The organism is Mycobacterium timonense, from assembly GCF_025821985.1.
GTDB lineage: Bacteria > Actinomycetota > Actinomycetes > Mycobacteriales > Mycobacteriaceae > Mycobacterium > Mycobacterium avium.
This window is the reverse complement of record NZ_JACKSY010000013.1, coordinates 57,672-115,342: the sequence shown is the minus strand read 5'-3', so window position 1 is coordinate 115,342 and position 57,671 is coordinate 57,672. Positions and strand designations below refer to the sequence as shown.

The 57,671-nt window shown below is 69.9% G+C and carries 52 protein-coding genes and 1 pseudogene (2 of these 53 cut by a window edge); 30 read left to right on the top strand and 23 right to left on the bottom strand.

All coding sequences use genetic code 11. The features are described 5' to 3' along the window. Both H7I87_RS03855 and H7I87_RS03850 read right to left on the bottom strand, forming a co-directional pair. Window positions 1-227: the 5' end (the start) of an MFS transporter gene (locus tag H7I87_RS03855; protein WP_003872542.1), read on the bottom strand. The gene continues 1,330 nt to the left of window position 1, outside the view; only the first 227 of its 1,557 coding nucleotides appear in the window; the start codon lies at window positions 225-227; its stop codon lies beyond the left edge, outside the window. Next, window positions 224-931, bottom strand: a complete 708-nt coding sequence (locus H7I87_RS03850) for an LppX_LprAFG lipoprotein (protein WP_003877628.1) — start codon at window positions 929-931, stop codon at window positions 224-226. The genes H7I87_RS03855 and H7I87_RS03850 overlap by 4 nt, the downstream gene beginning before the upstream one ends. Window positions 932-1,049: 118 nt before the next feature. Here H7I87_RS03850 and H7I87_RS03845 point away from each other — a divergent pair, with 118 nt between their 5' ends. The 4 genes from H7I87_RS03845 (at window position 1,050) to H7I87_RS03830 (ending at window position 4,059) form a co-directional block, all read left to right on the top strand. After that, entirely contained in the window at window positions 1,050-1,649 is a 600-nt protein-coding gene (locus H7I87_RS03845) for a riboflavin synthase (RefSeq protein ID WP_023871214.1), read from the top strand. 121 nt (window positions 1,650-1,770) lie between these two features. Next, a complete protein-coding gene (locus tag H7I87_RS03840; RefSeq protein WP_003872539.1) occupies window positions 1,771-3,048 on the top strand; it encodes a bifunctional 3,4-dihydroxy-2-butanone-4-phosphate synthase/GTP cyclohydrolase II in 1,278 nt (425 codons plus the stop codon). A 67-nt stretch (window positions 3,049-3,115) separates the two neighbouring features. Next, a complete protein-coding gene (gene ribH, locus H7I87_RS03835) occupies window positions 3,116-3,598 on the top strand; it encodes a 6,7-dimethyl-8-ribityllumazine synthase (protein WP_009977644.1) in 483 nt (160 codons plus the stop codon). After that, window positions 3,595-4,059, top strand: a complete 465-nt coding sequence (locus H7I87_RS03830; RefSeq protein ID WP_003872537.1) for a PH domain-containing protein — start codon at window positions 3,595-3,597, stop codon at window positions 4,057-4,059. Before ribH ends, H7I87_RS03830 begins: the two co-directional genes overlap by 4 nt. A gap of 33 nt (window positions 4,060-4,092) precedes the next feature. On the opposite strand, the gene H7I87_RS03825 is transcribed toward H7I87_RS03830, so the two are convergent. From H7I87_RS03825 to H7I87_RS03815, 3 genes are all read right to left on the bottom strand, one after another. After that, window positions 4,093-4,431, bottom strand: coding sequence for a hemophore-related protein (locus H7I87_RS03825; RefSeq protein ID WP_003872536.1), 339 nt, complete (start codon window positions 4,429-4,431; stop codon window positions 4,093-4,095). A gap of 103 nt (window positions 4,432-4,534) precedes the next feature. Then, window positions 4,535-6,004 (bottom strand): PPE family protein, encoded by a 1,470-nt coding sequence (locus H7I87_RS03820; protein ID WP_062909445.1) that lies wholly within the window; start codon window positions 6,002-6,004, stop codon window positions 4,535-4,537. A 145-nt stretch (window positions 6,005-6,149) separates the two neighbouring features. Continuing rightward, on the bottom strand, window positions 6,150-7,331 hold the full coding sequence (locus H7I87_RS03815; protein WP_023863995.1) for a cupin domain-containing protein: 1,182 nt from the start codon (window positions 7,329-7,331) through the stop codon (window positions 6,150-6,152). 114 nt (window positions 7,332-7,445) lie between these two features. Between H7I87_RS03815 and uvrC the strand changes: the two genes are divergently transcribed. From uvrC to H7I87_RS03770, 9 genes are all read left to right on the top strand, one after another. Beyond that, complete coding sequence (uvrC, locus tag H7I87_RS03810) at window positions 7,446-9,389, top strand: excinuclease ABC subunit UvrC (RefSeq protein ID WP_023871210.1); 1,944 nt, start codon at window positions 7,446-7,448, stop codon at window positions 9,387-9,389. A gap of 32 nt (window positions 9,390-9,421) precedes the next feature. After that, window positions 9,422-10,318 carry an RNase adapter RapZ gene (rapZ, locus tag H7I87_RS03805; RefSeq protein WP_009977630.1) on the top strand — a complete coding sequence of 299 codons (897 nt, stop codon included), beginning with the start codon at window positions 9,422-9,424 and terminating at the stop codon, window positions 10,316-10,318. Between the two features lie 8 nt (window positions 10,319-10,326). Next, on the top strand, window positions 10,327-11,391 hold the full coding sequence (gene yvcK, locus H7I87_RS03800) for a uridine diphosphate-N-acetylglucosamine-binding protein YvcK (protein WP_024637268.1): 1,065 nt from the start codon (window positions 10,327-10,329) through the stop codon (window positions 11,389-11,391). Further along, the gene (gene whiA / locus H7I87_RS03795; RefSeq protein ID WP_003872529.1) at window positions 11,388-12,365 is read left to right on the top strand and encodes a DNA-binding protein WhiA; all 978 of its coding nucleotides are present in this window, start codon (window positions 11,388-11,390) and stop codon (window positions 12,363-12,365) included. The genes yvcK and whiA overlap by 4 nt, the downstream gene beginning before the upstream one ends. A gap of 822 nt (window positions 12,366-13,187) precedes the next feature. Next, window positions 13,188-14,441, top strand: a complete 1,254-nt coding sequence (locus H7I87_RS03790; protein ID WP_011725420.1) for a PPE family protein — start codon at window positions 13,188-13,190, stop codon at window positions 14,439-14,441. An 11-nt stretch (window positions 14,442-14,452) separates the two neighbouring features. After that, window positions 14,453-15,817 carry a PPE family protein gene (locus H7I87_RS03785; protein ID WP_009977625.1) on the top strand — a complete coding sequence of 455 codons (1,365 nt, stop codon included), beginning with the start codon at window positions 14,453-14,455 and terminating at the stop codon, window positions 15,815-15,817. Between the two features lie 56 nt (window positions 15,818-15,873). Continuing rightward, window positions 15,874-16,227, top strand: coding sequence for a DUF732 domain-containing protein (locus H7I87_RS03780; RefSeq protein WP_011725419.1), 354 nt, complete (start codon window positions 15,874-15,876; stop codon window positions 16,225-16,227). 92 nt (window positions 16,228-16,319) lie between these two features. After that, window positions 16,320-17,282: a PPE family protein gene (locus H7I87_RS03775; RefSeq protein WP_033722732.1), complete on the top strand. Its 963-nt coding sequence runs from the start codon at window positions 16,320-16,322 to the stop codon at window positions 17,280-17,282. Between the two features lie 152 nt (window positions 17,283-17,434). Next, window positions 17,435-18,838 (top strand): WS/DGAT/MGAT family O-acyltransferase, encoded by a 1,404-nt coding sequence (locus H7I87_RS03770; protein ID WP_033722734.1) that lies wholly within the window; start codon window positions 17,435-17,437, stop codon window positions 18,836-18,838. Between the two features lie 72 nt (window positions 18,839-18,910). Here H7I87_RS03770 and H7I87_RS03765 read toward each other — a convergent pair whose 3' ends face one another. The 4 genes from H7I87_RS03765 to H7I87_RS03750 all read right to left on the bottom strand — a co-directional run bounded on the left by H7I87_RS03765 (window position 18,911) and on the right by H7I87_RS03750 (window position 23,638). Then, window positions 18,911-19,762, bottom strand: a complete 852-nt coding sequence (locus H7I87_RS03765; protein WP_011725416.1) for a type IV toxin-antitoxin system AbiEi family antitoxin — start codon at window positions 19,760-19,762, stop codon at window positions 18,911-18,913. 172 nt (window positions 19,763-19,934) lie between these two features. Next, window positions 19,935-21,206, bottom strand: coding sequence for an alpha/beta hydrolase (locus tag H7I87_RS03760; RefSeq protein WP_023881849.1), 1,272 nt, complete (start codon window positions 21,204-21,206; stop codon window positions 19,935-19,937). Further along, a complete protein-coding gene (gene fadD12 / locus H7I87_RS03755) occupies window positions 21,206-22,825 on the bottom strand; it encodes an acyl-CoA ligase FadD12 (RefSeq protein WP_033727097.1) in 1,620 nt (539 codons plus the stop codon). The genes H7I87_RS03760 and fadD12 overlap by 1 nt, the downstream gene beginning before the upstream one ends. Window positions 22,826-22,828: 3 nt before the next feature. Continuing rightward, window positions 22,829-23,638 (bottom strand): lysophospholipid acyltransferase family protein, encoded by an 810-nt coding sequence (locus tag H7I87_RS03750; protein WP_003876052.1) that lies wholly within the window; start codon window positions 23,636-23,638, stop codon window positions 22,829-22,831. 178 nt (window positions 23,639-23,816) lie between these two features. On the opposite strand from H7I87_RS03750, the gene H7I87_RS03745 reads away from it, so the two are divergent. From H7I87_RS03745 to secG, 7 genes are all read left to right on the top strand, one after another. Continuing rightward, window positions 23,817-24,203: a hypothetical protein gene (locus H7I87_RS03745; protein WP_009977615.1), complete on the top strand. Its 387-nt coding sequence runs from the start codon at window positions 23,817-23,819 to the stop codon at window positions 24,201-24,203. A 170-nt stretch (window positions 24,204-24,373) separates the two neighbouring features. Continuing rightward, on the top strand, window positions 24,374-26,119 hold the full coding sequence (locus tag H7I87_RS03740) for a DUF3556 domain-containing protein (RefSeq protein WP_063967095.1): 1,746 nt from the start codon (window positions 24,374-24,376) through the stop codon (window positions 26,117-26,119). Then, window positions 26,112-27,536 carry a phytoene desaturase family protein gene (locus H7I87_RS03735; protein WP_023884486.1) on the top strand — a complete coding sequence of 475 codons (1,425 nt, stop codon included), beginning with the start codon at window positions 26,112-26,114 and terminating at the stop codon, window positions 27,534-27,536. Before H7I87_RS03740 ends, H7I87_RS03735 begins: the two co-directional genes overlap by 8 nt. Before the next feature lie 123 nt (window positions 27,537-27,659). Further along, window positions 27,660-28,679, top strand: a complete 1,020-nt coding sequence (gene gap, locus H7I87_RS03730) for a type I glyceraldehyde-3-phosphate dehydrogenase (protein ID WP_003876056.1) — start codon at window positions 27,660-27,662, stop codon at window positions 28,677-28,679. A 3-nt stretch (window positions 28,680-28,682) separates the two neighbouring features. Next, window positions 28,683-29,930, top strand: a complete 1,248-nt coding sequence (locus H7I87_RS03725; RefSeq protein ID WP_009977609.1) for a phosphoglycerate kinase — start codon at window positions 28,683-28,685, stop codon at window positions 29,928-29,930. After that, window positions 29,927-30,712 carry a triose-phosphate isomerase gene (tpiA, locus tag H7I87_RS03720; RefSeq protein ID WP_009977607.1) on the top strand — a complete coding sequence of 262 codons (786 nt, stop codon included), beginning with the start codon at window positions 29,927-29,929 and terminating at the stop codon, window positions 30,710-30,712. Before H7I87_RS03725 ends, tpiA begins: the two co-directional genes overlap by 4 nt. Before the next feature lie 30 nt (window positions 30,713-30,742). Beyond that, on the top strand, window positions 30,743-30,976 hold the full coding sequence (gene secG / locus H7I87_RS03715; protein ID WP_003876059.1) for a preprotein translocase subunit SecG: 234 nt from the start codon (window positions 30,743-30,745) through the stop codon (window positions 30,974-30,976). Window positions 30,977-30,993: 17 nt separating this feature from the next. On the opposite strand, the gene H7I87_RS03710 is transcribed toward secG, so the two are convergent. Next, window positions 30,994-32,016, bottom strand: coding sequence for an LLM class F420-dependent oxidoreductase (locus H7I87_RS03710; RefSeq protein ID WP_024636783.1), 1,023 nt, complete (start codon window positions 32,014-32,016; stop codon window positions 30,994-30,996). Between H7I87_RS03710 and ppc the strand changes: the two genes are divergently transcribed. The 3 genes from ppc (at window position 32,015) to H7I87_RS03695 (ending at window position 36,763) form a co-directional block, all read left to right on the top strand. Continuing rightward, window positions 32,015-34,822 carry a phosphoenolpyruvate carboxylase gene (ppc, locus tag H7I87_RS03705; RefSeq protein WP_009977603.1) on the top strand — a complete coding sequence of 936 codons (2,808 nt, stop codon included), beginning with the start codon at window positions 32,015-32,017 and terminating at the stop codon, window positions 34,820-34,822. The two genes, H7I87_RS03710 and ppc, sit on opposite strands and share 2 nt — an antisense overlap. A 75-nt stretch (window positions 34,823-34,897) precedes the next feature. Further along, window positions 34,898-35,677, top strand: coding sequence for a bestrophin-like domain (locus H7I87_RS03700; protein ID WP_009977601.1), 780 nt, complete (start codon window positions 34,898-34,900; stop codon window positions 35,675-35,677). 99 nt (window positions 35,678-35,776) lie between these two features. Then, window positions 35,777-36,763, top strand: a complete 987-nt coding sequence (locus tag H7I87_RS03695; protein WP_009977598.1) for an aldo/keto reductase — start codon at window positions 35,777-35,779, stop codon at window positions 36,761-36,763. Window position 36,764: 1 nt separating this feature from the next. Here the strand turns inward: H7I87_RS03695 and H7I87_RS03690 are convergent, their stop codons facing one another. From H7I87_RS03690 to tkt, 8 genes and pseudogenes are all read right to left on the bottom strand, one after another. Next, window positions 36,765-37,694, bottom strand: coding sequence for a histone deacetylase family protein (locus H7I87_RS03690; protein ID WP_009977596.1), 930 nt, complete (start codon window positions 37,692-37,694; stop codon window positions 36,765-36,767). An 18-nt stretch (window positions 37,695-37,712) separates the two neighbouring features. Then, entirely contained in the window at window positions 37,713-38,111 is a 399-nt protein-coding gene (locus H7I87_RS03685; protein ID WP_003876065.1) for a hypothetical protein, read from the bottom strand. 40 nt (window positions 38,112-38,151) lie between these two features. Beyond that, on the bottom strand, window positions 38,152-38,907 hold the full coding sequence (gene pgl / locus H7I87_RS03680) for a 6-phosphogluconolactonase (RefSeq protein ID WP_003876066.1): 756 nt from the start codon (window positions 38,905-38,907) through the stop codon (window positions 38,152-38,154). After that, window positions 38,904-39,815, bottom strand: coding sequence for a glucose-6-phosphate dehydrogenase assembly protein OpcA (gene opcA, locus H7I87_RS03675; protein WP_003876067.1), 912 nt, complete (start codon window positions 39,813-39,815; stop codon window positions 38,904-38,906). Before opcA ends, pgl begins: the two co-directional genes overlap by 4 nt. A 13-nt stretch (window positions 39,816-39,828) precedes the next feature. Then, a pseudogene (locus H7I87_RS29120) lies at window positions 39,829-39,901 on the bottom strand (hypothetical protein); the annotation flags it as partial. Between the two features lie 46 nt (window positions 39,902-39,947). After that, a complete protein-coding gene (zwf, locus tag H7I87_RS03670) occupies window positions 39,948-41,492 on the bottom strand; it encodes a glucose-6-phosphate dehydrogenase (RefSeq protein ID WP_009977591.1) in 1,545 nt (514 codons plus the stop codon). Then, a complete protein-coding gene (gene tal / locus H7I87_RS03665) occupies window positions 41,489-42,610 on the bottom strand; it encodes a transaldolase (protein ID WP_003876069.1) in 1,122 nt (373 codons plus the stop codon). The genes zwf and tal overlap by 4 nt, the downstream gene beginning before the upstream one ends. Window positions 42,611-42,626: 16 nt before the next feature. Beyond that, window positions 42,627-44,726 (bottom strand): transketolase, encoded by a 2,100-nt coding sequence (tkt, locus tag H7I87_RS03660; protein ID WP_023863986.1) that lies wholly within the window; start codon window positions 44,724-44,726, stop codon window positions 42,627-42,629. Window positions 44,727-44,982: 256 nt separating this feature from the next. Between tkt and H7I87_RS03655 the strand changes: the two genes are divergently transcribed. Further along, window positions 44,983-45,909: a heme o synthase gene (locus H7I87_RS03655; RefSeq protein ID WP_031344238.1), complete on the top strand. Its 927-nt coding sequence runs from the start codon at window positions 44,983-44,985 to the stop codon at window positions 45,907-45,909. A gap of 176 nt (window positions 45,910-46,085) precedes the next feature. Here H7I87_RS03655 and H7I87_RS03650 read toward each other — a convergent pair whose 3' ends face one another. Beyond that, on the bottom strand, window positions 46,086-47,060 hold the full coding sequence (locus tag H7I87_RS03650; RefSeq protein ID WP_031349664.1) for a quinone oxidoreductase family protein: 975 nt from the start codon (window positions 47,058-47,060) through the stop codon (window positions 46,086-46,088). A 19-nt stretch (window positions 47,061-47,079) separates the two neighbouring features. Between H7I87_RS03650 and H7I87_RS03645 the strand changes: the two genes are divergently transcribed. Next, window positions 47,080-47,718 (top strand): DcsG N-terminal domain-containing protein, encoded by a 639-nt coding sequence (locus H7I87_RS03645; protein ID WP_063967094.1) that lies wholly within the window; start codon window positions 47,080-47,082, stop codon window positions 47,716-47,718. Here H7I87_RS03645 and H7I87_RS03640 read toward each other — a convergent pair. From H7I87_RS03640 to mptB, 4 genes are all read right to left on the bottom strand, one after another. After that, entirely contained in the window at window positions 47,668-48,621 is a 954-nt protein-coding gene (locus H7I87_RS03640) for a COX15/CtaA family protein (RefSeq protein ID WP_003876074.1), read from the bottom strand. The genes H7I87_RS03645 and H7I87_RS03640 overlap by 51 nt on opposite strands. Window positions 48,622-48,803: 182 nt before the next feature. Further along, window positions 48,804-49,514 carry an ABC transporter permease gene (locus H7I87_RS03635; RefSeq protein ID WP_231113845.1) on the bottom strand — a complete coding sequence of 237 codons (711 nt, stop codon included), beginning with the start codon at window positions 49,512-49,514 and terminating at the stop codon, window positions 48,804-48,806. Window positions 49,515-49,579: 65 nt separating this feature from the next. Then, entirely contained in the window at window positions 49,580-50,515 is a 936-nt protein-coding gene (locus H7I87_RS03630) for an ABC transporter ATP-binding protein (protein ID WP_003876076.1), read from the bottom strand. Further along, the gene (gene mptB, locus H7I87_RS03625; RefSeq protein ID WP_062890696.1) at window positions 50,512-52,215 is read right to left on the bottom strand and encodes a polyprenol phosphomannose-dependent alpha 1,6 mannosyltransferase MptB; all 1,704 of its coding nucleotides are present in this window, start codon (window positions 52,213-52,215) and stop codon (window positions 50,512-50,514) included. The genes H7I87_RS03630 and mptB overlap by 4 nt, the downstream gene beginning before the upstream one ends. 11 nt (window positions 52,216-52,226) lie before the next feature. Between mptB and H7I87_RS03620 the strand changes: the two genes are divergently transcribed. The 5 genes in view from H7I87_RS03620 to H7I87_RS03600 are tightly spaced (at most 2 nt apart) and all read left to right on the top strand, a layout consistent with a single transcriptional unit that may run on beyond the window. Continuing rightward, a complete protein-coding gene (locus H7I87_RS03620) occupies window positions 52,227-53,063 on the top strand; it encodes a helix-turn-helix transcriptional regulator (RefSeq protein ID WP_179868890.1) in 837 nt (278 codons plus the stop codon). Then, on the top strand, window positions 53,060-54,508 hold the full coding sequence (gene sufB / locus H7I87_RS03615) for a Fe-S cluster assembly protein SufB (RefSeq protein ID WP_019732424.1): 1,449 nt from the start codon (window positions 53,060-53,062) through the stop codon (window positions 54,506-54,508). Before H7I87_RS03620 ends, sufB begins: the two co-directional genes overlap by 4 nt. Continuing rightward, a complete protein-coding gene (gene sufD, locus H7I87_RS03610; protein ID WP_023871199.1) occupies window positions 54,508-55,698 on the top strand; it encodes a Fe-S cluster assembly protein SufD in 1,191 nt (396 codons plus the stop codon). The genes sufB and sufD overlap by 1 nt, the downstream gene beginning before the upstream one ends. After that, on the top strand, window positions 55,695-56,477 hold the full coding sequence (sufC, locus tag H7I87_RS03605) for a Fe-S cluster assembly ATPase SufC (protein ID WP_003876081.1): 783 nt from the start codon (window positions 55,695-55,697) through the stop codon (window positions 56,475-56,477). Before sufD ends, sufC begins: the two co-directional genes overlap by 4 nt. Before the next feature lie 2 nt (window positions 56,478-56,479). Continuing rightward, window positions 56,480-57,671: the 5' portion of a cysteine desulfurase gene (locus H7I87_RS03600; protein WP_019732423.1), read on the top strand. Its footprint extends 56 nt past the window's final position; 1,192 of the gene's 1,248 nt are visible here — the first part of the coding sequence; its start codon is at window positions 56,480-56,482; the stop codon falls past the right edge of the window.

Sequence of the window (57,671 nt, the reverse complement as noted above, 5' to 3'; positions counted from 1 at the left end):
CGGCCGAACCGGTCGGACGCCCGGCCCAGCAGCGGCATGGCGGCGATGTAGCCCAGCAGGTACATCGTGATGATCCAGGTGATGCGCTGCAGCTGATTGATCGGGATGTGGACGTCGGTCATGATGTCGCGCATGATCGTCACGACCACGTAGGCGTCCAGGGCGCCCAGCAGCACCGCCAGACTGCCCGCGCTGATCGCGACGCGACGCCCGGTTTGAGCGGTCACGAGCTCACCGGGGGCTTGGTGACCTGGACCTGCTCGCCCCAATTCGACAGCGTCACCTGCACGGAATTCCCGGAGCTCTTCTGCAGGTTGGCCTGAACCAGCTGGTGGTCGCCGGTCTCCTGGACCCACACGGTGCTCGGCACCGGCTGGGTGGCGTTGAACTGCGGCATGATCTTGTTCACCGCGTCCGCCGAGACGTTCCCGCTGATCCGGATGGTGCTCTGACCGTTGATGGTTTCGCGGCCCTCGGCCTTGGCGTTGCTGAAGTTCGCCAGCGCGTTGCCCAGCCCGTTGTCGGGGTTGAGCAGCACCGACACGTCGTAGATGTCGGACGCCTTGCCGAAGTCGCTCCACTTGTTCGGGGTGAGGGTGGCGTACAGGGTGCCGTCGACGACGACGAAGTTGGCGTCGATGTCCGAGCCGCCCAGGGTGATCGTGGCGTTGCCCTTCGCGGCGGTGGCCGGCGTGGTGGTGAGGTCACCGGTCAGCGTCTTGATGGGCAGCCCGGAGATCTTGCCCTGGATGCTCAGCACCAGGTGCACGCTCTTGACGTTCTTGGTCGCGTCGGCCGACTGCTTGACCAGGCTGGTGGGGTCGGGCAGCGGCGCACCGCTCTGCTTGGAGCCCGACGAGCAGCCGGCGATCAAGGCGGTGGCGAGGGTCAGGGATGCGAAAACGGCCGATAGGCGGCGGCGGGTCTGCATACCCAGCATCGTAGAGGGTGCCGGTGACTGCCCTGGTGAACGCGGGGGGCCGGTGTCTCACAGGCGGCGGTGTTTGCCCTGCTCACCAGCCTGCGCGGGGGCGAATTAGCCTGGGGGGATGTTTACCGGAATTGTCGAGGAGCTCGGCGAGGTGACCGCCCGCGACGTGCTCGCCGATGCGGCGCGGCTGACCATCCGCGGGGCCGTGGTGACCGCCGACGCCGGGCACGGCGATTCGATCGCCGTCAACGGTGTCTGCCTGACCGTCGCCGAGCTGCTGCCCGACGGCCGGTTCACCGCCGACGTGATGGGCGAGACGCTGAACCGGTCCAACCTGGGCGCGCTGCAGGTCGGCAGCCGGGTGAACCTGGAACGCGCGGCCGCCGTCAACAGCCGGCTGGGCGGGCACATCGTGCAGGGCCACGTCGACGGCACCGGGCGGATCGTGGCGCGCACCCCGTCCGAGCACTGGGAGGTGGTGCGCATCGAGGTGCCGCCGGAGGTGGCCCGCTACGTGGTGGAGAAGGGGTCGATCACGGTCGACGGCATCTCGCTGACGGTGTCCGGGCTGGGCGGCGAGCCCCGCGACTGGTTCGAGGTGTCGCTGATCCCCACCACCCGGGAGCTGACCACGCTGGGCGGCGCCCCGGTGGGGACGCAGGTCAATCTCGAGGTCGACGTGATTGCCAAGTACGTCGAGCGGCTGATGTCCCGCTGATCAAGCCATGGCAATAACCGCGGCGCCGCCGTGGTTCATACTGAATGCAACACGTGGGCTTCTCGTGTGAGCCGTTTCTACAGTGTTCCCGCCGCCAAGCGGGGACGGCGAGGTAGCAGAGATGACGAGGTTGGACTCCGTCGAAAGGGCGGTTGCCGACATTGCGGCCGGCAAGGCCGTCATCGTCATCGACGACGAAGACCGGGAGAACGAGGGCGATCTGATCTTCGCCGCCGAGAAGGCGACGCCGGAGATGGTGGCGTTCATGGTGCGCTACACCTCGGGCTACCTGTGTGTGCCGCTGGACGGGGCGATCTGCGACCGCCTGGGCCTGCTGCCGATGTATGCGGTCAACCAGGACAAGCACGGGACCGCTTACACGGTCACGGTCGACGCGAGAAACGGTGTGGGCACCGGGATTTCGGCCTCGGACCGGGCCACCACCATGCGCCTGCTGGCCGATCCCACCAGCATCGCCGAGGATTTCACCCGGCCCGGTCATGTGGTTCCGTTGCGCGCCAAGGACGGTGGCGTGCTGCGCCGGCCCGGTCACACCGAGGCCGCCGTGGACCTGGCCCGGATGGCCGGCCTGCAGCCGGCCGGCGCCATCTGCGAGATCGTCAGCCAGAAGGACGAGGGCTCGATGGCGCAGACCGACGAGCTGCGGGTGTTCGCCGACGAACACGACCTCGCCATGATCACCATCGCCGACCTGATCGAGTGGCGCCGCAAGCACGAGAAGCACATCGAGCGCATCGCGGAGGCCCGGATCCCGACTCGGCACGGCGAGTTTCGCGCCATCGGTTACACCAGCATCTACGAGGAGGTCGAACACGTCGCGCTGGTTCGCGGCGAGATCGCCGGCCCCAACTCCGACGGCGACGACGTGCTGGTGCGGGTGCACTCGGAGTGCCTGACCGGTGACGTGTTCGGTTCGCGCCGTTGCGATTGCGGACCCCAGCTCGACGCCGCCATGGCCATGGTGGCCCGCGAGGGGCGCGGCATCGTGCTGTACATGCGCGGGCACGAGGGCCGCGGCATCGGGCTGATGCACAAGCTGCAGGCCTACCAGCTGCAGGACGCCGGCGAGGACACCGTCGACGCCAACCTCAAACTCGGATTGCCTGCTGACGCAAGGGATTACGGAATCGGCGCGCAGATCCTGGTCGATCTGGGGGTGCGTTCGATGCGGCTGCTGACCAACAACCCCGCCAAGCGGGTGGGGCTGGACGGCTACGGTCTGCACATCATCGAGCGGGTGCCGCTGCCGGTGCGCGCCAACGCCGAGAACATTCGTTACCTGATGACCAAGCGCGATAAGATGGGCCACGATCTGGCCGGCCTGGATGATTTTCACGAATCGGTCCATCTGCCAGGCGAATTCGGCGGCGCCCTGTGAGCCGCGCCGGCGATGATGCAGAGCGGAGCGATGGTGCAGAGCGAAGCGATGAGGAGGAGTGGCGCCCATGAGCCCAGCCGCCGGCGTGCCGGAGATGCCGGCGCTCGACGCGTCCGGCGTGCGGCTGGGCATCGTGGCGAGCACCTGGCACAGTCGGATCTGTGACGCGCTGCTGGCCGGTGCCCGCAAAGTCGCCGCCGACTCGGGAGTCGAGAACCCCACGGTGGTCCGCGTGCTCGGTGCCATCGAAATCCCGGTGGTCGCACAGGAACTCGCCCGCAACCACGACGCCGTCGTCGCGTTGGGCGTCGTGATCCGCGGGCAGACACCGCATTTCGAGTACGTCTGCGACGCCGTCACCCAGGGCATCACCCGGGTTTCGCTGGACGCGTCGACGCCGGTCGCCAACGGCGTGCTGACCACCGACAACGAGCAGCAGGCGCTGGACCGGGCCGGGCTGCCGGACTCGGCCGAGGACAAGGGGGCGCAGGCGGCCGGGGCGGCGCTGTCCGCCGCGCTCACCCTGCGTGAGTTGCGCGCTCGGTCGTGACCCCGCCGGAACCCGAACGCTGGGATGTGGTACTGCGCCCGCACCGCACCCCGTTATTCGTCTACGGGGCAGCGGTTCTCATCGCCGCCGCGCACATCGCCCTGGGCCTGCTGCTCAAGGTCGGATCCACCGGCGTGGTGTTCCGCACCTCCGACCAGGTGGCCATCGCGGTGTTGGGCCTGGTGATCGCCGGCGTGGTGCTGTTGTTCGCGCGGCCCCGGCTGCGGATCGGTCCGGCCGGTGTGTCGGTCCGAAACCTGTTGGGCGACAAGCTGATCGAATGGCCCGACGTCGTCGGCGTCTCGTTCCCGGTGGGTCACCGGTGGGCGCGCATCGACCTGCCCGACGACGAGTACATCCCGGTGATGGCCATCCAGGCCGTCGACAAGGGCCGTGCCGTGGACGCCATGGACACCGTGCGCTCACTGCTGGCGCGTTATCGCCCCGACCTGCAGGGCTGACCCGGCCGCGCAGGGGGCCGGGTCAGCGGACGCTCAGTACCGGGTGCAGTCCGTCATCATCTGCTGGAAGATTGGCAGCGCCTGCTGGGCGCCCTGGTTGTGCTCGATCGCATGCAGCAGGTTCACCCGCTGATCGGGCGACGACGCCAGATACTGCTGCAGGAATTGCTGGTTGGGCGGCGATTGGTCGAGGTACTGCGCGGCCATCGGGTTTTCCGCGTGGACCGCGCGCATCGCCTGGTCGTAGCTACAGGTGGTGTTGATCATCGGACCGTAATCGGGGTCGGCCGACGCGACCCCGGCCCCAGCGGTCGACGCCAATGCCAGGCCGCCGACGGTGACGGCCAGTTTGGCCAACGAGCGCTTCATCATTTACGGACTCCCTCCATCGCTTCGCACCCACTCTACGTTGAGCTAGAAGCTTGGTAGCCGGAACTGAGGCCGGCCAAACCGGCCGCCCCGCCCCGCGGCCCGCTCAGCCGCCCCCGACCTGCCCGTTTTCCGGGTCCTCGGTTTCGCCGCTCCAGCTGCCGGGCAGCAGCGGCATTCGCGGGCCGTCGTCCAGCGCATCACCGGCGACTGTGGTCAACCCCACGGGTGCCGAACCGGTCGTGCCGGTGGTGCCGGCGAACCCGATCGAGCCGGCGCCGCGGTCCGAGGCGGTCACGGATTCGGGGTCCCCGCCGGGGTCGGTGTCGAGGTATTCGTGGCGGTATCCGGGGTCGATCTGACCCGGCCGCGGGCGCCGCCGGCGGCGGACCTGTTCGCGCCGGTCCGCCGCGGCCGGCGCCGCCGCCGTCGCGAAATCGGGTGACGTCTGTCCGGCGCGGGTCCCGGCGGACAGGTTTCCGCCGGCCCCGAGGCCGGGCGGCCCGACCGCGTACGGGGCGCTGAAGCCGGGAACGCCGGTGGCTGGCGGCGGCGTGGGTGGTCCGACCGGGGCCGGTGCGGTGGCCGGCGTGCCCGCGGGCGCCGGGGCCGGCGACACGGTCGCGGCGGAGGCGCCCGGGCCGGGGGCCAGCACGGCAGCGGCTCCACCGCCGGAGGGCGCGGCCGCCACCCCGGGCAGGACGGGCGCGGGGGCGCCCCCCGCCAACCCGGCGAGTCCGGCCAGCCCGGCCACACCCGGCGCCCCCACGGCGGCGGGGATGAAGGGCGCGATCAGGCCGAACGAGAGCTGGGTCAACTGCGGCACCTGCGGAGTGAAGTACAGCAGCGACTCGCCCGCCCAGTGCGGCACCTCGGTGGCCAGCAGCGGATCGCTCATCAGGTCCGACAACGTCGCGGACGGGTTCGACAGCGACTGGCTCAGGTCGCCGCTGATGGCCCTGGCCACCTCCTGCACCCGCGTCACCCACCAGCTCAGCTGGGTGGGGCCGCCGCCGGCGTCCTGGTTGGCGACGCCGGTTTTCTGGATCTGCGGCGGCGGCGCGGTGGGCGGTTTCCACGTCATCGCGGTCTCCGACACCGCCTCGTAGATCGCCATCGTGGTGGCCGCCTGCAGCCACATCTGCAGATACTCGATCTCGTTCTGCGCGATCGGAATCGTGTTGACGCCAAAGAAGTTCGTCGCCACCAACTGCGCGAAGACGGCGTGGTTGGTGGCCAGCTGCTCCAGCGTCGGCATCGCCGACAGCGCGGCGGTGTAGGCCGCGGCCACCGTCTCGGCCTCCCGGGCCGCGGCCGTGCTGTTGGTGCTGTTCTGCAACAGCCATACCAGATAGGGCACGTGCGCGGCCACGAACGCCTCGGCGCTGGGGCCCTGCCAGGTGCCGGCCTGCACCGCCGCCAGCAGGTCGCCGAGTTCGGCGGCGGCCGAGGCGTATTCGGCGCTCAGCGCCTGCCAGGCCTGCTCGGCCGCGAGCAACGACCCGGGGCCGGGTCCGCTGGACAGCGCCGCCGAATGCACTTCCGGCGGGAAGGCGGCCCAGATCGGCATGGTCATCGCCGTCTCCCCGCGGCGGACCCTGCTGCCATGACGCGCTCCTCCCCGACGAACGAGGCGACCCGTAGGTAATGGAGGGTAACCCGAAGATATCCGCAGATACGGATAGATTCCGGCGGATTCACCGGAAATGCGAAGCTGACTGTCAGTCGTCGGACAGCCGGGCCAGAAACCCGTTCAGGATCAGCGTCTGCGCCAGCCCGATCTGCTGCGCGGCGCTCAGCCCGGGCAGCTCGGCCACCCGGAACGGCTCGGCGCGGCCGGCCAGGAACAGCATCGCGGCCTCGTGGTCGGATCCGGCGCTCACCGACAGTTGAGCGAACTGCAGCACCACGCCGTCGCCGGCGCGCGTCACCCGGGCATACAGCGGCTGGTGTTTGCGCACCAGCGTGTGCCCGTCCACCCCGACCGTGTCGCGCACCGACCCGACCGGTGGGCACCGGCCGCGCCGCACCAACACCTCCTCCATCGCGCCGAGACCGTCGGCGATGACGGCGTCGTCGTCCAGGGCCCGCACCGCGTCGCGCACCGCCTCGCCCAAGCCGGCGCGAACATGGGCGTCGTCCAGATGGCGCGGCGGCAGCCGGTCGTGCACCCGGGGATCGCGCAGGCTCAGCGCGTGCAGCGCGCTGGTGACGAGGGTGAGCACCGTCGGCGCGTGCAGCCCCACGGTCAGATGCACCGACGGCTCGGAATGTGTTCGGGCCGAATGCACTTGGCCGCGCGGCAGATACAGCACGTCGCCGGGTCGCAGGCACACATCGGTCCACGACGCCGGGCCGTCGGCGCCGACGCCCTTGCGGCTTTGGATCTGCTGCGGTGGCACGGGCGGCCCGTCGGACACCCGCCACGTCTTGCAGCCCTCGATCTGCAGCACCAACACGTCGTGCGGGTCGTAGTGCGGGACGAACCCGGTGGAGTGCGGGGGAGTGACGTAGGCGTTGACCCGGGTGGGGAAGTTCAGCTCGACCTCGATCGCGTGCGACAGCGAGGCGACCGTGCGCAGATACCGCTCCAGCCCATTGAGCACCAGGGTGTAACCGTCGGCCAGGCCGTCGCGGGCGCCGCCGGCGTTCAGCGTGCCGTCGCCGCGACGGTAACCGGCCGGATCCCGGTCCTCGCCGTCCTTGACCAGCCGCACCGCGGCGGGGTCCGGCCGCACCTGCTCCAGCAGCCCGTCGACGGCCGAGGGTCCCGGCAACAGCCCGTCGAAGTAGCCGGGCCGGCAGCGGTCGATGTGATGGTGCCGGGTCGCCCAGATCTCGTTCAGGAAGGCGTCGACCCCAAGGGGCCGCAGCAACCAGGCAAGCGAGGACTCGACGGCCAATTCCCTCCCAACCCCTCAGTCGCAACGGGTCGCCCGTGGCGAGCGGTATGCCCCACAGTAGACCGGCCGCCGCACCGTGCCGGCCGCGTCGCCGCCGGCTACTAGCCTGGATCTGTGCCAGATCCCGCCACCTATCGCCCCGCACCCGGGTCCATCCCGGTCGAGCCCGGCGTGTACCGATTCCGGGATCCGCACGGGCGGGTCATCTACGTCGGCAAGGCCAAGAGCCTGCGCAGCCGGCTGACGTCCTACTTCGCCGACGTCGCCAACCTGCACCCGCGCACCCGGCAGATGGTGACCACCGCGGCCAAGGTCGAGTGGACGGTGGTCAACACCGAGGTCGAGGCGCTGCAGCTCGAATACAACTGGATCAAGGAATTCGACCCGCGCTTCAACGTCCGCTACCGCGACGACAAGTCCTACCCGGTGCTGGCCGTCACCCTCAACGAGGAGTTCCCGCGGCTGATGGTCTATCGCGGCCCGCGCCGCAAGGGGGTGCGCTATTTCGGGCCGTACTCGCACGCCTGGGCCATCCGCGAGACGCTGGACCTGCTCACCCGGGTGTTTCCGGCCCGCACCTGCTCCGCGGGAGTGTTCAAGCGACACAAGCAGATTGACCGACCCTGCCTGCTCGGCTACATCGACAAGTGCTCGGCGCCGTGCATCGGTCGGGTCAGCGCCGAGCAGCACCGCCAGATCGTGGACGACTTCTGCGACTTCCTGTCCGGCAAGACCGACCGGTTCGCCCGGGAGCTGGAACAGCAGATGAACGCCGCGGCCGCCGAACTCGATTTCGAGCGGGCCGCCCGGCTGCGCGACGACCTGGGCGCGCTGAAGCAGGCGATGGAGAAACAGGCCGTGGTGCTCGGCGACGGCACCGACGCCGACGTGGTGGCCTTCGCCGACGACGAACTCGAGGCCGCGGTGCAGGTGTTCCATGTGCGGGGCGGCCGGGTGCGCGGTCAGCGCGGCTGGATCGTGGAGAAGTCCGCCGACCCCGGCGATTCCGGCGAGGAACAGCTTGTGGAGCAGTTCCTGGCCCAGTTCTACGGCGAGCAGGCCGAATTGGGTGGCGCCGCAGACGAATCGGTGAACCCGGTGCCGCGCGAGGTGCTGGTGCCCTGCCTGCCGTCCAACGCCGACGAGCTGACCAGCTGGCTGTCCGGGCTGCGCGGGTCGCGGGTGGCGTTGCGGGTGCCGCGCCGCGGCGACAAACGGGCGCTGGCCGAAACCGTGCAGCGCAACGCGAAAGAGGCTCTGCAGCAACACAAGCTGAAGCGGGCCGGCGACTTCAACGCCAGATCGGCTGCGTTGCAGAACATTCAGGAGGCCCTCGGCCTGTCCGAGGCGCCGCTACGCATCGAGTGCGTGGACATCAGCCACGTGCAGGGCACCGACGTGGTGGGGTCGTTGGTGGTGTTCGAGGACGGCCTGCCGCGCAAATCGGACTACCGCCACTTCGCGATCCGGGAAGCCGCCGGGCAGGGGCGCTCCGACGACGTCGCCTCCATCGCCGAGGTGACCCGGCGCCGGTTCGCGCGACACCTGAGCGAGCAGAACGACCCGAATATGCTTTCGCCGGAAGGAAAATCGCGCCGGTTCGCCTACCCGCCCAACCTGTACGTGGTCGACGGCGGTGCGCCGCAGGTCAATGCGGCCAGCGCGGTGCTGGAGGAGCTCGGCATCACCGACGTCGCGGTGATCGGCCTGGCCAAGCGGCTGGAAGAGGTGTGGGTGCCCTCGGAGCCCGATCCGGTCATCATGCCGCGCAACAGCGAGGGGTTGTACCTGCTGCAACGCGTCCGTGACGAGGCGCACCGGTTCGCCATCACCTACCATCGCAGCAAGCGATCCAAGCGAATGACGGCATCGGTGCTGGATTCGGTGCCAGGATTGGGAGAACATCGCCGCAAGGCGTTGGTAAGCCATTTCGGATCGATAGCCCGCCTCAAGGAGGCCACCGTCGACCAGATCACCGCCGTACCCGGCATCGGGGTGGCCACCGCGACCGCCGTCCTGGAGGCGTTGCGGCCCGACGAGTCCAAGGCCGCGCCGTGACGGGCCCGGGTGAGCTCGCGGGGAGCCGGCCGGTGGACGCGCACCTGGAAAACGGGGCCGGCATCGACGTCGTGCTGGTGACCGGATTGTCCGGCGCCGGACGGGGTACCGCGGCCAAGGTGCTCGAGGACCTCGGCTGGTATGTGGCCGACAACCTGCCCCCGCAGCTGATCACCCGGATGGTCGACCTGGGCATGGACGCCGGCTCGCGGATCACCCAGCTGGCGGTGGTGATGGACGTGCGGTCGCGCGGTTTCACCGGCGATCTGGACTCGGTGCGCACCGAACTGGCCACCCGCAACATCGCTCCGCGGGTGGTGTTCATGGAAGCATCCGACGACATGTTGGTGCGCCGCTACGAGCAGAACCGCCGCAGCCATCCGCTGCAGGGCGATCAGACGCTAGCCGAGGGCATCGCCGCCGAGCGGCGGATGCTGGCGCCGGTGCGGGCCACCGCGGATCTGATCATCGACACCTCGACGCTGTCGGTGCGTGCCCTGCGCGAGACCATCGAGCGGGCGTTCGGCGGCGGCGCCAGCGCGACCATCAGCGTCACCGTCGAGTCGTTCGGCTTCAAGTACGGCCTGCCGATGGACGCCGACATGGTGATGGACGTGCGCTTCCTGCCGAACCCGCACTGGGTCGACGAATTGCGGCCCCGCACCGGGCAGGATCCCGCCGTGCGCGACTACGTGTTGGGCCAGCCCGGCGCGGCCGAGTTTCTCGACGCCTACCATCGGTTGCTGTCTCTGGTCGTCGACGGCTACCGCCGGGAGGGCAAGCGCTACATGACGGTCGCCATTGGCTGCACCGGCGGCAAGCATCGCAGCGTGGCGATCGCCGAGGCGCTGATGCAACGGCTGCAGGCCCAGCACGGTGAGGCCCAACTGTCGGTGCGGGTGTTGCACCGGGATCTGGGCCGCGAATGAGCGAGCCGATCAACCGGGGCATCGTCGCGCTGGGCGGCGGACACGGCCTGTACGCGACGCTCTCGGCGGCCCGCCGGCTCACCCCCTATGTCACCGCCGTGGTGACCGTCGCCGACGACGGCGGGTCTTCGGGCCGGCTGCGCAGCGAGCTGGGCGTGGTGCCGCCGGGCGATCTGCGAATGGCGTTGGCGGCCTTGGCTTCTGACAGCCCGCACGGCCGACTGTGGGCGACCATCCTGCAGCACCGGTTCGGCGGCAGCGGCGCGCTGGCCGGGCACCCGATCGGCAACCTGATGCTGGCCGGGCTCTCGGAGGTGCTGGCCGACCCGGTGGCCGCCCTCGACGAGCTGGGCCGCATCCTCGGGGTCAAGGGCCGGGTGTTGCCGATGTGCCCGATCGCGCTGCAGATCGAGGCCGACGTGTCGGGCCTGGAGGCCGATCCGCGGATGTTCCGGGTCATCCGCGGGCAGGTGGCGATCGCGACCACGCCCGGCAAGGTGCGTCGGGTGCGGCTGCTGCCGGACAACCCGCCGGCGACCCGGCAGGCCGTCGACGCCATCATGGCCGCCGACCTGGTGGTGCTCGGCCCGGGCTCGTGGTTCACCAGCGTCATTCCGCACGTGATGGTGCCCGGGCTGGCGGCGGCGCTACGGGCGACCACCGCCCGCCGCGCGCTGGTGCTCAACCTGGTGGCCGAGCCGGGGGAGACGGCGGGCTTCTCTGTCGAGCGTCATCTGCACGTACTCGCCCAGCACGCACCGGGATTCACCGTGCACGACATCATCATCGACGCCGAACGGGTGCCCAGCGAGCGGGAACGCGAGCAATTGCGCCGCACCGCCACACTGCTTTCGGCCGAGGTCCACTTCGCCGACGTGGCCAGACCTGGTACACCTTTACATGATCCAGGCAAGCTCGCGGCGGCCCTGGACGGGGTCCGGGCGGCCCGCAAGGCCCCGGGCGCATCCCCGGTCACGGCCACCGCGGATATTCGGGTTGACGGTGCAAGCCCACCGGCAGGTGGCAACGGACCGGCCGGCAGCGGACCAAGGGGTGACGACGCGTGGCGATGACGACCGAAGTCAAGGACGAACTGAGCCGCCTGGTCGTGAAATCGGTCAGTGCGCGCCGGGCGGAGGTCACGTCCCTGCTGCGGTTCGCCGGCGGCCTACACATCGTCGGCGGTCGCGTCGTGGTCGAGGCCGAGGTGGATCTGGGCAACGTGGCGCGGCGGCTGCGCAAGGACATTTTCGAGCTCTACGGCTACAACGCGGTCGTGCATGTGTTGTCCGCCAGCGGGATTCGCAAGAGCACCCGGTACGTGCTCCGGGTGGCCAACGACGGCGAGGCGCTGGCCCGCCAGACCGGCCTGTTGGACAACCGGGGCCGCCCGGTGCGGGGGCTGCCCGCCCAGGTGGTGGGCGGCAGCATCGCCGACGCCGAAGCCGCCTGGCGCGGAGCGTTCTTGGCGCACGGGTCGCTGACCGAGCCGGGCCGCTCGTCGGCGCTGGAGGTCAGCTGCCCCGGGCCGGAGGCCGCGCTGGCGTTGGTGGGCGCGGCGCGCCGGCTGGGGGTCAGCGCCAAGGCCCGCGAGGTGCGCGGCGCCGACCGGGTGGTGGTGCGCGACGGCGAGGCGATCGGCGCGCTGCTGACGCGGATGGGCGCCCAGGACACCCGGCTCATCTGGGAGGAGCGCCGGATGCGGCGCGAGGTGCGCGCGACGGCCAACCGGTTGGCCAACTTCGACGACGCCAACCTGCGCCGCTCGGCGCGGGCGGCGGTGGCGGCGGCGGCCCGGGTGGAGCGGGCGCTGGAGATCCTCGGCGACACCGTGCCCGACCATCTGGCCTCGGCCGGCAAGCTGCGCGTCGAGCACCGGCAGGCCTCGCTGGAGGAGCTGGGACGCCTCGCCGACCCGCCGATGACGAAAGACGCTGTGGCGGGCCGTATTCGGCGGTTGTTGTCGATGGCCGACCGCAAGGCCAAGATCGAGGGCATTCCCGACACCGAGTCGGCGGTGACGCCGGACCTGCTCGAGGACGCCTAGCGCGGTGGCGATGCGCGCCGACGGCGCGTCGTCGCGCTGGCAAAGCCCGGAGCGCGGCGCGGAGTCGTGGGGCGCCCCTGGCTCGCAGCGCCCGATTCGCCGAGAGTGTCGGCGTGCGTGGCCGCGGGCACGCCGCCCCGAGTCACCCTTTCACCCCTGCCGTGTCCCTGCCACACCGAATTCTATGAATTGAATATGGGTCGGCGCATTCGATAGCATGCTGACGGGGTAAATTCGCGCGCGTAACTTGGCGTGCCGGTCCGGTCAAGTGCCGATTAAAGGCGAGTCTCCTGGACAGCAAATTTCATAGCGATGACATAATTTCTTTGAAATCGATATGAGTCACGGGCATATCGGCTGCACCACGTCGGATTACGTGCTCCACCACCCATTTTCCCGCTGACGCCGCGCTGGCGGGCTCGTTCCGATGGGCGGTCGCGCGCCGCCGTGCGGGTGCGATGGCTAAACAAATCCGCGGCCAACACAATTTGTGGTATCGAGATTTTTATTCACCGATAGCCGCCCGGGGAACGCCCGCTCCGGCTTTGCGACACCCATTCACCGCCTCGCCGTGCCGGATTTGCCCGAGGTAAAGAGGTATATCGGCGACTTGTTCGCCGAAGCGCCGACTCCCAGCGCTCGCGGCGCGGCCCGGCGGCGCCGGCGATGCCGGCCGATCGTGGCGAAGGGCGATTCCGTAACCCCTGGCTAGTGTCTCGGCTACACGCGGACATGACCGCCGCCCAGCAAACTCATGGTGATGCGCTGGCGGCGGCACGGATTGGGCCGGACGTGGCGACACGGCCGGAGGCGGAGGAATGCATGGATTTCGGGTCGTTACCGCCGGAGATCAACTCGGGCAGGATCTACTCAGGACCGGGGTCGGCGCCGTTGCTGGCAGCGGCGGCGGCCTGGCACGGGCTGGCGGCCGAAATGCATTCGGCCGCAGCGTCGTACGGTTCGGCGATCGCGGAGCTGCGCACCTTGTGGCATGGGCCTTCGTCGACGGCGATGGCCGCCGCGGCGGCGCCCTTCATCGCCTGGCTCGACGGCACCGCGGTGCAGGCCGAGCAGACCGCCGCCCAGGCAACGGCGGCGGCGGCGGCCTATGACTCGGTTTTCGCGGCCACCGTCCCGCCGCCGGTGATCGCCGCCAACCGGGCGTTGTTGGCGTCGCTGATCGCGACCAACGTGCTGGGCCAGAACACCCCGGCGATCGCGGCCACGGAGGCCCACTACGCCGAGATGTGGGCCCAAGACGCCGCCGCGATGTACGCCTATGCCGGCGCGTCGGCGGTCGCGACCCGGCTCACCCCGTTCGGCGCACCACCACAGACCGCCGACGCCAACGCGGCGGCCGACCAATCGGCCGCGGCTGCCTCCGCGCTGCAGTCGTCGACCGCATCCAGCGTGGAATCCGCACTGTCACAAGCCGTTTCGCAAGTCCCCGTCGCGGCGCAGGTGAACGCGACCGCGGTGACGGCGGCGGCTCAACTCCCGCTGAGCCTGACGGACATCACCGGGATTCTGAAGACCTTCAACAGCGTCATGGGCACCATCTCCGGGCCGTACACGCCGCTCGGCGTGGCCAATCTGGCGAAGAACTGGTACCAGATCGCGCTCAGCATCCCGAGCGTGGGGACGGGCATCCAAGGAATCGGACCCCTGTTGCACCCCAAAGCGCTCACCGGGGTGTTGGCGCCGCTGCTGCGCAGCGATCTGCTGACGGGCTCGACCGCGCTGTCGAGTGCGGGCACGGTTTCGGCGTCGGCGGGCCGTGCCGGGTTGGTCGGAGCGTTGTCGGTGCCGGCGAATTGGGCCTCGGCGGTCCCGGCGGTCCGGACGGTGGCCGCCGAGCTGCCGGAGACCATGCTGGACGCCGCCCCGGCGATGGCCGTCAACGGTCAGCAGGGCATGTTCGGCCCGACGGCCCTGTCGAGCCTGGCCGGACGCGCGGTCGGCGGGACCGCGACCCGCGCCGTCGCCGGGTCGACCGTGCGTGTGCCCGGTGCCGTGGCCGTCGACGACCTCGCGACCACGTCCACCGTCATCGTCATTCCGCCGAACGCGAAATAGGAGATACAGCAATGGTTTTCAGCGATTTCGCGACGCTGCCACCGGAGGTCATCTCCACCCAGATCCATGTCGGCCCGGGCGCCGTTCCGCTGCTGGCCGCCGCGGCGGCATGGGACGGGCTGGCCGCCGAATTGCACGGCACCGCGGCTTCCTACGCCTCGGTGATCTCGGAACTCGTCGGCGAATCGTGGCAGGGCTCGTCGTCGGAGTCCATGGCCGCCGCGGCGGCGCCCTACGTGGCGTGGCTGTCGGCCACGGCAGGCCTGGCCGAGCAGACTGCCGCTCAGGCCCGGGCCGCGGCCGCGGCCTACGAGTCGGCCGTCGCGGCCACCGTGCCGCCGGCGGTGGTGGCGGCGAACCGCAGCCTGCTTGCCACGCTGTTGCAGACCAACATCCTGGGGCAGAACGACGCGGCGATCGCGGCGACCGAGGACGAGTACGGCCAGATGTGGGCCCAAGACGTCGCCGCCATGTTCAGTTATGCCGCCGCGTCGGAATCGGCCGGTGAGCTGACGCCGTTCGAGCAGGCGCCGGCCACCACCAATGACGCCGGACCGGCGACCCAGGCGGCCGCCGCGGCCGCGGCGGAGTCAACGTCGCTGTCGTCCTGGCTGAAACAGCTAGAGGCCTACATCACCTCGCTCACCGGTCAATACACCCAGTTCTGGCAGAACTTGATCGGCGGTGCCACGGGGAGCACGGAGATAGCACCGTTCTGGGAGACGCTGTATTCGAGCATTTCGCAGGTCGGCACTCAGGCGACGTGGACCAACGTCGTCAATGCCACCATCGGCCTTGGGGTTTCGCAGTGGAAGAACTTCTTCATCTATGCGCCGTGGAGTGCCGCGATGGCCAAATCGTCGTTGGGCGCCGGGCTGGCGTCGCCCGGCCACATCGCTTCCGGCATCGCGGCAAAGCCGGTATCGGCCGTGCTGGGTAATGCGCCGACAGTGGGCGAGCTGTCGGTGCCGGCCGGCTGGGCGACGGCCGCCCCGGCGATCAGGCTGGCCTCCACCGCGCTGCCGGCCACCAGCCTGGCCGCGGCCGCGGCGACGGATTTCTCGGGCGTGGTGAACGAGGCGACCCTGGGCAGCCTGGCGGGCGGCGCGCTGGGCAGCCCGGCGGCGCGCGTCGTCAGCACAACGGGCATCCCAACCCGCGCGATCACCGGCGAGCGCCGGCAGGGACCGGTCAAGCTCGACCGCATCATCGCTCAACTGCAGCAGATGCCCGAGCAGGTGCAGCACTGGAACGTCGACGAGGCCGGCCTCGACGACCTGGTCGCCAGGCTCAGGACGACGCCGGGCGTGCACGCCGTGCACGTGACGGACGGAGAGCAAGTCGCGGTCGGATCGCCCGCATCGAAACTGGGGTAGCGCAACGGTTTCCGCGTCGCCGCCGCACACCGCCATAGAGCATCGAAGGAGGATGCATGAAACTGCTGCTAGCGCTTCTCGGTGTAGCGCTGGGCATCGTCACCGCGGTACCCGCGCACGCCGTCCCGGGAGAGGACGAGGCGGCCGCCGATGACAACAATGAGGTCTTCATCGCCGATCTGCACAAGGTGGGGATCAGCTTTCAGGACCCGGGCCAAGCCGTGAGCGCCGGAAAAGCGGTGTGCGGCTTGCTCGCTCGCGGCGTCTCCGGCCTTCAACTCCTCAACGACCTGCGGGACAACAACCCCGCACTGACCACCAACGGCGCCGCCCAGTTCGCGACGATATCGGCCAAGTCGTACTGCCCACGTCAACTCGAGTCCGCCGAGGCCGGTAAGGGCGGCGGCTGATCAACACCCACTGCCGCGGCGTATCCATCACCGTTGAAAAGAAAAGCCTGATGTTGCAGCACCAAACGCCTGCCCTTGAACTGGGGCCAGTGATGGATTTCGGCACCCGTGCGCCGGAAAGCAATTCGGGGCGGATGCATTCGGGCCCCGGCGCCGGATCGCTGATGGACGCCGCCAAGGCCTGGGGTGTGCTGGGCGCCCAACTCGCGGACACGGCGCTGACCTACCGGGCGGTGATCGCGGAGCTGGATCGGCGAGACCAGCGCGCGTCGACCAGCGCGATCACCCAGGCCGTCGCGCCCTATCTGGCCTGGCTGGACGCCACCGCCGCGCGGGCCCGGCAGACGGCCACCCAGGCCACGGCGGCCGCGGGTGCCTACGGCTTGGCGCTCGCGGCGGTGGTGGCACCCCATGTGATCGCTGCCAACCGGCTACGGCGGATCTCGCTGGCCGAGGCGAACTGTCTGGGCCAGCTCAGCCCGGCGGTCGCCGACGCCGACGCCGACTACGAACGGATGTGGGCGCAAGACGCCGCCGCCATGTATGCCTACGCCCGCGCCTCGGCCGGCTTCTGGAAGCTGACACCGTTCGATTCGCCGCCACCCGCCGCCGACCCCGCGCCCGCCGGGGTCACCTCACCGTCGCGCAACTGGGCTCTGACCGCCGCGCCGGAGGTCATAACGACTGGCCGACAAGTGATCTCGACCATCTCCGACGCGCTCGGCGCGCTGTCCGTCTCGCCGCTGGCCACCTTCGATACGTCTTTGCTGTCGGCGACGGGGGCGCTGTCCAAGTTGAGTTCGCTGTCGGCGCCGCTGGACTTCGCGCTCAACCACCTCAGTGCCCTCAACAAGGCCGCCGCGCTGGGCAGGGCCGCGGTGATGTGCTCGCCGCGGCCCGGCGGGGGCGGCGGCACGAATTCCGCGGCGCCCCGGGTGAGCGTCGGGCGGGGCGCGGCGATCGGGATCTTGTCAGTCCCACGGGCGTGGACCAGATCGGTGCCGAGCCCGGCGTCGCCGAATTCGCCGGCGGCTCCCCTCGATCGGAGCCAGTGAGCCACCCGCCCGCTACCGCTACCGACGCGGACGGGTGCCCGCCGGTAGCCGCGTCGGACCGCTGGCCATGTGGACGCTTCCGGCGCCGAGGCGGCGGGTAGTTTGTTTGCCATTGCTGGTCGCGACGGGGGTTGGGGGGCTACGGTCGGGTGATGAAACGGCTTTCGAGTGTCGATGCGGCGTTTTGGTCGGCGGAAACCGCCGGCTGGCATATGCATGTGGGGGCGTTGGCGATCTGCGACCCGAAGGGGTCCGCGGAGTACACCTTTGAACGACTCCGTCAATTACTGATCGAGCGACTGCCGGAGGTGCCGCAGTTGCGATGGCGGGTCACCGGCGCGCCGCTGGGACTGGACCGGCCGTGGTTCGTCGAAGACGAGGAGCTGGACGTCGATTTCCACCTCCGCCGCATCGGTGTTCCGGCTCCGGGCGGTCGCCGCGAGCTCGAGGAGCTGGTGGGCCGGTTGATGTCCTACAAGCTGGATCGCTCGCGGCCGTTGTGGGAGATGTGGGTGATCGAGGGCCTGGACGGCAACGCGGGCGGCCGGTTCGCGACGCTCACCAAGATGCATCACGCCATCGTCGACGGTGTCTCCGGCGCCGGGCTGGGCGAGATCCTGCTGGACGCCACGCCGGAACCCCGGCCGCCGCAACAGGAGACGGTGGGATCGCTGGTCGGGTTCCAGCTGCCCGGGCTGGAGCGGCGGGCGGTGGGGGCGCTGATCAACGTCGGCGTCAAGACGCCGTTCCGCATCGCGCGGCTGCTGGAGCAGACCGTGCGCCAGCAGGTTGCCACGCTCGGGGTGCGCAGCCGGCCGCCACGCTACTTCGAAGCGCCGAAAACCCGCTTCAATGCGCCGGTTTCGCCGCACCGCCGGGTCACCGGCTGCCGGGTGGAACTGGCCCGCGCCAAGGCGATCAAGGACGCCTACGACGTCAAGCTCAACGACGTGGTGCTGGCCCTGGTGGCCGGCGCCGTCCGCGACTATCTGCAGAAGCGCGGTGAGCTGCCGGCCAAGCCGCTCATCGCGCAGATCCCGGTCTCCACCCGCACCGACGAGAACAAGGACGACATCGGCAACAAGGTCAGCTCGATGACGGTGTCGTTGGCCACCCACATCGAGGATCCCGGCGAGCGGCTGCGGGCCATCCACGACAGCACGCAGAGCGCCAAGCTGATGGCCAAGGCGTTGTCGGCGCATCAGATCATGGGGCTGACGGAGACCACCCCGCCGGGGCTGTTGCACCTGGCCGCGCGGGCCTACACGGCCAGCGGGTTGTCGCGAAACCTGGCTCCCATCAACCTGGTTGTGTCCAACGTGCCCGGCCCGCCGTTCCCGTTGTACATGGCCGGCGCCAAGCTGGACTCGCTGGTGCCGCTGGGGCCGCCGGTCATGGACGTCGCGCTGAACATCACCTGCTTCTCCTACACCGACTACCTGGACTTCGGTTTCGTCACCACCCCCGAGGTGGCCAACGACATCGACGACATGGCCGATCGGATCGAGCCGGCCCTGACCGATCTGGAGAAGGCCGCCGCGGGCGAGACCGGCTGAGCGCGAGTCTGCTTCAGCGAGCGGAAGTCTCTTCGGTGAGCGTCACGCCAGCGTGACCGCCGCAAGCGAGCGTCACGCTAGCGTGACGCCGCGCCGGGCCAAGGCGGCGCTGACCCGGCTGACAATGTCGGCGGGGCGATCCCCAGCGACCACTTGAATGACGATCCAGCCCAGGCGCTCGAGCGTTTCGCGGCGCCTGATGTCCCACGTGTATTGCCAGCGGTCCCGGCGATGTTGCTCACCGTCGTACTCGGCAGCGACCATGAAATCCTCCCAACCCATGTCGAGGTAGTACGTCACGCCGCCAAACTCGTCACTGACCGGGATCTGCGTTTGTGGTCGGGGAAGCCCCGCCCGAATCAGCAACAGTCGCAACCACGTTTCCTTTGGCGACTGCGCGCCGGCATCCGCGAGCCCAATCGCCGCGCGCGCCGACTGCATGCCGCGTCGGCCCGGATACCGATCGGCGAGCAGCTGACACTCCGCTACCTTGCAGTCGGTTGCGCGAAGCAGGTCGTCGATCACGGCCACCGCGTCGTTGACCGGATGCCAGCATCCCAGGTCGACAGCCGTCCGGGCCGGCGTCGTCACGGGAACACCGTCGACCAGGGCGTATTCGTCGCTTTCAAGACGGTCACTGTGAATCCGCAATCCCGGCAACGGGTTTCTGTTGCTATGCAGAATCTCCAGCGGTGCCGTCGCATCCACCCACCGGGCGCCGTGAACGGCGGCAGCCGACAGGCCAGCGATGACGCCGCGCCGACGCGACCACAGCCATCCTGCGCGGGCGCGAGTCAGCGCCGAGAGTTCGGCGCCAGGATGGATATACACATCGCGGAACAATCTCTTGTAGCGCGTTCGCAACGCGCTCTTGACTACTTCTCCGTCCGCGACGGCCTCACTGCCGATGAATGGCTCCACCATCGCGGCAGCGTCGCATAAACCGCAACGAACGACAGTTCGGTGCGGCCTGCCTGTCCACACCCCCGGGCGTCACGCCAGCGTGACGCTCGAGCCCGGGAGCCACTCTGGCGTGACGCTCGAGCCCCGGAGAAACCCGGGCCGGCGACATGTGCGATGCCCCCGGCGACGAGACTCAGTCGCGCTCGGGCGGATTTGTCGCGTACACCCAGGACAAAAACCGCGCCACGGCCTCCGCAGACCGATGAGCCCGCGGCGAGCTGAAGATGTCGAAAGCGTGTTGGGCGTGCGGCAATTCGGCGTAGGCGACCGGCGACTTCGACACCGCGCGCAGCTCCTCGACGAACTCCTGCGCTTCGCCGACCGGGATCAGGGAATCGTCGCGGCCGTGCAGGACGAAGAACGGCGGCGCGTCGGCCCGCAGCCGCCGGATCGGCGAGGCGTCGACGTAGATGTCGCGGTGGGTGGCGAATTTCTTTTTGACGACGAACTTTTCGAGCAGCTGGACGAATTCGCGCCGCCCCTCGCCTTCGGTGGTGAACCAGTCGTAGCGGCCGTACACCGGCACCGCGGCCACCACCGAGGTGTCGGCATCCTCGAAGCCCGGCTGGTACTTCGGGTCGTTGGGGGTCAGCGCCGCCAGCGAACACAGATGCCCGCCGGCCGACCCGCCGGTGATCGCCACGAAATTCGGATCACCACCGTAGCGGGCGATGTTCTCCTTCACCCAGGCCAGCGCGCGCTTGACGTCGACGATGTGGTCGGGCCAGGTGTGCCGCGGCGACACCCGGTAGCCGATCGACACGCACACCCAACCGCGTGCGGCCAAATGGCTCATCAGCGGATAGGCCTGCGGCCGGCGCATTCCGATCGCCCAGGCGCCGCCGGGCACCTGCAGCAGCACCGGGGCCTTGCCGTCGCGCGGCAGGTCACGGCGCCGCCAGATGTCGGCCAGGTTGGCGCGGCCGTGCGGACCGTAGGACACCACGTTCGTCTTCTCGACGTAGCGCCGCCGGGCCACGATGCCGCCGAGCGGCAGGGTGCGCCGCCCGCTGCGGGTCGGGCGGGACTGGGGGAGCTTGTCCATCGCCTCGGTGTAGTCGTCACCGAGTTGGTCGCGCAACCCCGCCTCCAGCACCGGGCCCGGGGTGGTGATGCCCCGATACTTGATCACGCCCAGGATGGCCCAGGACGCCGCGGTCAGGGCCAGCGCCGCCTTACCGCGCCGGCCGGCGAAGTCGCCCCGGCGCCCGCGCCGCAGCGCATCGAGCAGCGAGGCGGAGAAGTAGATGCCCGGCACCTCGGAGGCCGGCCAGCCGAACCAGAAGACCAGCACGGTGGGGTAGCCCTTGCGGGCCAGCGGGCGTAATCCGTTGGCCGCGTTGGCCAATTCCACCGCGGCGCGGGCCAGCGGCTGGGGCTTGCGGAGCGTTCGCATCAGCCGCATCAGCCGCCCACCCGGGCCCGCAAATCGGCGCGCAGGATCTTGCCGGTGCTGCTGCGGGGCAGCTCGTCGAGGACCGAAATTTCGCGGGGCACCTTGTAGTTGGCCAGGTTGTCGCGCACGTGTTGCTTGAGCGCCTCGGGCGTCGCCCGCGCCTCCGGTGCCAGCACCACGAACGCCGCCAGCCGCTGCCCGTACTGCTCGTCGTCCACGCCGATCACCGCCGCCTCGGCCACGTCGGGATGTGTCGCCAACGTCTTCTCCACCTCGATCGGGTAGACGTTCTCTCCGCCGGAGACGATCATCTCGTCGTCGCGGCCGACCACGAACAACCGGCCCGCGGAGTCCAGGTACCCGAGGTCGCCCGAGGACATGAAGCCTTCGTGGAAGTCCTTGCTGCTGCCCGAGGTGTAGCCGTCGAACTGGGTGTTGTTGCGGACGTAGATGGTGCCCACCTTGCCGGCGGGCAGCTCGTTGAATTCGGGGTCCAGGATCCGGATTTCGGTGCCGCCGGCGGCCCGGCCGGCGGTGTCGGGGGCGGCCCGCAGGTCGGCCGGGGTGGCGGTGGCGATCATGCCGGCCTCGGTGGCGTTGTAGTTGTTGTAGATCACGTCGCCGAACTCGTCCATGAACGCGACGACGACGTCGGGACGCATCCGCGACCCCGAGGCCGCCGCGAAGCGCAGCGACCGGCACTCGTAGCGGCGGCGCACCTCGGCGGGCAGGTCCATGATCCGGTCGAACATCACCGGCACCACCACCAGGCCGGTGGCGCGGTGCCGGTCGATCAGGTCCAGGGTGGCCTCCGGGTCGAATTTGCGCCGGGTGATCACCGGGCAGGCGAATGACGCGGCCAGCAGCAGTTGGGAAAAGCCCCAGGCGTGAAACATCGGCGCCACGATCACGACGGGCTCCTCGGCCCGCCACGGCGTGCGGTCCAGGATCGCCTTGAGCGTGCCGATGCCGGCGTTGCCGCCGGATTGCTTGGCGCCCTTGGGAGTTCCGGTGGTGCCGGAGGTGAGCAGAATCATCTTGCCCTTGCGCCCGGTGCGGATGGGCCGCGCCCCGGCCTTCGAAGCGATCAGCTTGTCGACGGTGTGCTGGTGCTCGGTGTCGGTCCACGCCACGATGCGGATCGCGTCGGGCCTGCCGGCCAGCGCGCGGTCCACCGTCGCGGTGAACTCCTCGTCGTAGATGACGGCGTCCACACCCTCGCGGGTGATCACGTCGGCCAGCGCGGGCCCGGCGAACGAGGTGTTGAGCAACACGATGTCCGCGCCGATCCGGTCGGCGGCCACCAGCGCCTCGACGAAGCCGCGGTGATTGCGGCACATGATCCCGATCACCGCCGGCGCACCGGACGGCAGCGCCTGCAGCGCGGCCGCCAGCGCGTCGCACCGCTCGTCGAGCTGCCGCCAGGTCAGGCTGCCCCGCTCGTCGACCAGCCCGGGCCGGTCCGGGCAGCGTTGCGCGGCGGCGGCGAATCCGGACGTCATGCCCATGCCCTCGCGGCGCATGGCCGCGGCGATCCGCAGATAGCGGTCCGGCCGCATGGGTGCGAGCAGGCGGGCGCGGCGCATCGTGGCGATCAGGCCCAGGGTCTCGCGCACAGGATTCGGCATGGCTCAGCCCAGGATCGGGAACCGGCGCTCGGCGGCGAGCTCGTTCAGCGCCTGCTGCATCACCGAGCGCACGTACTCGTCGACCTCGTCGACGTCCGGGTCCTCGCCGAACTGCTTGGCGATGTCGATGGGGTCGAGCACCCGGGTCACGATCTTGGCCGGCAGCGGCAGGTTGGGCGGGATGACCGCGCTCAGCCCGAACGGGAAGCCGAACGACACCGGCAGGATCGCGCTACGCAGTAGGCGTTTGATGCCCAGCCGCTCGGCCAGCCAGGTGCCGCGGGTCAGGTACAGCTGGGTCTCCTGCCCGCCGATGGACACCGCCGGCACGATCGGCACGCCGGCCTCGATCGCGGTGCGCACGTACCCCTTCCGGCCGTCGAAGTCGATGACGTTCTCGGCCAGGGTGGGACGGTAGGCGTCGTAGTCGCCGCCGGGGAACACGATCACCACGCCGCCGGACCGCAACGCCGCGGCCGCGTTCTCCCGGTTGGCCCGGATGTAGCCGGTGCGCCGGAAGAAATCGCCGGTGGGCCCGGTCATCAGGATGTCGTGGCTGAGCGTGTAGATCGGCCGGTCGTAGCCGTATTTGTCGTAGAAGTGCACGGAAAAGATCGGCACGTCCATCGGGAACATGCCGCCGGAGTGGTTGCCGACCACCAACGCCCCGCCGGGCGGGAACGACTCCAGGCCGTGCACCTCCGACCGGAAGTAGGCCTTGAGGACCGGGCGCATCACCGTCATCAGGCGCTGGGTCAGGACGGGGTCGAATTTGCCGATGTCCCCGCCGTCGGCGTTGTCGCTGTCGGTCACGTTCCTCCCTTGACGCTCGCCCGAGGCCGCCGGGGCCGCGTCGAGTCCCTCGATGGTAGCGACCGGCGGCGGGCCGCTGTCATGGTGTTTCGCCTTTTTCGTTCCGGCGCGTGGCGCGGCCCCGGCCGGGAGGTTACTGTTACGACGCCCCGAGTGACCCCCGGAGAAACGGAATGCGATGGACGTAGCCGGTCTGTCCCCCGAGCGCCGCGCGCGCTCGAGCGCTCCGCACCGCACGGCCGGCACCCCCGACCGGCGCGGGCGCCGGCCGGCCACCAAGCCGGACGCCGTGCCGATCACCAAGCCGGTCACCCAGCCGCACACCGTGCCGGACACCGCGGACCAGCAGCAGGCCGACTACTTCATGCGCCTGCTCACCGGGCGGCGCGGCCTGATCGACCAGCGCCTGGACGGGTATCGGCAGAAGATCGCGAAAGCCGAGGCAAAAGGCGACGCCGACGCGGTGGCCGGATTGCGGCGCCTGACCCGCATCGCCGAGCAGGATCGGCAGGCGGTGGACGGCCTAATCGACAAGCTGCGCCGGCGATTCGCCCGGCGGGCCTGAAACCGCCGCTCCGCAGCGCTTTTCGCTACCACCCGGCCACCGCCGGCCCACCAGTCGCCGACCAATTGCGGGCGCGGCCGCGACCGGCACCCACCGAATCGACACACCCGCCCGGCGGTGCCGATACATTCGATGGGCCAGCTGTTCGGTGCAGAGGAACGAGGCCGCCCATGGGATTCATGACCCCGGAGTTCCCCGACGTCGACCCCCAAACCTGGACCGGCCTGCCGCGGTCGACCCGGCGGCAGATCATGACCCGGCACTGGGTCGAGCACGGCTTCGGCTCCCCGTATGCGGTGTACCTGTTCTACGTGTTCAAGATCGCCGGCTACGTCGCCGGCGCGGCCGCGGTGATCTCGCTGACGCCGGGCCTGGGCGGGCTCGGGCGCATCGCCGACTGGTGGACGCAGCCCATCGTGTACCAGAAGCTGGTCGTCTTCACGCTGCTGTTCGAGATCCTGGGCCTGGGCTGCGGATCGGGGCCGCTGACCGCGCGGTTCTGGCCGCCGTTCGGCGGCTTCCTGTACTGGTTGCGGCCCAACACGATTCGGCTGCCGCCGTGGCCGGACAAGGTCCCGCTCACCGCCGGGGACAGCCGCACCGTCGTCGACGTCGCGCTGTATCTGGTGGTGCTGGGCTCGGGCGTCGCGGCGCTGCTGTCGCCGGGGCGGGGCGGGCCGGTCACCGCGGCCGGCGACGTCGGCCTGATCGATCCCATCCTGGTGGTGCCGGCCATCGTCGCGCTGGCACTGCTGGGGTTGCGGGACAAGACGATCTTTCTGGCCGCGCGGGGCGAACACTACGGATTGACGCTGCTGGTCTTCTTTTTCGGCTTCACCGACCAGATCGCCGCCTTCAAGATCATCATGCTGGCGCTGTGGTGGGGCGCGGCGACCTCCAAGCTCAACCACCACTTCCCCTACGTGGTGGCGGTCATGATGAGCAACAGCCCGCTGCTGCGCGCCCGCGCGTTCAACTGGTTCAAACGCCGGCTCTATCTCGACCCCGTCGACGACCTGCGGCCGTCCTGGATCCCGAAGGTGATGGCCCACGTCGGCGGCACCACCGCCGAATTCCTGGTCCCGCTGGTGCTGGTGTTCGTCGCCGACGGACACCGCTGGGCCTGGTTCCTGATCGCCTTCATGGTGCTGTTCCACCTCAACATCGCCTCCACCATTCCGATGGGAGTCCCGCTGGAGTGGAACGTCTTCTTCATCTTCTCGCTGTTCTACCTGTTCGGGCACTACGCCGGCGTCACAGCCACCGGGCTGAGCTCACCGCTGCTGCTGGTCATCCTGATCGCCGCGCTGGCCGTGGTGCCGATCCTGGGAAACCTTTTCCCGCAACAGATCTCGTTCCTGCCGGCGATGCGCTACTACGCGGGCAACTGGGCCACCAGCACCTGGTGCTTCCGCAGGGGCGCCGAAGACAAGATCGAGGCCAACATCACCAAGGCATCGGCGCTGGTGCCCAATCAGCTTGCCCGCCTTTATGATCCGCAATCCGCCGAACTGATGATCGACAAGTTGATGGGCTGGCGGTCGATGCACACGCACGGGCGGGCGCTGGGCGGGCTGGTGCCGCGCGCCCTGCCCGGCGGTGCCGACGAGGCCGACTACCTGCTGCGCGACGGCGAGATCGTCGCCGGCCCGCTGATCGGCTGGAACTTCGGCGAGGGCCACCTGCACAACGAACAGCTGCTGGCCGCCGTGCAGCGCCGCTGCAACTTCGACGAGGGCGAGGTGCGGGTGATCATCCTGGAAGCCCAACCCATCCAGCGCCAGACGCAGGCCTACCGCATCGTCGACGCCAAGACCGGGCTGATCGAAGCGGGCCACGTCGACGTCGCGAGCATGCTGAGCCGGCAGCCCTGGCCCGAGCCCGGCGACGAATACCCCGTCCACGTCCATGGCTAGGGCGGTGGTGGTCGGGGCCGGGCCCAACGGGCTGGCCGCGGCGATCCAGCTGGCCCGCCGCGGCGTCGAGGTGCAGGTGCTCGAGGCCGGCGAGACGCCCGGCGGGGGAGCGCGGTCGGGTGAGCTGACGGTGCCCGGGGTCATCCACGACCTGTGCTCGGCCACCCACCCGTTCGGGGTCGGCTCGCCGTTCTGGAAGGAGATCGACCTGCCGAGCTACGGGCTGGTGTGGAAGTGGCCGCAGATCGACTGCGCCCATCCGCTCGACGACGGCAGCGCCGGTGTGCTGTACCGGTCGATCGAGCAGACGACGGCCGGCATGGGGCCCGACGCCACCCGGTGGCGGCGCGCCGTCGGGGACCTGGCGGCCGGATTCGACCAGCTGGCAAGCGATTTGATGCGCCCGGTGCTGCGCGTCCCGCGCCATCCGGTGCGCCTCGCCCGGTTCGGGCCCCGCGCGCTGCTGCCGGCCACCGTGCTGGCCCGCTGGTTTCGCACCGAGCAGGCCCGGGCGCTGTTCGGCGGCGCCGCCGCGCACATCTACACCCGGCTGGACCGTCCGCTGACCGCCTCGCTGGGCCTGCTGTTTTTGGCCAGCGGGCACCGGTACGGCTGGCCGGTCGCCGAAGGGGGATCGGGCTCGATCATCCATGCCCTGGTCGCCGCCCTGCGCGCGCACGGCGGCGACGTCGCCACCGGCGTCACGGTCAGCGACCGGCGCGACATCCCGGACGCCGACATCGTCATGCTCGACCTGACCCCCGCCGCGGCGCTGCGGCTCTACGGCGAGCTGATGCCGGCGCGCATCGCGCGGTCCTACCGCCGCTACCGGCAGGGCTCCTCGGCGTTCAAGGTCGACTTCGCCGTCGAGGGCGACATCCCGTGGACCAACCCGCACTGCGCCCGGGCCGGCAGCGTGCACCTGGGCGGGAGCTTCGCCGAGATCGCCGACACCGAACGCCAACGCGCGCAGGGCAAGCTGGCGCCGCGCCCGTTCGTCCTGGTGGGACAGCAATACCTGGCCGACCCGTCCCGCTCGGCCGGCGGCATCAACCCGATCTGGGCCTACGCGCACGTGCCGTTCGGCTACACCGGCGACGCCACCGCCCTCGTCGTCGATCAGATCGAGCGGTTCGCGCCCGGATTCCGCGACCGCGTCGTCGCCACCGTCAGCAGGGGCACCGCCGACCTGGCCGCCTACAACGCCAACTACATCGGCGGCGATATCCTCGGCGGCGCCAACGACGGGCTGCAGGTCATCCTGCGGCCGCGCGTCTCGGTCAGCCCGTACGCCACCGGCGTCCCCGGTGTCTATCTGTGTTCGCAGTCCACGCCGCCGGGACCGGGCATCCACGGGCTGTGTGGCTATCACGCCGCCGAGGCCGCGCTGGGCTGGCTGCGCCGCCGCGGCGGCTAGCTTGCGCAGGCTGTGGCCGAGGTCACCGGGGCGATACCGGAGCGGCAACCGGCCGCGGCACTGATCTAGGCTGGCGACGAGCGCAAATCAGCCGACACAGGAAAGAAGACGGAGGAGAGACAAGTGACGGTCCGGGTAGGCATCAACGGCTTCGGTCGAATCGGGCGCAACTTCTACCGGGCCTTGCTGGCTCAACAGGAGCAGGGCACCGCCGACATCGAGGTGGTCGCGGTCAACGACATCACCGACAACAGCACCCTGGCTCACCTGCTGAAATTCGACTCCATCCTGGGCCGGCTGCCCTACGACGTCAGCCTGGAGGGCGAGGACACCATCGTGGTGGGCCCGGCCAAGATCAAGGCGCTGGAGGTGCGCGAGGGCCCGGCCGCGCTGCCCTGGGGCGACCTGGGCGTCGACGTCGTCGTCGAATCCACCGGGCTGTTCACCAACGCGGCCAAGGCCAAGGGCCACCTGGACGCCGGCGCCAAGAAGGTGATCATCTCCGCGCCGGCCACCGACGAGGACATCACCGTGGTGCTGGGCGTCAACGACGACAAGTACGACGGCAGCCAGAACATCATCTCCAACGCGTCGTGCACCACCAACTGCCTGGCGCCGCTGACCAAGGTGCTCGACGACGAGTTCGGCATCGTCCGCGGCCTGATGACCACGATCCACGCCTACACCCAGGACCAGAACCTGCAGGACGGGCCGCACAAGGACCTGCGCCGGGCGCGCGCCGCCGCGCTGAACATCGTGCCCACCTCCACCGGCGCGGCCAAGGCGATCGGGCTGGTCATGCCCAACCTCAAGGGCAAGCTGGACGGCTACGCGCTGCGGGTGCCGATCCCCACCGGCTCGGTCACCGACCTGACCGCCGAGCTGAAGAAGCCGGCCAGCGTCGAGGACATCAACGCGGCGTTCAAGGCCGCCGCCGAGGGCCGGCTCAAGGGCATCCTGAAGTACTACGACGCGCCGATCGTCTCCAGCGACATCGTCACCGACCCGCACAGCTCGATCTTCGACTCCGGGCTGACCAAGGTGATCGACAACCAAGCCAAGGTGGTGTCCTGGTACGACAACGAGTGGGGCTACTCCAACCGCCTCGTCGACCTGGTCGCCCTGGTCGGCAAGTCGCTGTAAGCCGTGGCTGTCCACAATCTCGAAGACCTTCTCGCCGAAGGTGTTTCCGGACGCGGTGTGCTGGTGCGTTCGGACCTGAACGTGCCGCTGGACTCCGATGGTGAGCAAGGCCGGATCACCGACCCCGGCCGGATCACCGCGTCGGTGCCGACGTTGAGCGCACTGGTCGAGGCGGGCGCCAAGGTGGTGGTCGCCGCGCACCTCGGGCGTCCCAAGAACGGGCCGGACCCGGCGTTGTCGCTGGCCCCGGTGGCCGCCGCGCTCGGCGAGCAGCTGGGCCGGCACGTGCAGCTGGCCTCGGACGTGGTGGGCACCGACGCCCTGGCCCGCGCCGAGGGGTTGACCGACGGCGACGTCCTGCTGCTGGAAAACATCCGGTTCGACGCCCGCGAAACGTCCAAGGACGACGCCGAGCGGCTCGCGCTGGCCCGGCAGCTGGCCGAATTGGTCGGTCCCACAGGCGCTTTCGTCTCCGACGGTTTCGGCGTGGTGCACCGCAAGCAGGCCTCGGTGTACGACGTCGCCACGCTGCTGCCGCACTACGCCGGCACGCTGGTGGCCGAGGAGATCGCCGTGCTGGAGCAGCTGACCGGCTCCACCAAACGCCCCTACGCGGTGGTGCTCGGCGGGTCCAAGGTGTCCGACAAGCTCGGCGTCATCGAGTCGCTGGCCACCAAGGCCGACAGCATCGTCATCGGCGGCGGCATGTGCTTCACCTTCCTTGCCGCGCAAGGGTTTTCGGTCGGTAAGTCGCTGCTGGAAACCGAGATGGTGGACACCTGCCGCCGGCTGCTGGACACCTACGTCGACGTGCTGCGGCTGCCGGTGGACATCGTGGCGGCCGACAGGTTCGCCGCCGACGCGGCGCCGCAGACCGTGCCGGCCGACGCCATCCCCGACGACCTGATGGGCCTGGACATCGGGCCGGGATCGGTCAAGCGGTTCACCGCGCTGCTGTCCAACGCCGAGACGATCTTCTGGAACGGCCCGATGGGCGTGTTCGAGTTCCCGGCGTTCGCCGCGGGCACCAAGGGCCTGGCCGAAGCGATCGCGGCGGCGACCGGCAAGGGCGCCTTCTCCGTGGTCGGCGGCGGCGACTCGGCGGCCGCGGTGCGCGCGCTGGGCATCCCGGAGAGCGGCTTCTCGCACATTTCCACCGGCGGCGGGGCGTCGCTGGAATACCTTGAGGGCAAGGCACTTCCGGGCATCGAGGTGCTGGGACGTCCGCAGCCGACGGGAGGCGCCGCGTGAGCCGCAAGCCACTGATCGCCGGCAACTGGAAGATGAACCTCAACCACTTCGAGGCCATCGCGCTGGTGCAAAAGATCGCGTTCGCGCTGCCGGACAAGTACTACGACAAGGTGGACGTCACGGTGCTGCCGCCGTTCACCGACCTGCGCAGCGTGCAGACCCTGGTCGACGGCGACAAGCTGCGGCTCAGCTACGGCGCCCAGGACCTGTCCCAGCACGACTCGGGCGCCTACACCGGCGACATCAGCGGGGCCTTTCTGGCCAAGCTGGGCTGCACGTTCGTCGTCGTCGGGCACTCGGAGCGGCGCACCTACCACAACGAGGACGACGCGCTGGTGGCCGCCAAGGCCGCGGCCGCGCTCAAGCACGAGCTGACCCCGATCATCTGCATCGGCGAGCACCTCGAGGTCCGCGAGGCGGGCAACCACGTCATCCACTGCGAGGAGCAGCTGCGCGGCTCGCTGGCCGGGCTGTCCGCCGAGCAGATCGGCAAGGTCGTCATCGCCTACGAGCCGGTGTGGGCGATTGGAACCGGACGGGTGGCCAGTGCGTCCGATGCTCAAGAGGTGTGCGCGGCGATCCGGAAAGAGTTGGCGTCACTCGCCTCGGCGCAGATCGCCGACTCGGTGCGGGTGCTCTACGGCGGCTCGGTGAACGCGAAGAACGTCGGGGAGTTGATCGCCCAGGACGACATCGACGGCGGCCTGGTGGGCGGCGCGTCGCTGGACGGCGAGCAGTTCGCCACGCTGGCCGCCATCGCCGCCGGCGGGCCGCTGCCGTGAGAACGAGCCCGCCCCGGTAGGCTGGCCGTCATGCAGTTGGCTTTGCAGATCACCCTGGTCGTCACCAGCATCCTGGTGGTGTTGCTGGTGCTGCTGCACCGCGCCAAGGGTGGCGGGCTGTCCACGCTGTTCGGGGGCGGCGTGCAGTCCAGCCTGTCCGGGTCCACGGTGGTGGAGAAGAACCTGGACCGGCTGACGCTGTTCATCACCGGCATTTGGCTGGTCTGCATCATCGGCATGGCCCTGCTGATCAAGTACCGCTGACCGGCTGCCCGCGCGGCTCACAGCGCGGCGGTGAGCCGCCACAGCGCCTCGCGGTCGACGGAGGCCGAGCGGTCCAGCGGGCTCAGCACCACATCGGTTGCTCCGGCGTCGAAATAGCGGCGCACCTGGCGCAGCACCGACTCCTCCGGCCCGATCGCGGCGAGCTCAACAGCATTGGAAAGTCCTTCTCGGGCAATCACATTGCGATACGACGGGATGGTCTCGTAGAAACTCAGCTGCTGCGCGGCGGCGGCGCGGGCGCCCTCCACGTCGTCGGACAGCAGCACCGGCACCGCGGCGATGATGCGCGGCGCCGGGCGGCCGGCCTCGGCGGCCGCCTTGGTGATCCGGGGCACAATGAACTCCTCGATGGTCCGGGGCCCCGCCAGATAGGGCAGCGTCCCGTCGGCCAGTTCGCCGGTGACCTGCAGCGCCTTGGGTCCCATCGCCGCCACGTACACCGGGATCGGGGTGCCGCCGGGGACCCGCACCGGAAAGCTGGGGGCGGCGGACAGTTCGCTGCCGTGAAAGTCGACGGCGCCGCTGTGAAAGACCGACCCCAGGATGGTCAGGTGCTCGCGCAGCCGCGTGATCGTGTTGGGCCATTCGGTGCCGAACGTCCGGCGTTCCAGGTCGGCCGCGCCCAGCCCCAGCCCGAGGCTGAAGCGACCGTGCGCGGCGGCCTGCGCCGTCTGCGCCAACGAGGCCACGATCAGCGGGTGACGCGGGTTGATCGGCACCACCGACGTGCCGACGCCGAGCCCGGGCACCGCGGCCCCGACCAGCGCGGCCAGCGCGATCGCGTCATAGCTCTGCTGCTGGGCCAGCCACACCTGCCCGACCCCGAGCTCGTGGGCGCGTCGGGCCTGGGCGATCACGTCGTCGACCAGATTGGCGGCGTCGGGGTGGGCCATGAGAATGATTCCGGCGGACATGTCGTCAACCAACGCGGGCGCCCGCGCGACAATTCCGGGCGGCCCCGGGCGCCGCGATTGCGCCGACGGGCGGCCGCCGGCGCCGGCACCGATACTGGGTTCCATGGTTGAGGCATCCGAGGGCACGCTGGAACCGATCGGCGCCGTCCAGCGCACCCTGGTGGGGCGCGAGGCCACCGAGCCGATGCGGGCCGACATTCGGCTGCTCGGCGCCATCCTGGGCGACACGGTGCGCGAGCAGAACGGCCAGCAGGTGTTCGAGCTCGTCGAACGCGCCCGGGTGGAATCGTTCCGGGTGCGGCGCTCCGAGATCGACCGGGCCGAGCTGGCCCGGATGTTCGCGGGCATCGACATCCACCAGGCCATCCCGGTCATCCGCGCCTTCAGCCATTTCGCGCTGCTGGCCAACGTCGCCGAGGACATCCACCGGGAGCGCCGCCGGGCGATCCACGTCGCCGCCGGCGAACCGCCGCAGGACAGCAGCCTGGCCGCCACCTACGCCAAACTCGATCGCGCACAACTGGATTCGGCTACGGTGGCCGAGGCGCTGCGGGGCGCGGTGGTGTCCCCGGTGATCACCGCCCACCCCACCGAGACCCGGCGGCGCACCGTCTTCGTCACCCAGCACCGGATCACCGAGCTGATGCGGCTGCACGCCGAGGGGCACACCGAAACCGACGACGGCCGCAACATCGAGCTGGAGCTGCGCCGCCAGGTCCTCACGCTGTGGCAGACCGCGCTGATCCGGCTGTCCCGCCTGCAGATCACCGACGAGATCGAGGTGGGGCTGCGCTACTACGCCGCCGCCTTCTTCAAGGTCATCCCGCAGGTCAACGCCGAGGTCCGCAACGCGCTGCGGGCCCGCTGGCCCGGCGCCGACCTGCTCGACGAGCCGATCGTGGCACCCGGCTCCTGGATCGGCGGCGACCGCGACGGCAACCCCAACGTGACGGCCGACGTGGTGCGCCGGGCCACCGGCGACGCCGCCTACACCGCGCTGGCGCACTATCTGGCCGAGCTGACCGCCTGCGAGCAGGAGCTGTCGATGTCGGCGCGCCTGGTCGCGGTCACCCCCGAGCTGGCCGCGCTGGCCGAGGACTGCGCCGAGAAGGCCCGCGCCGACGAGCCGTACCGGCGGGCGCTGCGGGTGATCCGCGGCCGGCTCACCGCCACCGCCGGCGAGATCCTGGACCGCCGACCGCAACACGAGCTGGACCTGGGTTTGCCGCCGTACGCCACGCCGGCCGAACTGCGGGCCGACCTCGACACCGTCGACGCGTCGTTGCGCGCGCACGGCAGCGCGCTGCTGGCCGACGACCGCCTGGCCCTGCTGCGAGAAGGCGTGCGGGTCTTCGGGTTTCACCTGTGTGGCCTGGACATGCGGCAGAACTCCGACGTGCACGAGGAAGTGGTGGCCGAGCTGCTGGCCTGGGCGGGCGTGCACCCGGACTACCGGTCGCTGCCCGAGGACGAGCGGGTGGAGCTGCTGGCGGCCGAGCTGGGCACCCGCCGGCCGCTGGTCGGGGACCGCGCGGAACTGTCCGAGCTGGCCGACAAGGAGCTGGGTGTGGTGCGCGCGGCGGCGCACGCCATCCGGCGGTACGGCCCGGCCGCCGTGCCCAACTACGTCATCTCGATGTGCCGCTCGGTCTCCGATGTGCTCGAGGCCGCGATCCTGCTCAAGGAGGCGGGGCTGATCGACGCGTCGGGCCCCGAACCCTATTGCCCGGTGGGCATCTCGCCGCTGTTCGAGACCATCGAGGACCTGCACAACGGCGCGGCGATCCTGCACGCGATGCTCGAGCTCCCGCTGTACCGGGCGTTGGTGGCCGCCCGCGGACAGAGCCAGGAGGTGATGCTGGGCTACTCCGACTCCAACAAGGACGGCGGGTACCTGGCGTCGAGCTGGGCGGTGTACCGCGCCGAGCTGGCGCTGGTCGAGGTGGCCCGCAAAACCGGAATCCGGTTGCGGCTCTTCCACGGTCGTGGCGGCACCGTCGGGCGCGGCGGCGGACCGAGCTACGAAGCGATCCTGGCGCAGCCCCCCGGCGCGGTGAACGGCTCGCTGCGGCTCACCGAGCAGGGCGAGGTGATCGCCGCCAAATACGCCGAACCTCAAGTGGCGCAACGCAATCTGGAAAGCCTGGTGGCCGCCACGCTGGAGTCGACGCTGCTCGACGTCGAGGGCCTGGGCGACACCGCCGAACCCGCGTATGCCGTGCTCGACGAGGTGGCGGTGCTGGCGCAGCGCGCCTACGCCGAATTGGTGCACGAGACACCGGGTTTCGTGGACTACTTCATGGCCTCCACCCCGGTCAGCGAGATCGGCTCGCTGAACATCGGCAGCCGGCCCACCTCACGCAAGCCCACCGAGTCCATCGCGGATTTGCGCGCCATTCCCTGGGTGCTGGCCTGGAGTCAGTCCCGGGTGATGCTGCCCGGTTGGTACGGCACCGGTTCAGCGTTCGAGCAGTGGATCGCGGCCGGCCCGCAGAGCCGGGCCGAGCGGGTCGACATCCTGCACGACCTGTACCGTCGCTGGCCGTTCTTCCGCAGCGTGCTGTCGAACCTGGCCCAGGTGCTGGCCAAAAGCGACCTGGGCCTGGCCGCGCAGTACGCCGAGCTGGTCGACGACGCGGCACTGCGGCAGCGGGTGTTCGGCAAGATCGCCGACGAGCACCGCCGCACCATCGCCATGCACAAGCTGATCACCGGCCAGGACAACCTGCTCGCCGACAACCCCGCGCTGGCGCGTTCGGTGTTCAACCGCTTCCCCTACCTCGAGCCGCTCAACCACCTGCAGGTGGAGCTGCTGCGCCGCTACCGCAGCGGCGACGACGACGAACTGGTGCAGCGCGGCATCCTGCTGACGATGAACGGACTGGCCAGCGCGCTGCGAAACAGCGGCTGACGACACGCGAATTGCTCACCCCGGCGGCCCGGTCGCGCATACGCTGAGCCGACGCGACCTCGACCAAGGAGACCCGTGAGCGGACCCGGCCTTCCCCTGTGGCTGCTGCTGGTGTGCGCGGTCGCCGCCGCGATCGCGGTCGCGGTGGGTGCCATCTGGCTGGGGCGCCGGCTGCTGCACGGCCGGCAACAGAACCCGGCGATCGCGTCGTCTCTCACCGTCGTCGGGTTCGTCTACGGTGCGCTGCTGGGCTTCACCGTGGTGGCCACCTGGGAGCACTTCTCGTCCACCCAGGTCGTGGTGTCCGCCGAGGCGTCGGCGCTGACCACCATGTACCGCCAGAGCGTGGCCATGCCGGAACCGGAACGCACCGAAATCCAGGAGCTGCTGCGCAAATACGCCGGCGCGGTGGCCGGTCCGGAGTGGAACAAGCAGCGCAACGAGGGCGCCCGCGCCGCGATCACCCGGATGTATCGCACCGTCGGTCGCCAGCAGCCCAACATCGCCGCCCGGCCGATCAATCAGCAATTCCTCAACCAGCTGAGCGAGCTGGCATCCGACCGCAACGAGCGGATCGTCGGCACCAAACCGCGCATACCCCCGCTGCTGTGGGCGGGCCTGATCTTCGGCGCGGTGGTGCTGGTCGCCTTCACCGGTTTCCTGCGGCTGGGCAGCACCGTCGGCCACGTCGTGGTGTCCGGCACCGTCGCGGCGCTGCTTGCGCTGCTGCTGTGCACCGTGTTCGAACTCGACCACTCGTATGCCACCGATCAGCGCATCACGTCCGGGCCGTTCCAGCACGCCCTGGACATTTTCGACGCCGTCGACAACGACAGCCGCTACTTCCCGCGCTGAGCGTTGGCGTTGCGTCACCGCGCTGCGGCGTCGTTATGGTTGAGTTGGCCGCGCCGCCCGCGTGCCGGGGGCGCCTACACCAACGGGGGAGGTTGGCATTTGAAGACCATCACATTCGGCAAGACGGGGCTCGAGGTTTCCCGGTTGGCGTTCGGCACCTGGGAGTTCTGCAGTGACTGGGGCCATGCCGACGAGGACGCCGCGATCACCATGATCCGCAGCGCCCGCGACCTCGGGATCAACTTCTTCGACACCGCCCAGCAGTACGGCTTCGGGGCGTCTGAACGCCTGCTGGGCAAGGCTTTGCGCGACGACCTCGCCCGCGCGCGCGACGAGGTGGTGATCGCCACCAAGGGTGGACTGCGCGCCACCGACAGCGGACTGGTCCGCGATGCCAGCCCACAATGGCTGCGCAAGGGCGTGGAGTCCAGCCTGACCGCGCTGGGCATCGACCACATCGACGTGTACCTGGTGCACTGGCCCGACCCCCGGATGCCGGCCGCCGAAACCGCCGGGGCTCTCGCGGAATTGGTGTCGGAGGGCAAGATTCGGCATGTCGGGGTGTCCAACTACGACACCGCGCAGGTGGAGGAGTTTTCGGCCACGCTGCCGGTGGAGGTCGTGCAGCCGCCGTATCACCTGTTTCGGCGTGACATCGAGGACACACTGCTGCCGTATGCCCGCGAGCACGACATCGGGGTGATGGTGTACGGCCCGCTGGCGCACGGTTTGCTGACCGGGACGGTCAAGCCGGACACCCGGTTCGCCCCGCAGGATTGGCGCGCCAAGAGCGACATCTTCAGCGGTGACGGCTTCCTGCGCAACCTGGAAGTCGTTGCGCAGCTTCAGGAATTGGCGTCCGACCTGGGGGTGACGATCAGCCAGCTGGCGATCGCGCGGGTGCTGGCGCAGCCGGGTGTGCACGTCGCCATCGTGGGCGCCCAGCACCTGCACTACCTGCAGGAGAGCGCCCGCGCGGCCGACGTCACGCTGTCGGATGCCGACCTGGCCGCCGTCGACAACATCCTGGCGGCGGCGACACCGGTCGGCGGGCCCTATCCCGAGATGCACCAGAAGGCGAGCTGAGTCAGCCCTTCAGCAGCTCACCGACATGCGCGGTGACGGAATCGGCAAGGGCCTGCAGGTCATAACCGCCTTCCAGCACCGCCACCAGCCGGCCGTCGCAGAGCTTTTCCGCCGACTTCATCAATTCCCTTGTGACCCAGCCGAAGTCGTCGGTCGTCATGGTCAGTGAGCCGAGCGGATCGCGTTCGTGGGCGTCGAAGCCGGCGGACACGATGATCAACTCGGGTGAGAAGGCTTGCAGCGCAGGCACAATCCGATCGGTGAAGGCGGCCCGCAATTCGGCGCCGCCGTCCCCGGGTGCCAGCGGAGAGTTGAAGATGTTGCCCACCCCGGTTTCGGCCGCCGCGCCGGTGCCGGGAAACAGCGGCATCTGGTGGGTGGACGCGTACAGCACGCTGGGGTCGGAGTAGAAGATCTGCTGCGTGCCGTTGCCGTGGTGCACGTCGAAGTCGACGATGGCCACCCGCATCAGCCCGTGCTTGCGCTGAGCGTGCCGCGCGCCGATGCTGATGTTGTTGAACAAGCAGAAGCCCATGGCCCGTTCGGTTTCGGCGTGATGCCCCGGCGGACGGCACGCCACGAACGCGTTCTGCACGTCACCGGCCAGCACCCGGTCCACGGCCTGCAGCGTGGCGCCCACCCCGCGCAGCGCCGTCTCCCAGGTCGAGGGCTCCATCATGGTGTCGCCGCCGTCGAGGTAGACGTAACCGTGTTGCGGCCGCGCCGCTTCCAGCGCGTCGACGTAGCGGTTGGAATGCACGTAGCGCGTGGCCGCCAACTCGGCCGGCTCGGCCGTCTCGCGCACCAGCGCGTCGAACCCGGGCCGGCTCAGCGCGGCCGCCACGGCGCGGTACCGATCAGGGCGCTCCGGATGGCCGGGTGCGGTCCGGTGGGCGGCGAAGTCGGGATGGTGCAGCAGCAGGGTGGCCATCGAGGTTCCGCCGGGCGGCTACTGTGCGGTCCGGTTGCGCAGCCGATCCACCAGGCCGCGCACCGCGTGCTCGGTGACCGACAGCGGCGACATCACGGTCTCGCCCACCTTCACCAAGTCGTCGACCCGCGCGACGATCGCCTCCACCGGCTCGACCAGCACGATCAGCCGCTTGGCCAGATCGTCCAGGCTGGCCAGGGTGCCGTCCAGGTGGTCCAGGCCGGTCTCCATCCGCTCCACCGTGGCGTTCAGCGCCGCGAGGGAACTGCTGAGCTCCTTGAGCGTGCTGCTCAAACCGTCGAGGACGTCTTCGACCTGCTCGACCGTTTTGTCGGCGTTCAGCGCGGCCTGGGTGAGCGTCTTGATCCGGCTTCGCTCTTGGCCCCCGCGCACGGTTCTGTCTGCCATGCCCGTCATTATCACCCGCCCCGGGCCGCGGCAGGCCCCGACGGTGCGGCTAGCCCTGGACGGCGGTGCCGGGCGGCAGCTTGGCGGCGGCCTCCCGGTCGAGCAGCCACAGCGTGGTGTCCAGCCCGACCGCCCCGGCTGCGGGCACCGAGACCGGGGCGGCGCCGTTGATGGCCGCGGCCACCGCGTCGGCCTTGCCGGCGCCCGACACCATCAGCCACACCTCGCGGGAGCGCGCAATCGCGGGCAGCGTCAACGTGATTCGCTGTGGGGGCGGCTTGGGGGAGTCCTCGACCGGCACCACCATGCGGGTGGTCTCCAGCACCGCGGGGGTGTCCGGGAACAGCGAATTGATGTGGCCCTCCGGGCCCATGCCCAGCAGGTGCACATCGAAATTCGGGACCGGCTGCCCGGGCGCGGCGTTGGCGGCCAGCAGCTGCTCGTAGGCCAGCGCCGCCGCGGCCAGGTCGCTGCCGAATTCGCCGTCGCTGGCCGGCATCGGGTGCACCTGGCTGGACGGAATGTCGACATGGGACAGCAGCGCCTCACGCGCCTGCTTCTCGTTGCGCTCGTCGTCGTCCTCGGGGACGTAGCGTTCGTCGCCCCAGAACAGGTGCACGGCCGACCAGTCGATCGGCCGCCCCGCCAGCGACTTCAGCAGCCCGATGCCGTTGCCGCCGCCGGTCAGCACGATCAGCGCCCGGCCCCGGGCCGCCACGGCGTCGGCGATGGTGTCGGCCAGTCGCGCCGCGGCGGCGGTGACCAGGGCCTGGCTGTCCGGGAAAATTTCGATGCGGGTGCTCACACGTATTGCACTTTCTCGATGCCTTCCAGCGCTGATTGATAAATCTCGTCGGCGTCCAGCCGGCGCAGGTCTTCGGCCAGACACTCGCCGGTTTCCCTGCGCGCCAACGGAAGTAGGGCATCCGGGCGGGACGTGCGGCTCAGCGTGGCGGTGCGGCCCTCCTGCGGGCGGCTCAACACGATGGTTTCGCTGCTGCGCGCCAGTTCGACCTTGAGCTCGCCCACCGCCCGGCGCACCGGGCCGTCGATGCGGCTGGCCAGCCAGCCGGCCAGGACGTCGAGCGCCGGCTCGGTCTTCAAACCCGACACCAGCGCCGATTCGATCGGCTCGTGCGGCGCCAAGTCGACGGCCGCGGCCAGCAACGCCCGCCAATAGGTGATGCGCGCCCAGGCCAGATCGGTGTCGCCCGCGGTGTAGCCGGGCAGCCGGCTCTTGATCGCCGCCAGCGGGTCGACCCCGTTGGTCGCGTCCGTGATGCGGCGAATCGCCAACCGGCCCAACGGATCCTGCGCGGGCACCGCGGGCGCCACGTCCGGCCACCAGACCACCACCGGGATGTCGGGGAGCAGGAACGGGGTGACCACGCTGGCGGCGTGCCCGGACAGTGCCCCGGACAGCCACAGCACCACGACCTCGCTGGCGCCGGTGTCGCCGCCGGCGCGCAGCTGCGCGTCCAGGCGGGGTTTGTCGGCGTACGGGTTGCCCCGCAGCGTGACGATGATCCGGCTGGGGTGTTCATGGCTGGCGTCGTTGGCCGCCTTCAGCGACTCCTCGAGGATCTCCTCGCTGTCGGGCGCGATGATCAGGGTCAGCACCCGGCCCATGGCGACGGCGCCGACCCTTTCCCGCAGTTCGTCCAGCTTCTTGTTGACCGCGGTGGTAGTGGCGTCCGGCATGTCAATTATCAATTGCGCCACTCCTCCTCATCGCTGCGCTCTGCATCGTCGTGGCGCGTATCAATTGCGCCACTCCTCCTCATCGCTGCGCTCTGCATCGTCGTGGCGCGTATCAATTGCGCCACTCCTTTTCATCGCCAGGAGTCATGGCCGCCGCCATTCGCGGCCCGTCCGGTGCAGCATCTCGAACGCCGAATCCGGGCCCCAGGTGCCGGCCTCGTAGGGCTCGGGCCTGCCGCCGCTCGCCCAGTTGTCGAGCACGGGATCGAGGATGTGCCAAGCCAATTCGACTTCGGCGTTGACCGGGAACAGGGACGGCTCACCCAGCAGCACGTCGAGGATCAACTGCTCGTAGGCCTCCGGTGATTCCTCGGCGAACGCCGACCCGTAGGAGAAGTCCATGTTGACGTCGCGGACCTCCATCGCGGTGCCCGGCACCTTGGAACCGAACCGCAGCGTGACACCCTCGTCGGGCTGCACCCGGATCACCATGGCGTTGGCGCCCAGCTCATCGGTCATCGTCGCGTCGAACGGCAGATGCGGCGCGCGTTTGAACACCAGGGCTATCTCGGTCACCCTGCGGCCCAAGCGTTTTCCGGTCCGCAGGTAGAACGGCACCCCGGCCCAGCGGCGGGTGTCCACCTCGAGGGTGATGGCGGCGAACGTCTCGGTGATCGAGTCCTTGGCGAAGCCCTCCTCGTCGAGCAGCCCGACCACCTTCTCGCCGCCCTGCCAGCCCGCGGTGTACTGGCCGCGGCTGGTGGTCTCGTCGAGCGGGTGGGCGAGGTGGGTGGCCGAGAGCACCTTGATCTTCTCGGCCTGCAGCGCCAACGGGCTGAAGCTGACCGGCTCTTCCATCGCGGTCAGCGCCAGCAGCTGCATCAGGTGGTTCTGGATGACGTCGCGCGCGGCGCCGATGCCGTCGTAGTAGCCGGCCCGCCCGCCCAAGCCGATGTCCTCGGCCATGGTGATCTGCACGTGGTCGACGTAGTGCGAGTTCCAGATCGGGTCGAACAACTGGTTGGCGAACCGCAGCGCCAGGATGTTGCGGACCGTCTCCTTGCCCAGGTAGTGGTCGATGCGGAAGACCGACTCCTCGGGAAAGACGGCGTTGACGGCCTTGTTCAGGCTCTGCGCGCTCTCCAAGTCGTGGCCGAACGGCTTCTCGATGACAACTCGGCTCCAGCGGTCGCCCTGCGGGCGGGCCAGCCCGGACTTGTGCAGTTGTTCGCACACGACGGGGAAGGACTTGGGCGGGATGGCCAGGTAGAAGGCGTGATTACCGCCGGTGCCCCGCTCGGCGTCGAGTTTGTCCAGCGTCTCGGCGAGCCGGCCGAACGCCTCGTCGTCGTCGAAAGCGCCTGGCACGAAACGGAATCCCTCGGCCAGCCGATCCCAGTTCTCCTGCCGGAACGGGGTGCGGCAGTGCTCCTTGACGGCCTCGTATACCACCTTGCCGAAATCCTGGGTGCTCCAATCCCTTCGGGCGAAGCCGACCAGCGAGAAGCTGGGCGGCAGCAGCCCGCGGTTGGCCAGGTCGTAGATGGCGGGCATGACCTTCTTGCGGGCCAGATCGCCGGTGACGCCGAAGATCACCATTCCGCACGGCCCGGCGATGCGCGGGAGCCGCTTGTCGCGCTTGTCGCGTAACGGGTTATGCCATTGCTGCGCGGTGCGAGCCGGGCTCATTTGGAGGCGGAGCCCAGCTGCTTCTGCGTTTCCTCCATCAGCTCGGTCCAGGAATCCACGAACTTCTCCACGCCCTCGTTCTCCAGCACCACGAAGACGTCCGGCAGGTCGACGCCGACCGCGGCCAGTTCGTCGAACACCCGCTGGGCGTCCGGACCGGTGCCGGTGACGGTGTCGCCGCGGATCACGCCGTGATCGGCGACCGCGTCAATCGTCTTCTCCGGCATGGTGTTCACCGTGTTGGGAGCGACCAGTTCGGTGACGTAGAGGGTGTCGGAGTAGTCCGGGTTCTTCACCCCCGTCGACGCCCACAGCGGGCGCTGCACGCGGGCCCCGTCGGCCTTGAGCGCCTGGTAGCGCTGGCCGCCCTCGAACACCTCCTGGTAGGCCGCGTAGGCCAGCCGGGCGTTGGCCACGCCGGCCTGCCCGCGCAGCGCCAGCGCCCGCTCGCCGCCGATCTTCTCCAGCCGCTTGTCGATCTCGGTGTCCACCCGGGACACGAAAAACGAAGCCACCGAATGGATCTTGGACAGGTCGTGGCCGGCTTCGCGCGCCTTCTCCATGCCGGCAAGGTAGGCGTCCATCACGGCGCGGTACCGCTCGACGGAGAAGATCAGCGTGACGTTGACCGAAATCCCTTCGGCCAGAACGGCGGTGATGGCCGGCAGCCCGGCCTGGGTCGCCGGGATCTTGATGAACAGGTTGGGCCGGTCGACGATCTTCCACAACTCGACGGCCTGGGCGATGGTCTTGTCGGTGTCGCCGGCCAGCCGCGGGTCCACCTCGATGGACACCCGGCCGTCGACACCGTCGGAGTTCTCCCACTCGCGGGTCAACACGTCGCAGGCGTTGCGCACGTCGTCCGTGGTGACCGTGCGGATGGTGGCGTCGACGTCGGCGCCCCGCGCGGCCAGTTCGGCGATCTGGCTGTCGTAGGCGTGGCCCTCGGCGAACGCCTTCTGGAAGATCGACGGGTTGGTGGTCACGCCGACAACGCATTTGGTGTCGATCAGCTCTTGCAGGTTGCCCGACCGCAGCCGGTCCCGGGACAGGTCGTCCAGCCACACGGAAACCCCCGCGGCGCTCAGTGCCGCGAGGTTAGGGTTCTGAGCGGTCATGTGAATTACCCTTTCCTCAGTTGTCCACGACTTCTTCCGCGGCGGCAGCGACGGCTTCGGCAGTGAAGCCGAATTCACGGAACAACGTTTTGTAGTCGGCGGATTCGCCGTAGTGCTCGATCGAGATGATCTTCCCGGTGTCGCCGACCAGCTTGTGCCAGCTCTGCGCCACCCCGGCCTCGACGGCCACCCGGGCCGACACCGACGGCGGCAGCACACTGTCGCGGTAGTCGTCGGGCTGGGACTCGAACCATTCCACGCACGGCATGGACACCACCCGCGCCACAATGTCCTTGTCCGCCAACAACTTCTGCGCCTCGACGGCCAGCTGTACCTCCGAGCCGGTGGCGATCAGGATGACGTCGGGCTCCTGGCCGGCCTCCTCGCCGTCCGAGCCCAGGATGTAGCCGCCCCGGGCGACACCGTCGGCGTCGGTGCCCTCGAGCACCGGCAGGCCCTGGCGGGTCAGGACCAATCCGACCGGGCCGCTGCCGTTGCCGCGGGCCAGGATGGTGCGCCAGGCGTAGGCGGTCTCGTTGGCGTCGGCCGGACGCACCACCGACAGCTTGGGGATGGCGCGCAACGCCGCCAGGTGCTCGATCGGCTGGTGCGTCGGCCCGTCCTCACCCAGCCCGATGGAATCGTGCGTCCACACGTAGATGGTGTCGATGTCCATCAGCGAGGCCAGCCGCACCGCCGGACGCATGTAGTCCGAGAACTGCAGGAAGGTGCCGCCGTAGGCGCGGGTCGGGCCGTGCAGCACGATGCCGGACAGGATCGCCCCCATGGCGTGTTCGCGGACACCGAAATGCAGCACCCGGCCATACCAGGAGGCGGTGAACTCCTTGGTGGAAATCGACGGGGGCCCAAAGGAATCCGCGTTGTTGATGGTGGTGAGGTTGCTCTCGGCCAGGTCGGCCGAGCCGCCCCAGAGCTCGGGCAGTTTCGGCGCCACGGCGTTGAGCACCGCGCCGGAGGCCTTGCGGGTGGCGATCGCGTCGGAACCCGGCTCCCAGTGCGGCAGGTCGGCGTCCCACCCGTCGGGCAGCTTCTCGGCCGTCAACCGCTCCAGCAGCGCCTTGCGCTCGGGCTCGCGCTGCGCCCAGGCGTCGAAATCGGTCTGCCACTTCTGGTGTGCCTCCCGGCCGCGGTCGACCAGCTTGCGGGTGTGGGCGATCACCTCGTCGCGCACCTGGAACGTCTTGTCCGGGTCGAAGCCGAGGATCTTCTTGACCGCGGCCACCTCCTCCTCGCCCAGCGCCGCGCCGTGCGCCTTGCCGGTGTTCATCGCGTTGGGCGCCGGATAGCCGATGATGGTGCGCAGCTCGATGAACGACGGCCGGTCGGTGACGGCCTTGGCCGCGGCGATGGCCTCCTCGATGGCGACGACGTTCTCGCCACCCTCGACGCGCTGCACGTGCCAGCCGTAGGCCTCGTAGCGGGCGGCGGTGTCCTCGCACAGGGCGATGTTGGTGTCGTCCTCGATGGAGATCTGGTTGTGGTCGTAGAACACGATCAGGTTGCCCAGTTGCTGCACGGCCGCCAGCGACGAGGCCTCCGACGTGACGCCCTCCTCGATGTCGCCGTCGGAGGCGATCACGTAGATGAAGTGGTCGAACGGGCTGGTGCCGGCGGCGGCGTCCGGGTCGAACAGCCCGCGCTCGTAGCGGGAGGCCATCGCCATGCCCACCGCGGAGGCCAGGCCCTGGCCCAGCGGGCCGGTGGTGATCTCCACACCCTTGGTGTGCCGGAACTCCGGGTGCCCGGGCGTCTTGGAGCCCCAGGTGCGCAGCGACTCGATGTCGGACAGCTCCAGACCGAAGCCACCCAGGTACAGCTGCAGGTACAGCGTCAGGCTGCTGTGCCCGGCCGACAGCACGAACCGGTCCCGGCCCAGCCAGTGGGTGTCGCTGGGGTCGTGCCGCATCACCCGCTGAAACAGCGTGTAGGCCAGGGGAGCCAGGCTCATCGCCGTCCCGGGATGTCCGTTGCCCACCTTTTGCACCGCGTCGGCGGCCAGCACCCGAATGGTGTCGACGGCGGCCGAGTCCAGCTCGGACCAGTCGTCGGGAAGGTGCGGTTGGGTCAGCGCAGAGATCTCTTCAAGTGTCGTCACAGACTCAGTCCTTGGGTCATCGAGCTGATCAATCCCACCCTAGTGCGGGAGGGCCGGCTGGTGCAGTGCAGGTTTTCGGGTACCCGCGGCCGGTAGGAGTGAAAATTACGCGCCCGTCGTCAGGCCTTAACATTCAGTTCGGGAATCCGGGAAAAGTCGGCCGGGAAGGGACCCACGGGCCCGGCATCGCCGCCACCCGGTCTACCATCGTGTGTAGTAGATGCTGCGCGCCGCTGCGACCCCAAGGAGTTATTGCGTGAGCGTTCGCGGGCGCGTCGCGCCGAGCCAAACGCCAAGCCGGATACCAGGCACCGTGCTGGCGTATCTGGCGCTGACCAAGCCGCGGGTCATCGAACTGCTGCTGGTGACCGCGATTCCGGCGATGCTGCTCGCCCAGCGCGGCACCGTGAACCCGCTGTTGATCGTCAACACGCTGATCGGCGGGATGCTGGCCGCGGGCGGCGCCAACGCGCTGAACTGCGTGGCCGACGCGGATATCGACAAGGTGATGAAGCGCACCGCACGCCGGCCGCTGGCCCGAGCGGCGGTGCCCACCCGCAACGCCTTGGTGTTCGGGCTGGTGCTGACGGCCGGCTCGTTCTTGTGGCTGTGGTGGACGACGAATCTGCTGTCGGGGCTGCTGGCGCTGGCGACGATCGCGTTTTACGTGTTCGTTTACACACTGCTGCTCAAGCGGCGCACCTCGCAGAACGTGGTGTGGGGCGGCGCGGCCGGCTGCATGCCGGTGATGATCGGCTGGTCGGCGGTCACCGGCACGATTCAGTGGCCGGCGCTGGTGATGTTCGCCATCATCTTCTTCTGGACGCCGCCGCACACCTGGGCGCTGGCGATGCGGTACAAGGACGACTACAAGGCGGCGGGCGTCCCGATGCTGCCGGCCGTGGCGACCGAGCGTCAGGTGACCAAGCAGATCCTGGTCTACACCTGGCTGACGGTGCTGGCCACGCTGGCGCTGGCGCTGGCGACCGGCTGGCTGTACGCGGCGGTCGCCCTGGTGGCCGGGGTGTGGTTCCTGGCGATGGCCCACCAGCTCTATGCCGGGGTGCGCGCCGGCGAGCCGGTCAAGCCGCTGCGGTTGTTCCTGCAGTCGAACAACTACCTGGCGGTGGTGTTCTGCGCGCTGGCGATCGACTCGGCGATCGGGCTGCCGACGCTGCTGTGAGCTGTTGGCGCCGGGCCCGGTCCCGCGTCACATCCGTCACGCCCGTCCCTGCGCGGAAGTGGACCGCGTGTGCCCGCCTCGCAGCGACAATCGGCTCGCCTCAACGGTTGTCGCTCAAAGGCGGGCACTTCGTCCATCGTCCTCGCGCCGTGGCCCATGTGGCCTGAGTGAAATGCCTAGGGGAGCAGCACGATCGAGCCGGTGGTTTTGCGGCCCTGCAGGTCGCGGTGGGCGCGGGCCGCGTCGGCCAACGGATAGCGTCCGCCCACTTCGACGGTGATGTCGCCGGCGGCGATCGCCGCGAACAATTCCTCTGCGCGCCAACTGAATTCCTGGCCGGTGCGGATGAAGTGCGCCAGCGACGGCCGGGTCAGGAACACCGAGCCGGCGGCGTTGAGGCGTTGCGGATCGAACGGCGGAACCGGGCCGCTGGCCGCCCCGAACAGCGCCAGGGTGCCCCGCACCGCCAGGCTGGCCAGGCTGGCGTCGAACGTGCTCGCGCCTACGCCGTCGTACGCCGCGGCCACCCCGGCGCCGTCGGTCAACGCGCGGATCCGGCTGCCGAATTCGTCGGCGTCGTCGGGGTAGGAGAGCACCTCGTCGGCACCCGCCTGCGCCGACCGGCGCGCCTTCTCCGGCGTCGACACCGTGGTGATCACCCGCGCGCCCAGCAGCTGCGCCCACTGCGTCAGGATCAGCCCGACCCCGCCGGCGCCGGCGTGCACCAGCACCGTGTCGCCGGCCTGCACCGGATACACCGACTTCAGCAGGTAGTGCGCGGTCAGCCCCTTCAGCAGCGCCGAGGCCGCCACGTCGGCGGCCACCCCGTCCGGCACGTGTGCGGTCAAAGACGCTGGGGCCGTTGCATATTCGGCGTAGCCGCCCGTCGCCGCGGCGCTGACCACCCGGTCCCCGACGTTGAAGCCGTCGACGCCGTCACCGGCGGCGGCGACGGTACCGCACAGTTCCTGGCCGATGATGAACGGCAGCTCGCGCGGGTACTGCCCGGAGCGGAAATAGGTGTCGATGTAGTTGACGCCGATGGCCTCGGCCTTGATCAGCACCTGCCCCGGCCCGGCCGTGGGCGTGGGGGTTTCGACGTAGCGCAGCACCTCGGGGCCGCCGGTTTCGCTGACTTCGATTGCGTGCATGTGCTTATCATGCCCGGGCATGAAACTCGCCCGTCCGGACGTCTTCCATCCCCGCATCGTGCTGGCGGGTCGCCGCGACGACCCCGGGCTGGTGTCCGCGCTGCGCCGGCGTGGCCTGCACGCGCGCCGGCTGCCCTGGGAGGACGCCGAGACGCTGCACGCCGACCTGGTGATCGTGCGGGCCGGCCCGGATGCCGCGCGGCGCGACGAGTTCCTGGCCTGGACCCGCCGGCCCCGGCACCTGCTCAACCCGCCCGCGGCGCTGGCGTGGAACCTCGACGCGCATTATCTGCGCGACCTGCGCGACGGCGGCGTGCCGACGCGGCCGGGCGCTCAGCCCGACACATCGTTGATCTTCCTGGGCGGCGCGCAGTCGCACGCCTGGCCGGCCGAGCCGGAATTCGAGTCCTGGGACCTCGGCCACGCCGCGCTCGCCGTGGCCGCCGACCACACCGGGATCGGCGTGCCGGAGGTGCTGTTCGCGCGCGCCGACCTGGCCGGGGACCGGCTGGTGCGGCTGGACCTGGTCGCGCCGGAACTGGGCTGGCGACACCTCGACACCCCGGGCCGCGAGGCCGCGCAGCGCCGGTTCGCGCTGGCGGTCGAGTCAGCCTGTGAGCGGCTCGGCCTGGGCCCGCTGTCGCATCGACGCCCATAGCGCGGCGGTGGCCGCGGTGCACGCGGCCGCCCCCGCCACGTGCACGGCCACCAGCGCGGCGGGCACCCCCGTGTAGTACTGCGCGGTGCCGACGGCGGCCTGCGCGCACAGCAGCACCAGCAGCACGCCGAGCCGCAGCAGGATGGGCCGCGCGGCGCGCACGGCCAGCAGCCCGAAACCCAGCCCGACGATCAGCGCCAGGTAGGCGACCAGCAGCGAGGAGTGCAGGTGCACCAGGGTGTCGACCTGCACCTTGAGCCGCGGCACCGTCCGGGTCGGGCTGCGGTCACCGGCGTGCGGCCCGGCGGCCGTCACCAGCGTGCCGGTGACCAGCACCGCGGCCAGATTGACGCCGGACAGCGCCGTGAGCACCCGCAGCGGGGTGGGCACCCGCGGCTGATCCACCCCGTCGTCGGGCTCGCCGATCTTCACGTACAGCAGCACCGACAGCCACACCATCGTCATCGAGGTCAGCAGGTGGATGGCCACCGTCCACCAGAGCAGCCCGGTGCGCACGGTGATGCCGCCGATGACCGCCTGCACGACGGTGGACACCGGCATCAGCCAGGCGTAGACGAGCACCTCGGGCCGTCGCCGCGCCCGGGTCACCGCCAGCACGGCCAGCGCCGCGGCGACGACGACCGCGAAGGTGATCATCCGGTTGCCGAATTCGACGGCCTGGTGGATGCGTGGCACCTCGGCGTGCGGCACCGGGACGAAGCTGCCCGGGAAGCATTGCGGCCAGGTGGGGCAGCCCAGGCCCGAGGCGGTGACGCGGACGATCGCGCCGGTGATGGCGATTCCGCCCTGGGTCAGGATGACGGCCACGGCGATCAGGCGCTGGACGCCCACGCTGGGATTGGGCAGCAGGTCCACCAACCGCAGCAGCGTTCGTCCGAGCATTGCCCGATGGTATGCGACCGAAAACTACAGCCCGTAGTAAGCCCGCCGGGTCCACGAGTTTTAAACCACGCACACGGGTGTCGGCGTGTCTCCGCCACCATTTACGTGTCGTGCCCCGGGCACCCGTGCCGCGTCGTGCCCCGGCGGCACCCGGGCACCCAGGGCGAGCGGCACCCGGGCCGTCAGGTGAAGCGGAACCAGCGCAGCGCCCCCAGCGCGCCGAGCGCCCCCCACGCGACCAGCACGGCCATCCCGAACCAGTCCGCCGACAGGGTCATCGCCCGGGAGAGCGCCTCGGTGAGCGCGCCCGATGGCGTCAACCGGGCCGCCCATTTGACGCCGGCCGGGATCACCCCGCTGTCCACGGTCAACGCGCCCAGGCCGGCGAAGACGAACCACATCAGGTTGGCCAGCGCGAGCACGATCTCGGCCCGCAGCGTCCCGCCGAGCAGCAGGCCCAGGGCCGCGAACACCGCGGTGCCCAGCGCGATCACCGCCGCACCCAGCGCCAGCGCGGCCAACGCCGGCCGCCATCCCAGCGCAAAACCGATGGCCCCCAACAGGATTGCCTGCAAGAACACCACCGTGACGACGGCCAGCGACTTGCCCGCGATGATGCCCCACACGGGAAGTGGTGTCGCCCCAAGACGTTTCAGCGCGCCGTAGCGGCGGTCGAAGGCCACCGCGATGGCCTGCCCGGTGAACGCGGTGGAGATCACGGCCAGCGCCATGATGACCGGGGTGAAGGTGGCGGCGCGGCGCTGGCCGAACGAGCCCAGCGGCAACAGGGTGAGCCCCACCAGCAGCGTGATCGGGATGAACATGGTCAGCAGCAGCTGCTCGCCGTTGCGCAGCAACAGCTTGAGCTCCAAACCGTATTGCGCGGCAAGCATTTTCGGCACCGCACTGGGCCGCGGGTTGGGGGTGAAGGTGCCCACGGGGAAGACGCCGGAATCGGTCACTGCCGTAGCTTTCTGCCGGTGAGGTCGAGAAACACATCCTCGAGGCTGCGTTGTTCGACGCGCATGTCGGTGGCCAGCACGTCGATCCGGGCGCACCACGCCGTGACCGTGGCCAGCACCTGGGGGTCGACCGGGCCCTCGACCAGATACTCGCCCGGTGTCAGCTCGGTGGCCTTGTAGTCCTCGGGCAGGGCGGCGCTCAGCAGCGACAGGTCCAGCCGCGGCGGTGCGCTGAACCGCAACTGGTCCTTGGCTCCGCTGCGCATCAACTCCGCGGGCGTGCCCGCAGCCACCGTCGCCCCGTGGTCGATGATCACCAGCCGGTCGGCCAGCTCCTCGGCTTCCTTGAGTTGATGCGTGGTCAGCACCACGGTCACCCCGTCGCGGCGCAGCGCGTCGATCAGTTCCCACACCAGCAGCCGGGCGTGTGCGTCCATGCCCGCGGTGGGCTCGTCGAGGAACACCAGCTCGGGCCGCCCGACCAGCGCACAGGCCAGCGCCAGCCGCTGCTGCTGGCCGCCGGAGAGTCGCCGATAGGTGGTGCGGGCGGCGTCGGTCAGGCCCAGCGTGTCCAGCAGCCAGGCCGGGTCCAGCGGGTCGGCGGCGTAGGCGGCCACCAGGTTGAGCATTTCGCCGGCGCGCGCCGCGGGATAGCCGCCGCCGCCCTGCAGCATCACCCCGATCCGCGGCCGCAGCCGGGCGTTGTCGGCGATCGGGTCCAGGCCGAGCACCTCGAGGGTGCCGGCGTCCGGGCGCACGAAGCCCTCGCACATCTCGACCGTCGTGGTCTTGCCCGCCCCGTTGGGGCCGAGCAGCGCCAGCACCTCGGCGGCGTGCACCTCGAGGTCGAGATCGCGGACCGCCGTGGTGGATCCGTAGTGCTTGCTGACCCCGCGCAGCCGCACGACCGTTTCAGGAACGTCCGCGCTCACGTGGAATCAGCGTAGGCGTCATGCGCCGGCGCCGGCCGGGGGGTCGACGAGGACCGCGCGGGGGCCACCGGGTCGATCACCGGTTGGCCGTCGGGCGCCCGCTGCGGCGCCGGCAGCGGCCGCCACGGCAGCCGGGTGTAGGTCAGCGCGATCAGCACCGCCACGATGACGGTGCTGGCCAGGGTGGCGTCGACGATCTGGAACAGGGCGAACCGGTCGCCGTTGGCGGTGGGGCCGAAGATGCCGACCACCAGGCTGATCACGATGGCGGCCACCCGGAAACCGGTGCGGGTCGCCCAGGCGGCCAGCGGGATGATCGCCCACAGCAGATACCAGGGCTGCACGACGGGAAACAGCAGCACGGTGACGCCCAGCGCGACGCCCAGCCCACCGATCGGGTGCAGCCGGCCGCGGAACACGGCCAGCAGCAGCCAGCCCACCATGACCGTGATGATCAGCACACCGATCGCGCGGGTCAGCCCCAGCACCGCGGTGGTGTGATCGCCCAGGCCCAGCAGGATGCCGACCTGCCCGGTGCCCAGCGCCAGCAGCGTCGGCGGCGACATCCAGCTGCGCACCACGTTGGCGGTGCCCAGCGTGTAGACCCAGCCGAACCCGAGCCCGCTGGCCCAGCCGACCAGCGCCATCACCGCCAGCGACAGCGCCGCCATGCCGCCGCCGGCCAGCAGCAGCGCGCGCAGGTTGCCACCGCACCGGTAGGCCAGCGCCATCGTGACGAAGCCCAGCGCCAGCAGCGACGGCAGCTTCACCTGCGACGACAGCGTGATCAGCACGGCGCCGGCCAGCAGCATGCCCAGCGGCTCCCAGTCCGGGCCGGGCCGCAGCGAGTGCGGCAGCAGCCGCGCGGAATCGATTCCGCGCAGCGCGAATTCGGCCCCGGCCAGCATCAGCCCGAGCATCAGCGCCTCGTTGTGCACGCCGGCCACCAGGTGCATGATCAGCAGCGGGTTGGCCGCGCCCAGCCACAGCGCGCTCACCTCGGCGACGCCGCAGCGCCGGGCCAGGCGGGGCGTCGCCCACACGATCAGCCCCACCCCGATCAGCTCGACCAGCCGGTGACACAGCACCGCGGCGACGATGTTCTCCCCGGTGATCGCCGAGATGCCCCGCCCGATCCACAGGAACAGCGGGCCGTACGGGGCGGGCGTCTCGCGCCACAGCGTGGGCACCGACAGCGTGAAGATGTGCGACAGCCCCAGCCCGGAGGCCGGGCCGACCCGGTACGGGTCGAGCCCCTCCAGCGAGATCTGGCTCTGCGCCAGATAGGAGTAGACGTCCTTGCTGTACATGGGCGGGGCGATCAGCAGCGGCAGCACCCACAGCAGCAGGGTGCGGTCGAGGTCGCCGCGCGACATCCGGCGGGTGCCCAGCGCGAACCGGCCGAGCATCAGCCAGGCCAGCGCCATCATCACCGCGCCGGTGGTGGTCATGGTCAGCGACACGGTCTGGATGCGCGACGGCAGGTTCAGCAGCCGCACGCCGAATGTGGGGTCCTGCACCACGGGCCGGGCCCCGGCGCCCAGCGCGCCGATCGCCATCAGCATGGTGCCGCTGGCGCCGAACAGCCGGGTGCGGCGCAGCGCGGTGAGCTCGGTATCGTTCAGCGGCGAGCCCACTGCCTGCTCGTCGCCGTGCAGACTCGCGATCGACGAGCTCAGCGTGTGGTGGCGGGCTGCCATCAGTGCAGCCTATCCGGTGTGACCAGGGCAACCGTCCACCCAGGGCACCCTTGCTAGACCGATCCCCGGAATTGCGTCACACTGGTGTTGTGAAAATCCGAACCAGCTTCGATGACGCTGCCGTGGGCGCGGCGGGCGCGGCTGTGCCGGATGGTCACACCCGCCGCGCCATCGTGCGCCTGCTGCTGGAATCCGGGTCGATCACCGCCGGCGAGATCGGTGACCGGCTGGGTCTGGCGGCCGCCGGGGTGCGGCGCCACCTCGACGCGCTGATCGAGGCGGGCGACGCCGAGTCCATCGCACCCGCGGCGTGGCAGCACGCGGGTCGCGGCCGTCCGGCCAAGCGCTACCGGTTGACGTCGGCCGGCCGGGCCAAGCTCGACCACGCCTACGACGATCTGGCCGCCGCGGCCATGCGCCAGCTGCGTGAAATCGGCGGTGAGGAGGCGGTTCAGGCGTTCGCCCGGCAGCGCATCGACGCCATTCTGGCCGGTGTCTCCGGCGCCGCCAGCGCGGCCGACGACGACATCGAGGCGGCCGCCCAGCGGATCGCCACCGCGCTGACCAAGGCGGGGTATGTCGCCACCACCACGCAGGTCGGCGGGCCGATCCACGGCGTGCAGATCTGCCAGCATCACTGCCCGGTGTCGCACGTCGCCGAGGAGTTCCCGGAGCTGTGCGACGCCGAACAGCAGGCGATGGCCGAGGTGCTGGGCACCCATGTCCAGCGGTTGGCGACCATCGTCAACGGCGACTGCGCGTGCACCACGCACGTGCCGCTGGCTCAGACAGCCAAGGCGCCCAGCCCGCGCCGCCACACCACGAGCAACAAAGGAGCGTCCCTATGACCCTCACGCCCGAGGCCAGCAAGACGGCCGTCGCGCCGCTGACCCAGGAAGAGGCGATCGCTTCGCTGGGGCGGTACGGCTACGGCTGGGCGGACTCCGACGTCGCAGGCGCCAGCGCACAGCGCGGCCTGTCCGAGGCCGTCGTCCGCGATATCTCGGCGAAGAAGAACGAGCCCGAGTGGATGCTGCAGACCCGGCTGAAGGCGCTGCGCATCTTCGAGCGCAAGCCGATGCCGACCTGGGGCTCGAACCTGGACGGCATCGACTTCGACAACATCAAGTACTTCGTGCGCTCCACCGAGAAGCAGGCCGCCAGCTGGGAGGACCTGCCCGAGGACATCCGCAACACCTATGACCGGCTGGGCATCCCGGAGGCCGAGAAGCAGCGGCTGGTCGCCGGGGTGGCGGCCCAGTACGAGTCCGAGGTGGTCTACCACCAGATCCGCGAGGACCTGGAAGCCCAGGGCGTCATCTTCATGGACACCGACACCGGTCTGCGCGAACACCCCGAGATCTTCCAGGAGTACTTCGGCACCGTGATCCCGGCCGGGGACAACAAGTTCTCCGCGCTGAACACCGCGGTGTGGAGCGGCGGTTCGTTCATCTACGTGCCGCCGGGCGTGCACGTGGACATCCCGCTGCAGGCCTACTTCCGGATCAACACCGAGAACATGGGCCAGTTCGAGCGGACGCTGATCATCGCCGACGAGGGCTCCTACGTGCACTACGTGGAGGGCTGCACGGCGCCGATCTACAAGTCCGACTCGCTGCACTCGGCGGTCGTCGAGATCATCGTGAAACCCAATGCGCGCGTTCGGTATACGACCATCCAGAACTGGTCGGGCAACGTCTACAACCTGGTCACCAAGCGGGCCCGGGCCGAGGCCGGCGCCACCATGGAGTGGATCGACGGCAACATCGGGTCGAAGGTCACCATGAAGTACCCGGCGGTGTGGATGACCGGCGAGCACGCCAAGGGCGAGGTGCTCTCGGTGGCCTTCGCCGGCGAGGACCAGCACCAGGACACCGGCGCGAAAATGCTGCACCTGGCCCCGAACACGTCGAGCAACATCGTGTCCAAGTCGGTGGCCCGCGGCGGCGGCCGCACCTCCTACCGCGGCCTGGTCCAGGTGAACAAGGGCGCGCACGGATCGCGTTCCAGCGTGAAATGCGATGCGCTGCTGGTGGATACGATCAGCCGCAGCGACACCTACCCGTACGTCGACATCCGCGAGGACGACGTCACTATGGGGCACGAGGCCACCGTGTCCAAGGTCAGCGAGAACCAGCTGTTCTACCTGATGAGCCGCGGGCTGACCGAGGACGAGGCGATGGCGATGGTGGTGCGTGGCTTCGTCGAGCCGATCGCCAAGGAGCTGCCCATGGAGTACGCGCTGGAGCTCAACCGGCTGATCGAGCTGCAGATGGAAGGCGCGGTCGGGTAGTGACGAATCTGACTGAAGCGGTTGAGGGTTCGTCCCTGGCCGCCGCGAACAAGGGGGAGCTGTTCGCCTCCTTCGACGTGGACGCCTTCGAGGTGCCGCACGGCCGCGACGAGATCTGGCGGTTCACCCCGCTGCGCCGGCTGCGCGGCCTGCACGACGGCTCGGCGCCCGCCACCGGCAAGGCCGAGGTCAGCGTCGGAGAGCAACCCGGCCTGCGGGTACAGACCGTGAGCCGCGGCGACGAGCGGCTGGGCCAGGGCGGCATCCCGACGGACCGTGTTGCCGCGCAGGCGTTTTCGTCGTTCAACTCCGCGACCCTGATCACCGTGCAGCGTGACACCCAAATCGCCGAGCCGATCGGCGTCACCGTCACCGGGCCCGGGGAGGGGGCGGTGGCCTACGGGCACCTGCAGATCCGCGTCGAAGAGCTCGCCGAGGCGGTGGTGGTGATCGACCACCGCGGCAGCGGAACCCTCGCCGACAACGTCGAATTCGTCGTCGACGACGCCGCCCGGCTCACCGTGGTGTGGCTGGCCGACTGGGCCGACGACGCCGTGCACGTCAGCATGCACCACGCCCGGCTGGGCAAGGACGCGGTGCTGCGCCACGTCGCGGTCACCCTCGGCGGTGAGGTGGTGCGGTTGACCGCCAATGTGCGCTACACGAGCACCGGCGGCGACGCCGAGCTGTTGGGCCTGTACTTCGCCGACGACGGCCAGCACCTGGAGTCGCGGCTGCTGGTCGACCACGCGCAGCCGGACTGCAAATCCAACGTGCTGTACAAGGGTGCGCTGCAAGGCGATCCGGCCTCCGCGCTGCCCGACGCGCACACGGTGTGGGTGGGCGACGTGTTGATCCGCGCCGAGGCCACCGGCACCGACACCTTCGAGGTGAACCGCAACCTGGTGCTCACCGACGGCGCGCGTGCCGACTCGGTGCCCAACCTGGAGATCGAGACCGGCGAGATCGCCGGGGCCGGACACGCCAGTGCCACCGGCCGTTTCGACGACGAGCAGCTGTTCTACCTGCGCTCCCGCGGCATCCCCGAAGAGCAGGCGCGGCGCCTGGTGATCCGCGGCTTCTTCGCCGAAATCATCTCCAAGATCGCGGTGCCCGAGATCCGGGAACGCCTCACCGCAGCCATCGAACACGAACTGGCCTTCACCGAATCGAGAGCAACAGCTTCATGACCACTCTGGAAATCAAAGACCTGCACGTCAGCGTCGTGAACCCGAACGCCGCCGAATCCGAGCGCGAGATCCCCATTCTCAACGGGGTCGACCTGACGGTGAAATCCGGTGAGACGCATGCCTTGATGGGCCCCAACGGCTCGGGCAAGTCGACGCTGTCCTACGCCATCGCCGGTCACCCCAAGTACACGGTGACCTCCGGCTCCATCACCCTGGACGGCCAGGACGTGCTGGCGATGAGCATCGACGAGCGCGCCCGCGCCGGCATCTTTCTGGCCATGCAGTACCCCGTCGAGGTGCCCGGCGTCTCGGTGTCGAACTTCCTGCGCTCGGCGGCGACCGCGGTGCGCGGCGAGGCCCCCAAACTGCGGCACTGGGTCAAAGAGGTCAAGGCGGCCATGGGTGCCCTCGAGATCGACCCCGCGTTCGCCGAGCGCAACGTCAACGAGGGCTTCTCCGGCGGGGAGAAGAAGCGCCACGAGATCCTGCAGCTGGAGCTGCTCAAGCCCAAGATCGCCATCCTCGACGAGACCGACTCGGGGCTCGACGTCGACGCGCTGCGGGTGGTCAGCGAGGGCGTCAACCGCTACGCGCAGGCCGAGCACGGCGGCATCCTGCTGATCACCCACTACACCCGCATCCTGCGCTACATCCACCCCGAATACGTGCACGTCTTCGTCGGCGGCCGGATCGCCGAATCCGGTGGCTCGGAGCTGGCCGACGAACTCGAGCAGAACGGCTACGTGCGCTTCACCCAAGCGGCGGCAGCGGGGGCGTAAGCATGACGGCGACACAACTGGATGTGGCCGCGATCCGCGCCGATTTCCCCATTCTGAAACGGATCATGCGCAGCGGAAACCAGTTGGCGTACCTGGATTCCGGTGCGACGTCGCAACGCCCACTGCAGGTGCTCGACGCCGAGCGGGAATTCCTGCTGACCTCCAACGGCGCCGTGCACCGCGGTGCGCACCAGCTGATGGAGGAGTCCACCGACGCCTACGAGCAGGGCCGCGCCGACATCGCGGCGTTCGTCGGCGCCGACCCGGACGAGCTGGTGTTCACCAAGAACGCCACCGAGGCGCTCAACCTGGTGTCGTACGTGGTGGGGGACAACCGTTTCGAGCGGGCCGTCGGCCCCGGTGACGTGATCGTCACCACCGAGCTGGAGCATCACGCCAACCTGGTGCCGTGGCAGGAGTTGGCCCGGCGCACCGGGGCGAGCCTGCGCTGGTACGGCGTCACCGACGACGGGCGGATCGACCTGGACTCGTTGCAGCTCGACGAGCGGGTCAAAGTGGTTGCCTTCAGCCATCATTCGAACGTGACCGGGGCGGTGGCGCCGGTGGCCGAGCTGGTGGGGCGGGCCCGCGCGGTGGGCGCGCTGACGGTGCTGGACGCCTGTCAGTCGGTGCCGCACCAGCCGGTGGACTTCCACGCGCTCGACGTCGACTTCGCCGCGTTCTCCGGGCACAAGATGTTGGGCCCCAACGGGATCGGCGTGCTCTACGGGCGCCGCGAGGTGTTGTCGCAGCTGCCGCCGTTCCTCACCGGTGGCTCGATGATCGAGACCGTGACCATGGAGTCCTCCAGCTACGCGCCGGTGCCGCAGCGGTTCGAGGCCGGCACCCCGATGGCCTCCCAGGTGGTCGGGTTGGCCGCGGCCGCCCGCTATCTCGGCGCCCTCGGCATGGACGCCGTGCAGGCCCACGAGGAGCGGCTGGTCGCCGCGGCCATCGAGGGCCTGTCCGGTATCGACGCGGTCCGCATCGTCGGGCCGACGTCGACCGAAAACCGTGGCTCGCCGGTGTCTTTCGTCGTCGACGGGGTGCACGCGCACGATGTCGGGCAGGTGCTCGACGACGAGGGCGTGGCGGTGCGGGTGGGCCACCACTGCGCGCTGCCGCTGCACCGCCGGTTCGGATTGGCGGCCACCGCCCGGGCGTCGTTCGCGGTGTACAACACCGCCGAGGAGG

Bases quoted from the DNA above. Each gene is read 5' to 3' on its own strand.
- H7I87_RS03850 (WP_003877628.1), bottom strand. From the start codon at position 931: ATGCAGACCCGCCGCCGCCTATCGGCCGTTTTCGCATCCCTGACCCTC.
- H7I87_RS03845 (WP_023871214.1), top strand. From the start codon at position 1,050: ATGTTTACCGGAATTGTCGAGGAGCTCGGCGAGGTGACCGCCCGCGAC.
- H7I87_RS03840 (WP_003872539.1), top strand. From the start codon at position 1,771: ATGACGAGGTTGGACTCCGTCGAAAGGGCGGTTGCCGACATTGCGGCC.
- ribH (WP_009977644.1), top strand. From the start codon at position 3,116: ATGAGCCCAGCCGCCGGCGTGCCGGAGATGCCGGCGCTCGACGCGTCC.
- H7I87_RS03825 (WP_003872536.1), bottom strand. From the start codon at position 4,431: ATGATGAAGCGCTCGTTGGCCAAACTGGCCGTCACCGTCGGCGGCCTG.
- H7I87_RS03820 (WP_062909445.1), bottom strand. From the start codon at position 6,004: ATGACCATGCCGATCTGGGCCGCCTTCCCGCCGGAAGTGCATTCGGCG.
- whiA (WP_003872529.1), top strand. From the start codon at position 11,388: ATGACGACCGAAGTCAAGGACGAACTGAGCCGCCTGGTCGTGAAATCG.
- H7I87_RS03790 (WP_011725420.1), top strand. From the start codon at position 13,188: ATGGATTTCGGGTCGTTACCGCCGGAGATCAACTCGGGCAGGATCTAC.
- H7I87_RS03785 (WP_009977625.1), top strand. From the start codon at position 14,453: ATGGTTTTCAGCGATTTCGCGACGCTGCCACCGGAGGTCATCTCCACC.
- H7I87_RS03780 (WP_011725419.1), top strand. From the start codon at position 15,874: ATGAAACTGCTGCTAGCGCTTCTCGGTGTAGCGCTGGGCATCGTCACC.
- H7I87_RS03775 (WP_033722732.1), top strand. From the start codon at position 16,320: ATGGATTTCGGCACCCGTGCGCCGGAAAGCAATTCGGGGCGGATGCAT.
- H7I87_RS03770 (WP_033722734.1), top strand. From the start codon at position 17,435: ATGAAACGGCTTTCGAGTGTCGATGCGGCGTTTTGGTCGGCGGAAACC.
- H7I87_RS03765 (WP_011725416.1), bottom strand. From the start codon at position 19,762: ATGGTGGAGCCATTCATCGGCAGTGAGGCCGTCGCGGACGGAGAAGTA.
- H7I87_RS03760 (WP_023881849.1), bottom strand. From the start codon at position 21,206: ATGCGGCTGATGCGAACGCTCCGCAAGCCCCAGCCGCTGGCCCGCGCC.
- fadD12 (WP_033727097.1), bottom strand. From the start codon at position 22,825: ATGCCGAATCCTGTGCGCGAGACCCTGGGCCTGATCGCCACGATGCGC.
- H7I87_RS03745 (WP_009977615.1), top strand. From the start codon at position 23,817: ATGGACGTAGCCGGTCTGTCCCCCGAGCGCCGCGCGCGCTCGAGCGCT.
- H7I87_RS03740 (WP_063967095.1), top strand. From the start codon at position 24,374: ATGGGATTCATGACCCCGGAGTTCCCCGACGTCGACCCCCAAACCTGG.
- H7I87_RS03735 (WP_023884486.1), top strand. From the start codon at position 26,112: ATGGCTAGGGCGGTGGTGGTCGGGGCCGGGCCCAACGGGCTGGCCGCG.
- secG (WP_003876059.1), top strand. From the start codon at position 30,743: ATGCAGTTGGCTTTGCAGATCACCCTGGTCGTCACCAGCATCCTGGTG.
- ppc (WP_009977603.1), top strand. From the start codon at position 32,015: ATGGTTGAGGCATCCGAGGGCACGCTGGAACCGATCGGCGCCGTCCAG.
- H7I87_RS03710 (WP_024636783.1), bottom strand. From the start codon at position 32,016: ATGGAACCCAGTATCGGTGCCGGCGCCGGCGGCCGCCCGTCGGCGCAA.
- H7I87_RS03690 (WP_009977596.1), bottom strand. From the start codon at position 37,694: ATGGCCACCCTGCTGCTGCACCATCCCGACTTCGCCGCCCACCGGACC.
- H7I87_RS03685 (WP_003876065.1), bottom strand. From the start codon at position 38,111: ATGACGGGCATGGCAGACAGAACCGTGCGCGGGGGCCAAGAGCGAAGC.
- zwf (WP_009977591.1), bottom strand. From the start codon at position 41,492: ATGAGCCCGGCTCGCACCGCGCAGCAATGGCATAACCCGTTACGCGAC.
- tal (WP_003876069.1), bottom strand. From the start codon at position 42,610: ATGACCGCTCAGAACCCTAACCTCGCGGCACTGAGCGCCGCGGGGGTT.
- H7I87_RS03650 (WP_031349664.1), bottom strand. From the start codon at position 47,060: ATGCACGCAATCGAAGTCAGCGAAACCGGCGGCCCCGAGGTGCTGCGC.
- H7I87_RS03645 (WP_063967094.1), top strand. From the start codon at position 47,080: ATGAAACTCGCCCGTCCGGACGTCTTCCATCCCCGCATCGTGCTGGCG.
- H7I87_RS03640 (WP_003876074.1), bottom strand. From the start codon at position 48,621: ATGCTCGGACGAACGCTGCTGCGGTTGGTGGACCTGCTGCCCAATCCC.
- H7I87_RS03635 (WP_231113845.1), bottom strand. From the start codon at position 49,514: ATGCTTGCCGCGCAATACGGTTTGGAGCTCAAGCTGTTGCTGCGCAAC.
- mptB (WP_062890696.1), bottom strand. From the start codon at position 52,215: ATGGCAGCCCGCCACCACACGCTGAGCTCGTCGATCGCGAGTCTGCAC.
- sufB (WP_019732424.1), top strand. From the start codon at position 53,060: ATGACCCTCACGCCCGAGGCCAGCAAGACGGCCGTCGCGCCGCTGACC.
- sufC (WP_003876081.1), top strand. From the start codon at position 55,695: ATGACCACTCTGGAAATCAAAGACCTGCACGTCAGCGTCGTGAACCCG.